Origin of the sequence: Hydrogenophaga sp. BPS33, from assembly GCF_009859475.1 — a bacterium.
In the GTDB taxonomy this organism is placed as follows: domain Bacteria; phylum Pseudomonadota; class Gammaproteobacteria; order Burkholderiales; family Burkholderiaceae_C; genus Hydrogenophaga.
On record NZ_CP044549.1, the window covers coordinates 5445345 to 5500342 of the forward strand.

The window sequence follows — 54998 nt, forward strand, 5'->3', positions numbered from 1 at the left end:
CGTCGACGAGTTCGCGGAGGTGCCGATCGATGCAAGCCAGGTGATCTGGGTCACCACCGCCAACGACGAACGCAGCATTCCCGACCCGATCATGAACCGCATGAACGTGTACGAAATTGCGCCACCGTCGCCCGAAGCCGCGCGCAAGATCGCCTCGCACCTGTACCGGGGCATTCTCTCGGAGCACGATTGGGGACAGCACTTTGACCCCGAGCCTCCCGTCGACGTGCTCGACCAGCTGGCCGTGCTCGCGCCGCGAGAGATGCGGCGCGCCCTGGTCACCGCCTTCGGCAATGCGCGGCTGGACAAGCGCTACCGCATCGAGCCCGACGATCTGCCGCGTGCGGGCACAGGCAAGGGGCGCATCGGATTCCTGCAGTAACGCCGCGAACCCCGCCGGCCATCAGGCGTCGGCGTGGGCCCAGTTTTTTTGCGCCGCGAATACGGCGTTGGGATACTCCGGCCGCCCTCGGCTACCGTTGTAGCGTCCCAGCGCCATATACAGATCACCACGCTCGCGGTCGACAAGGTAGTGGCGCAGGATGACGCAGCCAAAGCGCAGATTGGTCTGCATGTTGAACAAGCGGCTCGGATCGCCGTCGCCGATGAGACGCGACCAGAACGGCATGATCTGCATATAGCCCCGCGCGCCCACGCGCGAAATGGCGAACTTGCGAAACGCACTTTCTACTTGAATCAACCCGAGCACGAGAGTGGTATCCAATCCGGCGCGCTTGGACTCATACCAAACGGTCTGCAGGAACTCGATGCGCGTCTGCAGATCCGGCTTGCGCTTCTGCAGGCGGTCGCTGCTTGCACCGAGCCAGCGCAGATAGGCCAGACGCTTTTGCAGATCGCTGAACTCGGGCACGGGCGGCGCGCTATTGGCGATCGCTGCGCTCAAGGCACCCCGCACCGAATCGGCCAGGGGCTCTTCCAGTTGGCCACCGGCCTGCACCCACACAGGCAGGGCGCCCAGCCCCAACGCGCCCGCAGCCAGCAGGCACTCGCGGCGCGACCGACCCATCGGCTTCATGCGCCGAGCTTGCCTTTCAGCATGGCGAGCACCTCGCCCACCGCCACGGTCGTGGCCGCCGTATCGCGGCGGTGTTGGTATTCCACCTGACCGGCCTTGAGGCCACGGTCACCGATCGTCACGCGGTGCGGCACACCGATCAGCTCCCAATCGGCGAACATCGCGCCCGGACGCTCACCACGGTCGTCCAGAATCACGTCCACGCCCGAGGCCACGAGGTCGGCATACAACTGCTCGGCTGCGGCCTTCACTTCGGGGCTGCGGTCCATGCCGATCGGACACACCACCACGGTAAACGGAGCCAGGGCATCCGGCCAGATGATGCCGCGCTCGTCGTGGTTCTGCTCGATCGCCGCGGCCGGCAGGCGGGTGATGCCGATGCCGTAGCAGCCCATTTCAAGGAACTGCGGCTTGCCGTTTTCGTCCAGGAAGGTCGCGTTCATCGACTTGCTGTACTTGGTGCCCAGCACGAAGATATGACCGACCTCGATGCCACGCTCGATCGCGAGTGCACCCTTCCCATCGGGCGATGGATCGCCCTCGACGACGTTGCGCAGATCGGCCACGGCATCCGGCTCGGGAAGGTCGCGTCCCCAATTGACGCCGGTCAGGTGGGCATCCTCCTCGTTGGCGCCGCAGATCCAGTCCGCCATCACGGCCACTTCCCGATCGGCCACGATCTTCACCGGCTGCTTCAGGCCGATCGGACCGAGGTAGCCCGGCTTGGTGCCGAAATGCGCGAGGATTTCCGGCACGGTGGCAAATCGAAAGCCGTTGTTCAGGCCCGGCACCTTGCCGACCTTCACCTCGTTCATGTCATGGTCGCCGCGCAACAGCAAGAGCCAGACCTGGCTCTTGACGATCTCGCCAGCCTCATCGAGTTCGTCGGTCGCCAGCACCAGCGATTTCACCGTGGTGGCCAGCGGCACACCCAACAGTCCGGCCACATCCGCGCAGGTGGCCTTGCCCGGCGTCGGCGTCTTCACCATGGGATTCGATGCGCCCGCGCGCGGGCCCGCGGGCGCCAGTGCCTCGGCCTTCTCGATATTGGCCGCGTAGTCGCTGTTGGGGCAATAGACGATGGCATCTTCGCCCGTGGCCGCGATGACCTGGAACTCCTCGCTCAGATCGCCGCCGATCGCACCGCTGTCGGCCGCCACCGCGCGGTAACGCAAACCGAAGCGGTCGAAGATGCGGCGGTAGGCTACCGCCATGGCCTGGTAACTCGCCTTCGCGGCCTCCAGATCACGGTCGAAGCTGTAGGCATCCTTCATGATGAACTCGCGGCTGCGCATCACACCGAAGCGCGGACGGCGTTCGTCGCGGAACTTGGTCTGGATGTGGTACAGGTTGCGCGGCAATTGCTTGTAGCTGCGCAGCTCCTGACGGGCGATGTCGGTCACCACCTCTTCGCTGGTCGGCTGAATGATGAAATCGCGGTCGTGGCGGTCTTTCACCCGCATCAACTCCGGGCCCATCTTGTCCCAGCGCCCGGTCTCCTGCCAGAACTCGGCAGGTTGCACGACCGGCATCAACAACTCCACCGCGCCCGCCCGGTTCATTTCCTGCCGCACGATCGCCTCGACCTTGCGCACCACGCGCAGGCCCATGGGCATGTAGCTGTAGATGCCGGCTCCCAGCTTTTTGATCATGCCCGCGCGGGTCATGAGCTGGTGGCTGACGACTTCGGCGTCGGCAGGTGCTTCCTTGAGGGTCGAAATCAGGAACTGTGAGGCTTTCATGGGCGAGCTGGATTCTGCCGATGGGCAGGTGGAGAAACGACGTTTGGAACCCCGAGAACGGCGCGCTCCATGGCTCGGAGCGTGCCACCTGTGCCCAGGGGAGCAACAGGTGTGTGATCACTTCGCAACTCGCACGACGCGATGCATAATGAACACAGTTTTAAAAATTGGGGTTGATTATGCTTGACAGAGAAGGCTTCAGGCCCAATGTCGGCATCATTCTGCTCAACCAGCGAAACCAGGTGTTCTGGGGCAAACGCATCCGCTCCCACTCCTGGCAATTTCCGCAAGGTGGCATCGACAGGGGCGAGACACCTGAGCAGGCGATGTTCCGCGAACTGCATGAGGAAATTGGCCTCCTGCCCGAGCACGTGAGCATCGTGGCCCGCACGCGGGACTGGTTGCGCTACGAGGTGCCGGACCGTTTCATCCGCCGCGACGCGCGCGGCCACTACAAAGGTCAGAAGCAGATCTGGTACCTGCTGCGTCTTGTGGCGCACGATTGGAACCTGAACCTGCGTGCCACCAGCCATCCCGAATTCGATGCCTGGCGCTGGCACGACTATTGGGTGCCCCTCGATGTCGTCGTAGAGTTCAAGCGTGGCGTCTATGAAATGGCACTCACCGAACTCGCGCGTTACCTGCCCAAGAACGATCACCGCAACCGCTACCTGCGCGGGGGCGCACGCCACCGCCATGACGATCCGTCGGACGCACCTGTCGCACCGTCCGAGAATCCGCGAGGCCTTGAACTGCCCCCTGGCGCCAGTTTCGACCCCGACCCGCAACGCAGCACACACGGTGTGCAACCGCAACATAAATGACCTTCGCTCCTCGTCGACTCCCGCTTCGCCTTATCGCCCTCGGCGCAACGATCAGCGCACTGTGTCTGAGTGGGGGTCTGCACCACGCGCATGCCCAGGAGGCCGAAACGTGGACAGAAGCCCAGACGGCACCGCCCGCCACCTTTAGCACCGAACATTTGCAGGCCTTCGACGTGGACTCAGGCTCGACACTGAGTTACGGCATCGATCCCGGGACGCTGTCCGTCGGGCCGGATGGCGTGGTTCGCTACGTGCTCGTGGCGCGCAGCCGCAGCGGCGCACTCAACGTTCTGTTCCAAGGTATCCGATGCCAGACGGCGGAGGTCAAGACCTACGCGCGCTGGGACAACAAGGCCAGCTGGAACACGGACGGCAAGGACGATTGGCAGAGACTGATGCCCAGAGGGTTCACCCAGCCCGCCATGACTCTGGCCCGCGAGGGCATTTGTGACGGCCGCACGGTGAATGGCACCGCGCAAAAAATCCTGCGCACGCTGAAGAACGGCCGCCCCAAGAACGACCTCCCCTGACGCAGCCGATAGGCGGCGCTAAGCCCGCACGAGCACCAGGTTGTCCCTGTGAATCATCTCGTGCTCGGCCACATAGCCGAGCAAGCGCTCAAAGTCGGTGGATGAGCGGCGGCAAATGAGCTTCGCTTCGCTGCTGGCGTAGTTGGCCAGCCCGCGCGCCACCTCGACACCTCGTGCATCGCGCACGGCGATCACATCACCACGGGAGAACTCGCCCTCGACACCGGTCATGCCAATGGGCAGCAAGCTCTTGCCCTCGCCCACGATCTTGCCGACGGCGCCGTCGTCCACCACCACCGCACCGCGCAACTGCAAATGGTCCGCCATCCACCGCTTGCGCGCCTGGTTCTTCGGCGTCTGGGCAACCAGCCAGGTGCCAATGACCTCGCCTTCGACAAGCCGCAGCAACACGTCGGCCTCTCGACCCCAGGCAATCACGGTGGAGGCGCCCGAGCCCGCGGCGCGCTTGGCCGCCAGGATCTTGGTGATCATGCCTCCCTTGCCGATGCCTGTCCCCGCACCGCCCGCCATCGCCTCCAGGCGCGCATCTCCGGCACGCGCCACCTGAACAAATTGCGCTGACGGGTCGCGCCGGGGATCGGCGGTGTAGAGGCCCCGCTGGTCCGTGAGGATCACCAACACGTCCGCTTCGACCAGATTGGCCACGAGCGCACCCAGCGTGTCGTTGTCGCCGAACTTGATCTCGTCGTTGACCACCGTATCGTTTTCGTTGATCACCGGCACCACGCCCAGTTGCAACAATGTCAACAAGGTCGAGCGCGCGTTCAAGTAACGCTCGCGATCGGCCAGATCCGCGTGCGTCAGCAACACCTGCGCGCTGCCCACGCCGCAGCCGCGAAGCTTGGTCTCGTACATCTGCACCAGACCCATCTGCCCGACCGCCGCGGCAGCCTGAAGCTCGTTGATTTCCTTTGGACGAACCGCCCAGCCCAGGCGCTTCATACCCTCGGCTACAGCGCCGCTGCTGACCATGATGACCTCGCGACCTTGCTGCACAAGGGTCGCCAATTGCCGGCTCCATTGCCCGATAGCCTCTTCATCCAGGCCGCGGCCGTCGTTGGTGACCAGGCTCGACCCCACTTTGACCACAATGCGCCGAGCGGTCTTGAGCACAGCGACGCTGGCCGCTGCGGACATATGGAGCGGTTCTGCAACGTGCATGGTGTCCATCTCTGGTCTCTAAAAGTCAGCGGTTACCCAAACCATCGGCAAAGCGAGGATCCACGTCAACCGGCGCCTGCTGTGCCTGATGCACCTGCGCGATATGCTGATACACCTTCTGCACCAACAACTCGCAACCTTCGCGGGTGAGCGCCGAAATCTCGAAGACGGGACCCTTGTACTTCAGGCGTTTCACGATGTCCTTGATGCGAGCTTCGCGCTCGTCTGCCGGCACCATGTCGAGCTTGTTGAGCACCAGCCAACGCGGCTTGTCGTACAGCTCCTGATCGAACTTCTTGAGTTCGGCCACGATGGCCTTGGCCTGTGCCACCGGGTCGACGCCCTCGTCGAACGGCGCCACGTCCACCATATGCAAGAGCAAGCGGGTGCGCTGCAGGTGACGCAAAAACTGGTGCCCCAGGCCCGCGCCTTCGGATGCCCCTTCGATCAAGCCAGGCACGTCGGCCACGACGAAGCTCTTTTCCGGCCCGACCCGCACCACGCCCAGATTGGGGTGCAACGTGGTGAAAGGGTAGTCGGCGATCTTTGGCCGGGCATTGGAAATGGCTGCGATCAGTGTGGACTTGCCCGCATTGGGCATCCCCAGCAAGCCTACATCGGCCAGCACCTTGAGCTCGAGCTTGAGCGTGCGGTTCTCCCCCGGCCAACCAGGCGTCTTCTGGCGCGGCGCCCGATTGGTCGAGCTCTTGTAGTGCATGTTGCCAAAGCCGCCATCACCCCCTTTGGCGAGCGTGATCTGCTGCCCAGGCTGCAACAACTCGTGCAGCACCTCACCGGTTTCCGCATCCGAAACGATGGTGCCCACCGGCATCTTGAGCACGATGTCGTCGCCTTTGACGCCAAACATGTCCGAGCCTTTTCCATGCTCACCGCGCCGCGCTTCGAAACGGCGGGTGAAGCGGAAGTCGACCAAGGTGTTCAAGCTGGCATCCGCCACGGCGAAGACGTGCCCGCCACGACCACCGTCACCGCCATCGGGACCTCCAAACTCCTTGTATTTCTCGTGCCGAAACGACGCGCAGCCGTTGCCACCGTCGCCTGCGGCAACATCGATCGTGGCTTCGTCCACAAATTTCATGGCGTATCTTCCGGCAAAAAAAATCAACAAGGGATCGCAAAACAAAAAGCCCGCACGGGCGGGCCTTCTGCATACACAACACCACTTGGGCTCAGCGCGCCGCATGGATACTTGGATCCCGCAGCGCCGAACTCCCCGGTCAGACCGGCGTGATGCTGATGGTGTGACGGTTCAGTGCGCCTTTGACAGCGAATGTCACATGTCCATCGACAGTTGCAAAGATGGTGTGGTCCTTGCCCACGCCCACATTCAAACCGGGATGAAACTTGGTACCGCGCTGGCGAACGATGATCGAACCCGCCGTGACCAACTCGCCGCCAAACGCCTTCACACCGAGCATCTTGGGCTTGGAATCGCGCCCGTTTCGCGTTGAGCCGCCGCCTTTTTTCTGTGCCATGCTGACCTACTCCTCAGGCTGCGATCGATGCGATCTGCAGTTCGGTGAAATTCTGACGATGCCCTTGGCGCTTCTGGTAGTGCTTGCGACGGCGCATCTTGAAGATGGTGACCTTCTCGTGCCTGCCATGGGCCAGGACCGTGACCGTGACCGTTGCGCCGGAAACCAAGGGAGTGCCTACCTTGATTTCGGTGCCGTTTCCGACAGCCAGAACCTGGTCAAACACGATCTCTTGGCCCACATCCGCAGCAATCTGTTCTACTTTAATTTTTTCGCCAGCAGCAACACGATACTGTTTGCCACCGGTTTTTATGACCGCGTACATATGAACCTCTTGAAAAATTTCCACGAATGGAAGCCCAGCGAACGGATTCCACTGAGCCAGCGACTATAGCATGAGCGATCAAATGCAACAAGCCAGGAACGACAGACGCCCTGGGCCCCGCAGGTCGCGCGCGATGCGTGTTTCTATAATCGAAGCCCTTTGAAGTGTAGAGACGCGCGACGTTCCCATCATCTTGACCAATTCCACCCCCCTCCCCATCAGCCCCCTGGAGCTGATCCGGTCCGATATGTTGCGGGTGGATGAGGTCATTAGCGAACGCCTGACCACCGAAGTCCCGCTGGTACGGGAGGTGGCCCAATACATCATCTCGGCGGGCGGAAAACGACTTCGCCCTGCTCTGCTGCTGCTGGTCAGCGGCGCGATTCGCAGTGAGGATCCCAAGCGCTTTGCACTGGCTGCAGTCGTCGAGTTCATCCACACAGCGACGCTGCTACACGACGATGTGGTTGACGAGTCCACGCTGCGCCGTGGCCGTCCCACCGCCAACGAGCATTTCGGTAATGCGGCAAGCGTGCTGGTTGGTGACTTCCTGTATTCGCGGGCGTTCCAGATGATGGTGGACATCAACGACATGCGCGTGATGCAGATCTTGTCGGACGCCACCAACGTGATTGCCGAGGGCGAGGTGCTGCAACTGATGAACATGCGGGATGCATCTCTTGATGAAGCCGCCTACTTGCGCGTCATCCGCTCCAAGACCGCCAAACTGTTCGAGGCCAGCGCCCGGCTGGCGCCTATTCTGGCCGGAGGAGATGCGGATATGGAAGCGCTTTGCGCGAACTATGGACAAGCCCTCGGCACGGCTTTTCAAGTCATTGACGACGTGCTGGACTATGAAGGCAGTGCGGATGAGCTTGGAAAAAACCTCGGGGACGATTTGCGCGAAGGCAAGGTCACACTGCCCATCATCTGTGCCCTGCGCAGCGGCACAGAACCACAAAGGGCACTGATTCGCCAGGCGATCGAAGAAGGCGACTTGGCACATCTGGACGCGATCCGCGACATCATTCTGCACACGGGAGCCTTGGACGCCGCCAGAGCCAGTGCCCATGCCGAAGCCCAGCGCGCGATCGACGCCGCAAAGCAACTCCCCGCCAATTTATACAGCGAGGCTTTGCTACAATTGGCGGCTGGTCTGTTGGAGCGTCGCGCTTAGCAGGCCGACGGCGGTAGTCGACCGTCGAACGATCGACCGCACGGTCCATCGGGGTGTAGCTTAGCCAGGTAGAGCGCTACGTTCGGGACGTAGAGGCCGGAGGTTCGAATCCTCTCACCCCGACCAGAATTTCCCCACCCCAACGCGCCACTAAGATTCGCCGAACGCCGGTCAAGTGCGATTTCGAACCGCCGGTACCACCACCTGGCTGCGAACAGGCATTTTCGATACAAATCACCTCAACTTAGAGAGGCAATTCCTTGATTTACGATAGATTACGGCCCTATGGCGTCTATCGAAACAGCCTCCCCTGACACCCCATCCATGGCCCTGCCCGGACTCGGACGCGCACTTGTGTCCGCCGGAAAGCTGGCTCAGAAGGCCGCAGAAGACCTCTACCGCAAGGCTCAAAGCGGGCGCACCAGCTTCATCGCCGAACTGACCGGCTCGGGAGCGGTCTCTCCTTCGGATCTCGCCCATACCATGTCCGTCGCATTCGCGGCCCCCTTGCTGGATCTGGATGCCATCGACGTTCAGCGCCTGCCCAGTGGACTGCTGGACGCAAAGATTTGTGCCGACTACCGCATCGTGGTGCTGAGCAAGCGCAACAACCGCTTGATGGTCGCTACGGCGGATCCTGCCGATCAACAGGCGGCCGAGAAAATCAAGTTCGCGACGCAAATGGGCGTCGACTGGGTCATTGCCGAATACGACAAGCTCAGCAAACTGGTGGAAACACAAACCACCAATGTCAACGACACGATGGACAACATCATCGGTGGCGACTTCGAGTTCGACGAAGTGGCCGCCGAAACAGTCGTCAACGACGCGACCGACAAGGCTTCGGAAGTCGACGATGCACCTGTGGTGAAGTTCCTTCACAAGATGCTGATTGACGCCTTCAACATGCGCGCGTCCGACTTGCACTTCGAGCCGTACGAGCACAACTACCGAGTCCGTTTTCGCGTGGACGGCGAGTTGCGCGAAATTGCCTCGCCGCCGATTGCCATCAAGGACAAGCTGGCTTCGCGCATCAAGGTGATCTCGCGCATGGACATCTCCGAAAAGCGAGTACCTCAAGACGGTCGAATGAAGCTCAAAATCGGTCCCGATCGGGTCATCGATTTCCGCGTCAGCACGTTGCCCACGCTCTTTGGCGAAAAGATCGTGATCCGCATTCTGGATCCCAGCAGTGCGAAAGTGGGCATTGATGCCCTGGGCTACGAGCCCGAGGAAAAGGAGCGGCTGCTCAACGCCATTGGTCGGCCCTACGGCATGGTGCTGGTCACCGGCCCGACAGGCTCTGGCAAGACCGTGTCGCTCTACACCTGCTTGAACATCCTGAACAAGCCGGGCATCAACATCTCGACCGCCGAAGATCCCTCCGAAATCAATTTGCCCGGCGTCAACCAGGTCAACGTCAATGAGAAGGCCGGACTCACGTTCGCCGCGGCGCTGAAGGCGTTTCTGCGTCAGGACCCGGATGTGATCATGGTGGGGGAGATTCGCGATCTGGAAACTGCCGACATCTCGATCAAGGCGGCTCAAACCGGCCACATGGTGCTGTCGACCCTTCACACGAACGATGCACCTACCACGCTGACACGGATGATGAACATGGGCATCCCCACGTTCAATATTGCATCCAGCGTGATTCTGATCACCGCTCAACGACTGGCACGGCGCCTTTGCGCCACCTGCAAGGCGCCACTCGATGTGCCACGAAAGGCGCTCGTCGATGCGGGATTCAAGGCAGAGGATCTGGATGGCACCTGGACGCCCTACAAGCCGGTCGGCTGCTCTGCGTGCAACAACGGCTACAAAGGCCGCGTCGGCATCTACCAGGTCATGCCCATTTCAGAAGAAATCCAGCGCATCATTCTGCGTGGAGGCAGCGCATTGGATATCGCGCAGCAAGCCAGCAAGGAAGGGGTTCGCACGCTTCGCGAATCGGGCTTGCTCAAGGTCAAGCTGGGAATGACTTCGCTCGAAGAGGTTCTGAGCGTGACCAACGAATGATGCAGCCGCAACCAGAACAGCTATAGAGGACACCATGGCAACCGCAGTATCCAAGAGCGTTAAGGACATCGTCTTCGAATGGGAAGGCAAAGACCGAAACGGCAAGCCCGTGCGTGGGGAAACCCGGGCTGGCGGCGAGAACCAGGTGCAGGCGGCGCTCCGACGGCAAGGCATCGTGCCCAGCAAGATCAAGAAGCGCCGGATGAGCTCCGGCAAGCGGATCAAACCGAAAGACATCGCGATCTTCACGCGCCAGTTGGCCACGATGATGAAGGCTGGCGTCCCCTTGCTTCAGGCGTTCGATATCGTGGGTCGCGGCAACCCGAACCCGAATGTGACCAAGCTGCTCAACGACATTCGCACCGATGTGGAAACCGGCACGTCGCTGAGCGCTGCATTCCGCAGGCATCCGCTGTACTTCGACAGTCTGTATTGCAATCTTGTGGAAGCGGGCGAAGCCGCCGGTATTCTCGAAGAGTTGCTGGACCGCCTGGCCACCTACATGGAGAAAACCGAGGCGCTCAAGTCCAAGATCAAGTCGGCACTGATGTATCCCATCGCGGTGATCGTCGTGGCCTTCGTGGTGGTGGCTGTGATCATGATCTTCGTGATTCCCTCGTTCAAGGAAGTCTTCACCTCCTTCGGCGCAGACCTTCCCGCGCCAACGCTTTTTGTGATCGCCATGAGCGAGTTCTTCACCGAGTACTGGTGGCTGATCTTTGGCGGCATTGGCGGCGGCCTCTACTTCTTCATGCAAGCCTGGAAGCGCAACGAAAGGGTGCAACGGTTCATGGACCGTCTGCTGCTCAAGTTGCCGATCTTCGGCGTACTGATCGAAAAATCGGTCATTGCGCGCTGGACGCGCACATTGGCCACCATGTTTGCCGCTGGCGTTCCACTCGTGGAAGCACTCGACTCTGTGGGCGGCGCTTCGGGGAATTCGGTCTATGCCATCGCCACGGAAAAGATCCAGCAAGAGGTTTCCACCGGCACCAGCCTGACCAACGCGATGACCAATGCCAACGTCTTTCCATCGATGGTGTTGCAGATGTGTGCCATTGGTGAGGAATCCGGATCGATCGACCACATGCTGGGCAAAGCTGCCGATTTCTACGAAGCCGAGGTCGATGACATGGTCGCGGGCATTTCCAGCCTGATGGAACCCATCATCATCGTGGTGCTGGGCACGGTCATCGGCGGGATCGTGGTGTCGATGTATCTCCCGATTTTCAAGCTGGGCCAGGTGGTTTGATGTTCGACGCGAGCACGCCCGTGGCGGCGTTGCTGGGTCTGCTGGGCCTGCTGGTGGGCAGCTTTCTCAACGTGGTTATCTACCGCTTGCCCAAGATGATGGAGCAGCGCTGGGCCGCCGAATGCGCCGAGCTTCATGCGACAGACGACGCCCCTGCGCCATCCAAATCGCAGCCCTTCAATCTGATGGTGCCGCGTTCGCGCTGCCCGCACTGCGGACATCGGATCAGGTGGTTCGAAAACATCCCGGTGTTCAGTTACCTCGCCTTGCGCGGCCGCTGCTCCCAATGTTCCACGCCCATCAGTGTGCGCTACCCCGCGATCGAAGTGGTCACAGCCGCGATGTTCGCCTGGTGTGGCTGGCACTTTGGATGGGGCTGGGAAGCCCTGGCGTGGAGCGGTTTTTCGGCAGCGGTCCTGGCGCTGGCCGCGATCGACTGGGACACGACCCTCTTGCCCGACGACATCACCCTGCCCTTGCTGTGGACCGGCCTGTGTGTGGCAGGTCTGCGTATCACGGACACGCTTTTGCCCGATGCCTTGTGGGGTGCGGTCGCAGGCTATATGTCCTTGTGGCTGGTCTACTGGGCTTTCAAGCTCGTCACCGGCAAAGAAGGTATGGGCTACGGGGATTTCAAACTGTTCGCGGCTTTCGGGGCCTGGTTTGGCTGGCAGGCATTGATTCCGGTGATCCTGATGGCATCCCTGATCGGTGCGGTCGTCGGCATCGCGATCAAACTCAAGGGCAACTTGCGCGAGGGTGGCTATGTGCCTTTTGGCCCCTTCCTGGCGTTGGCGGGGTTGACTTCCATGGTGTTTGGACCGCCGGCCATGCTGGCGGTCGTTGGCCTGTGACACACACTTCAGGCCGAGCCGCGTTCAAGCTGGGGCTCACTGGCGGCATCGGCAGTGGAAAAAGCACCCTGGCCCGTTTGCTGGAAGCCCGAGGCGCGGACGTCGTCGATGCCGATGCTATCTCCCGCCGCAGCACAGAAGCCGGCGGCAGCGCCATGCCCGCCATCGCGCATACCTTTGGCGCCGACTTCATTGCGGCCGACGGCGCACTCGACCGGCAGCGCATGCGCGATCACGTGTTCGCGGTGCCTGCGGCACGGCAGACGCTGGAGCGCATCGTGCATCCCCTGGTGGCGATCGAGATACAGCGTCAGGTCGCTGCCTCTGGATCGGCTTGCGTGGTGTTTGATGTCCCACTCCTGGTCGAATCGCCGCGCTGGCGCCCACAGCTCGACCGGGTGTTGGTCGTGGATTGCGCCCCCGCCACGCAAGTACGCCGCGTTCAGGCGCGCAATGGCTGGGACACGGCGACCATCGAGCTGGTGATGCGCAACCAAAGCCCACGCTTGGCAAGGCTGGCGGCCGCAGACATCGTGGTCCACAACGACGTAGACGATCTGGGGCCGCTGGAGCGGGCTGCGAATGAGCTTGCAAAGCAGTTCGGGCTATGATGAAGCCATCCCCCGCCGCCCCGCCCTGCGATCTGCCGCTGCCGTGATCCTGTACGACTACCCACTCAACGAACGCATTCGCACCTACCTGCGCCTCGAACAGCTGTTCCGCCGCATGGTGGAGTTGGTGCCGCGCAGTCACGCGTTGGACCACCATTACGCCATCCAGACGATCTTCGAGATCATGGATGTGGCAGCCCGGGCCGATATGAAATCGGATGTACTCAAGGATCTGGACCGCCACAAGCAGCAACTCATCGGCTACCGCGGCAACCCCATGATTGCCGAGCAGGCGCTCGAAGAGGTCATTCAAAAGCTGGACGACTGCTTCACCCAACTGAACGAGATGACGGGCAAGACGGGCCAGGCGCTCACAGAAAACGACTGGTTGATGAGCATCCGAAGTCGCATCGGTATTCCAGGCGGCACCTGTGAATTCGACTTGCCAGCGTACTACCACTGGCAGCACCGCAGCCCCGAAGATCGTCGGGCAGATCTGCACCGGTGGTCCATGCCGCTGGCCCCTCTGGCCGAGTCCATCGTGCAACTCCTCAAGATGTTGCGCGAATCGGGTTCGGCGCAGAAGGTGGTTGCTCCCTCAGGCCAGTTCCAGCTGAATCTGCCGCAGGGACGCACATTTCATTTGCTGCGCTTGCGCATCGACCCATCGACCGGACTCATTCCCGAGATCAGTGGCAATCGCCTGATGCTGTCGGTCCGCCTGATGCGCCATGGCGATGACGACCGCTTGCACCCTGCTCAGGAGGATGCGGCGTTCGAACTGACGCTGTGCGCTTGAGCCCATCATGAGCGACGCCACAGCCCAAGCGCCGGTGCGCACGGTGCGCTGCCCTCAATGCGGCGGACCAAGCGCCTATGTGTCCAGCAATGCGTACAGGCCGTTCTGCAGCGAACGCTGCAAGCAGATGGACCTGGGCGCCTGGGCCAATGAGGAATTCAGCCTGCCGGAAAAGGAAGGCCAGAGCGACCCCGGATTCGAGCAGAGCTGAGTCGCAGGCCTCGGCCCAGCGCGCGGTGCCATCAAGGCGTCAATGGGTGGTCTGCTCGGCGGCCAGCCACTCCAGCACCGGCAGGGTGCCCGCCAGAACGGGTGCGCAGGACACCGGCAGGGAATGCCAGCCAAACTGCTGCCCTTCACGCATGTGCATCTCGCCTACCCAGTCGCGCACCTTGCAAAAGTGCAGCCGTACCAGTCCGTGTGGGTAGTCGACCATTGACACCTTCCAGATCGCGGCCGAGCCGATCGTGACGCCAATCTCCTCCTGCAACTCGCGCCGCAGGGCCTGCTCGACCGTCTCACCAGCCTCCAGCTTGCCGCCCGGGAACTCCCAGTACCCAGCGTACACCTTTCCAGGAGGACGGGAGGTGAGAAGAAACGCACCATCTTTGTTGATGAGCACGCCGACGGCCACATCGACCACGGGGCGGTTCGAGGAGCGCGGTGCGTCCTGGTCCGCATCGACAACCAACACATCCGTCGCGTTCACTGGACTACCCCTCCCTGCGGCGCTCACTGGTGTACCTTCGGCCTCGCCTGCGGCGCGAGCTTGCTTGGGGCGGCCCGGCGCTGCGCTCATGCGGACTGGGCATGGGTGCCCACGTAGTCTCGGGCGAACTGGTAGGCCACGCGGCCACTGCGCGAACCGCGCTCCAGCGCCCAGACCAGCGCCAGAGGCCTGGCCTTTTCCATGTCTTGCGCGGGCACGCCCAATGCGGACAACCACTGCGCCACGATGGTGAGGTATTCCTCCTGGCTGAAGGGATAGAAGCTCACCCAAAGGCCAAAACGCTCGGAGAGCGAGATCTTTTCCTCCACCACCTCGCCCGGGTGCACCTCACCGTCCGCGGTGTGCGTGTAGGTGAGGTTTTCCTTCATGTACTCGGGCAGCAAATGGCGGCGGTTGCTGGTTGCGTAGATCAGCACGTTCGGGCTCGCGGCCGACACCGACCCGTCCAGTATGGACTTGAGTGCCTTGTAACCTGGCTCGCCGTCTTCAAAGCTGAGGTCGTCGCAAAACACGATGAAGCGCTCGGGGCGATCGGCGACCACTTCGACGATGTCGGGGAGATCGACCAGATCAGACTTGTCCACTTCGATCAGGCGCAGGCCTTGCGGCGCATATTCGTTGAGACACGCACGCACCAGGGAAGATTTGCCCGTGCCGCGTGCGCCTGTCAACAGCACGTTGTTGGCGGGCTGTCCTTGCACAAACTGCAAGGTATTGCGCTGGATTTTTTCCTTTTGCCCATCGATCTCCTGCAGATCGCCCAGGCGCATGGCGCCCACATGGCGCACAGGTTCCAGCACGCCGTGGCCGCTGCTGCGCTTGCGGTAGCGCCAGGCCACAGCGATGGACCAATCGGGCGCGGACAGGGGTTGCGGCAGAACCGCTTCAATGCGATCGATGAGTTGTTCGGCCCGTTGCAGCAGCCGCTCGAAATGCTCGTTCATGTCAGGACCGGTAGTCCGCGTTGATGGTCACGTACTCATGGCTGAAGTCGCAGGTCCACACGGTTTCGGTGGCGTCTCCTCGGCCCAGGCCGATGCGCACCAGGATTTCCGCTGGCTTCATCACGCGCTGGCCGTCTTCCTCGCGGTAGTCGGGGTGTCGGCCACCCGCGCGGACCACATGCACGTCGCCCAGGTACAGATCGATGGTGCCCACGTCCAGGTCGTGGATGCCGGCGTAGCCGACCGCCGCCAAAATGCGGCCGAGATTGGGATCACTGGCGAAGAAGGCGGTTTTCACCAGCGGCGAATGCGCCACCGCGTAGGCCGCCTGCAGGCATTCGGCCGAGTTGCGCCCACCTTCGACCTGGATGGTGATGAACTTGGTGGCGCCCTCACCGTCGCGCACGATGGCATGCGCCAGCTTCCGTGCCACGGTGGTCAATGCCACAAGCAACGCACGGCCAGCGGGGCTGTCCAGGTCCGTGATGGGCGCATTGCCCGCTCGACCTGTGGCCACGACCACGAAAGAGTCGTTGGTGCTGGTGTCGCCATCCACCGTCACGCGGTTGAACGATGCGTCGGCCAGGCGGCGCGCCAGAGTGTTCATCAACGCCGGCGCCACGGCAGCGTCGGTGGCCAGGAACCCCAGCATGGTCGCCATGTTGGGGCGGATCATGCCCGCGCCTTTGGAGATGCCCGTGGCATGGGCCATGACCCCATCCAGCTCGAACCGCTCGCTGCTGGCCTTGGGCAAGGTGTCTGTGGTCATGATGCCCTGTGCTGCCGACAGCCATTGCGCGCCGTCCGCGGTCTGCTGCTGCGCCGCGTGCGTCAAGGCCTGCGGCAAGCCCGCCAGCAGACGGTCCAGCGGCAGGGGCTCCATGATCACGCCCGTGGAGAACGGCAACACCTGTTCGTGGTGCAGCCCCAGCGAACGCGCAAGCGCGGTGCAGGTCTGGCGCGCGTGGGCAAGACCTTGCTCACCCGTGCCGGCATTGGCATTGCCGGTGTTGATGACCAGTGCCCGAATCGATTGACCCGAGCTCAGGTGGTCGCGACACACCTGCACGGGAGCGGCGGCATAGCGGTTCTGCGTGAACACCGCGCCCACGGCGCATTCATCGTCCAGCAGAAAGACCGTGAGGTCCTTGCGATTCGCTTTGCGGATGCCCGCTTCCACCACACCGATGCGCACACCGGCGATCGGCAGCAGATCCGTGGCCAGGGGCGCGTTGAGTTGAACAGGCATGAGAACTCCGAGAGTGGTTCAGGATGCCTGACGGCGACGCGCTCGCGGCCTGTTGCAAAGCCGCCGCTGCGCGCGTCGGCGTCAGTCGAGTTTGCCGTGGCAGTGTTTGTACTTTTTTCCGCTGCCACAGGGGCAGGGATCGTTTCGCCCCGCGCGTGGCACCTCGCTCGCAGGTCGAGCGGCGGCGGCGATCGCGGCGTCCGTGATGGTCTCGGCCTCGCCGGTTTCGGTCGGTGCGGTATAGGTCACGTTGGCGATCTGCTCCGCGCGCTCTTCGAGCTGTTCGGCCGCCGCCGTCATCTGCTCGGCGGACTGCACGCGCACGTTCATCAGCACCCGGGTAACGTCGTTCTTCACGCTGTCCAGAAGTTGCCCGAACAGCACGAAGGCTTCGCGCTTGTACTCCTGCTTGGGTTGCTTCTGTGCATAGCCGCGCAAGTGAATGCCTTGGCGCAGGTAGTCCAAGGCGGAGAGGTGATCGCGCCATTGGCCGTCGATCGTCTGCAGCAGCACCACACGTTCAAACTGGGTGAAATTCTCCTCGCCGACCAATCCGACCTTGCCAGCGAACACGGTATTGGCAGCCGCCTGCACGCGCTCGACGATTTCCTCCACATCGATGGCCTCGGCATCCGAAACCCAGGCGGTGACTGGCGCCTCGACGGCCCATTCCTCGCGCAGCACGCGCTCGAGCGCGGGCAGATCCCATTGCTCTTCCACGCTGCCCTCGGGCACGTACTGGTGCACAAGGTCCACGAAGCATCCCTCGCGCAAGGCGTCGATCTGAGCGCGCAGCGAGGTAGCATCGAGGATGTCATTGCGTTGCTGATAGATCACCTTGCGCTGGTCGTTCGACACGTCGTCGTATTCGAGCAGTTGCTTGCGGATGTCGAAGTTGCGAGCCTCCACCTTGCGCTGCGCGCTCTCGATGCTGCGTGTGACGATGCCCGCTTCGATCGCCTCGCCCTCGGGCATCTTCAAGCGGTCCATGATCGCGCGAACGCGGTCACCGGCGAAGATGCGCATGAGGGAGTCGTCAAGGCTCAGGTAAAAGCGCGAGGAGCCCGGGTCGCCCTGGCGGCCCGAACGGCCGCGCAACTGGTTGTCGATACGGCGCGATTCATGGCGCTCGGTCGCGATGATGCGCAGACCACCCAGGCTCTTGACCTTCTCGTGGTCTTGCTGCCATTGATCGCGAACAGTTGCGATGCGGGAAGCCTTGGTCGCGTCGTCGAGCGACTCGTCGCGCTGCACCGCATCGACCATTTTCTCGAGGTTGCCCCCCAGCACGATGTCGGTACCACGGCCAGCCATGTTGGTGGCGATGGTGATGGCGCCCGGACGCCCGGCCTGGATGATGATGTCGGCTTCGCGGGCATGCTGCTTGGCGTTGAGCACTTCGTGCGGCAGCTTCTCAGCCTGCAGCAGCGCGGCGATGATTTCGGAGTTCTCGATCGACGACGTGCCGACCAGCACAGGCTGTCCGCGTTCGTGGCACTCGCGAATGTCTTCGATCGCGGCGACGTATTTCTCTTTGGTGGTCTTGTAGACGCGATCCAGCTGATCGGCGCGTTTGCTCGGCCGGTTGGGCGGAATCACCACCGTTTCCAGGCCATAGATTTCCTGGAACTCGTACGCTTCGGTGTCGGCCGTGCCGGTCATGCCCGAGAGCTTGCTGTACAGACGGAAATAGTTCTGGAAGGTGATGGAGGCCAGCGTCTGGTTCTCTGGCTGGATCGCCACACCTTCCTTGGCTTCGACAGCCTGATGCAAGCCATCGCTCCAACGGCGGCCGGTCATCAGACGACCGGTGAATTCGTCGACGATCACGATTTCGCCGTTCTGGTTCACATAGTGCTGGTCGCGGTGGTACAGGTGGTGCGCCTTGAGGGACGTCACCAAGTTGTGCAGCAGGGCGATGTTGGCCGGGTCGTACAGCGAAGCGCCCTCGGGCAGCAGGCCCGCCTGGGACAGCAGCCGCTCGGCGTTCTCATGGCCCTGCTCGGTCATGTGAACGGCATGCGACTTCTCGTCCAACGTGAAGTCCCCAGGCTTGGTCACACCCTCGCCCGTGCGGGGATCGGCCTCACCTTCCTGTCGCACCAGGTGGGGCACGAGCTGTTTGATGGCTACATACACCTGCGTCTGGTCTTCCGCCTGGCCGCTGATGATCAAGGGCGTGCGCGCCTCGTCGATCAGGATCGAGTCGACCTCGTCGACGATGGCGTAGTTCAGGCCACGTTGAACACGGTCCGCCGCTTCGTACACCATGTTGTCGCGCAGGTAGTCGAAGCCGTATTCGTTGTTGGTGCCGTAGGTGATGTCGGCGGCGTAAGCGGCCTGCTTCTCTTCGCGCGGCGCCTGAGGCAGGTTGATGCCGACGGTCAGACCAAGGAAGTTGTAGAGCCGCCCCATCCATTGGGCATCGCGGCTGGCCAGGTAGTCGTTGACGGTGACAACGTGAACGCCCTTTCCGGTCAGCGCGTTCAAGTAAACCGGCAGCGTGGCGGTCAAGGTCTTGCCTTCACCGGTGCGCATTTCGGCCACCTTGCCGTGGTGCAGGGCCAGGCCACCCACCATCTGCACATCGAAGTGGCGCATCTTCATCACGCGCTTGCTGGCCTCGCGCACGACGGCAAAGGCTTCGGGCAACAACGCTTCGAGCGCCTCACCCTGGGCAAGTCGCTGCTTGAACACCGCGGTCTGCCCCTTCAAGTCGTCGTCGCTGAGCTTTTCGAACTTCGCTTCCAGGCCGTTGATGCGCTCTACCGTCTTGCGATACGTCTTCAGAAGACGGTCATTGCGGCTACCAAAGATTTTGGTGAGGAAGTTAGTGGCCATACGTGAAGGCCTGCGCAGGAGACCCGAAGGGTTCCAGGCAGACAGATGTGGATTGGAGAGCTAGCTCAGGCGAGCCCGGGGAGCAAAGGACGGGATGAACCCATGATGTGCAGCCAGGCGCAGCGCTTTCAAGAGCAAAGCGCGCATTTTACCCGCCACGCCCAAGGCAGCTCAGGGCTTGGCGGTGGCCAGCGCGGCAGGTTTGGCCGAGGCAAGGTTTTCGCCCGCGGCCAGGAAGCGGCTGGGGTCTTGCGGCACACCAGCCACCCAGACTTCGAAGTGCAAATGTGGCCCCGTGGACCGGCCGGTGGTTCCGACCTCGGCGATCTTCTGGCCTCGCTTGACGATATCGCCCTTCTTCACGAACACCTTCGAACTGTGCGCGTAACGGGTGATGAGTTCGTTGCCGTGGTCGATCTCGACCATGTTGCCGTAAGCCGCGTGGTACTCCTGAACCACCACGACGCCACCCGCGGCCGCGACGATGGGCGTCCCCGGGTTGGCCGGAAAGTCCAGGCCTGTGTGCAAAGCCGATCGACCCGTGATGGGGTCGATGCGGAAGCCAAAGCGCGAACCGACCGGCGTGTCGGCCACGGGTTGCTCGGTCGGCACCATCGTGCGCTGGATCTTCTGGTCGAACAACCGCGACTCCACCACCGTCAACCAGTCCACACGCGAACCGCTGCTCTGCTCGATGCTGTCCAACGCCACCGTCAGCTCTTCCATCGTCAGATCGCGCCCGGCCACCAACGCCCCGCCCGCACCTTGCGGGAGCTTGAACTGCGCAGGGTTAAGCCCCGCCAACCCCGCCACGCGTTCGCCTAGCGAATCGATCTGCACCATGCGTGCCTGCATTTCGCCCAGACGGCGCGCCATCGCATCAAGATTCGCGCGCAAGTAAGCGTTTTGCGAATCGGCTTCGTTCTGATGAACCAACCTGGCCACGGGGGCAAAGCCCGGCCAGCCCTGACGAACACCCTCCAGAAACACCCAGTGGTAGGTGATGATCGCACCCAGCATCAACAACACCGATGCCAACACCCCTGCGCCCACCAGCTTGAGCCCACTGAGGTGCATGGCCCGGCTCTTGGCCAGCCAAGCGTCCGTGATAATGATGTGCACTCTGTTCTGCCTTTCCTAGTCTGTTTGGCCACGCTGAACGACTTGCATTTGCCGCCATCGCATGCCCACGCCCCCCACCTCCCACAACACGTTCACGCTGGCACAGGCGGCGGGGGCGGCGCCGTCATTGGCGGCGCTGCAGGAGCGCATCCGTGAATCCCAGTGGTGCCTGGAACAGATTCGTCACCTGATACCCGCCGGCCTGCGGGCTCATGTGCGGTCCGGGCCATTGCAAGACCAGGAATGGTGTCTGCTCGTCGCCAGCGGCGCGGCATCCACCAAACTGCGCCATCTGCTGCCGGCACTGCAGCTCGCGTTGACCCAAAGGGGTGCGCAGGTTACCGCAATCCGCATCAAAGTCCAAACACCGGGACGATGAACGCGCTGCGAGCGCGCACTTGCGGGGAGTGGTGCCGCTTGTCTGACTCGAACAGACGACCTATCGCTTACAAGGCGATTGCTCTACCAACTGAGCTAAAGCGGCGAGACCCAAAATTTTACTTGACCCGTTTGAGCTGGGGCTTGCCGCCCGGGCGACCCGGCCCAGGTGGCAATTCCGGCGGATCTCCGGGCTCCGGGGTCGTGTCATCGCTGGTCACGGCACGCAGCGAAGCGCCACCACGCCCCGGACCCTCGGCCGCAAACTCCTCGTCCCCGGCCACTTCAGAAGTGGCCGCGCCGGCCGGCGCCTGCTGGCCCGCAGCCTGGGCCGCTGGCGCCGGGAACGCCATGCCCTGTCCATTCTCGCGCGCATAAATCGCGATCACATGGGTGACGGGCACCACGATCTCGCGCGCCACACCGCCAAAACGCGCCTTGAACTCGATGAAATCGTTGCCCAAACGGAGACCGTTGGTGGCGTCCATGCTGACGTTGAGCACGATTTCACCGTTCTTCACGAACTCCATCGGCACGCGCACGGAAGCATCGACATGCACCGCGATGTAGGGCGAGAAACCATTGTCCGCGCACCATTCGTGCAGTGCGCGAATGAGGTAGGGACGGGCGGAAGGTGTGTCCTGTTCGAAGGCGCTCATGGCTGCGGGTGAAACCAAATGACGGCGGGGAGCCTTTCGGGCCCTTACTTGCGCATCACTTTTTCAGATGGCGTGAGCGCTTCAATGTAGGCCGGGCGCGAGAAGATGCGTTCGGCGTACTTGAGCAGCGGAGCAGCGTTCTTGCTGAGCTCGATGCCGTAGAAATCCAGGCGCCAGAGCAGCGGCGCAATCGCCACGTCCAGCATGGAGAAGTTGTCGCCGAGCATGAACTTGTTCTTCAGAAACACCGGCGCCAACTGGGTCAGGCGATCGCGGATGTGCGCGCGGGCCTTTTCCAGCGCCTTCTCGTTGCCCTTGGCACTGCGGGACTCCAGCATGGACACGTGAGTGAACAGCTCCTTCTCGAAGTTCAGCAGAAACAGGCGCACGCGGGCACGGTCCACCGGGTCGCCCGGCATCAGTTGCGGGTGCGGAAAGCGCTCGTCGATGTACTCGTTGATGATGTTCGACTCGTAGAGGATCAGGTCGCGCTCGACCAGGATGGGCACCTGGCCATACGGGTTCATGACGCTGATGTCTTCGGGCTTGTTGTAGAGGTCGACGTCCCGGATCTCGAAGTCCATGCCTTTTTCAAACAGCACAAAACGGCAGCGGTGGGAGTAAGGGCAGGTGGTGCCCGAGTACAAGACCATCATGAGGGACTCTCCTTAAAGCAAAAAACAGTGGCTCGCATTCCTGCCCGGCAGGCATTGCAAACCACTGTGGAACGGTCGGAACGGTTTTGGCAAAACCCGTTCCAGCCGGATCGGATTATTTGACGTCTTTCCAGTACGACGCATTCAGGCGCCACGCCACGATGGTGAAGGCGGCCAGGAACAGCAGCACCCAGACACCGATGCGCACGCGCGAATTCTGCGCCGGCTCGGCCATCCATTGCAGGTAAGCCACCAGGTCGCCGACGTTGTCGTCGTACGCCGCTTCGCTGAGCTTGCCAGCCTTGACCATGGTCCAGCCCTTGACGCGCTCGACTTCGTGGCCGTGGCTCATGACCTTCTCGTGCACTGGGGCGCGTTCGCCTTGCAATTCCCACAGAGGATGGGGCATGCCGATGTTCGGGAAGGCCAGGTTGTTCCAGCCGGTCGGCTTGGTCTCGTCGCGGTAGTAGCTGCGCAGCAAGGTGTAGACGTAGTCGGCACCTGTGCCGGCATGGCTGGAGCGCGAGCGTGCGATCAACGTCAGGTCGGGCGGATTGGCGCCGAACCAGGCCTTGGCCTGACGCGGATCGATCGTCGCCTTCATGGTGTCACCGATCTTGTCGGTGGCGAAGGTCAGGTTTTCGGCGATCTGCTTGTCGTTCAGACCAATGTCGCGCAGGCGGTTGTAGCGCATGAACGCGGCCGAATGGCAGCTCAGGCAGTAGTTGACGAACAGCTTGGCACCGTTTTGCAGTGCCGCCATGTCATTGGTGCGCTGAGGCGCCTTGTCCAACGGAATACCGCCACCAGCGGCCATCGCCGCGCCCGACAAGCCCATGGCCAACAGGAAGCCCACGAGGATTTTTTTCATTGCTTGACTCTCCGGATTGGCTCGTGGATTCAGTGGGGCGTGAAGGTGACGCGCTCAGGCGGCTGTTTGAACTGGCCAATGCGGCTCCACCAGGGCATCAGGAGGAAGAAGCCGAAGTAGAACAGCGTGCCCACCTGGGAGACGCGCTCGCCAACCGGTGAAGGCGGTTGCACACCGAGGTAGCCGAGGATCAGAAAGTTGATCACGAACACCGTATAGAGCCAGAAGTTCCAACGCGGACGGTAGCGGATCGACTTGACCGGGCTGTTGTCAAGCCAGGGCAGGAAGAACAGGATGATGACCGCGCCACCCATGGCCACGACGCCCCAGAACTTGGCGTCGATGGACATCATCAGCGTCACCAGCACCAGGGCACCGATCACGATGGCGCCCTTGAGCGCGCCGGACACGCGGGCCTTGATCGCACCCAACACCGCAGCGACGACAACGATGGTCACCAGCGCGTACATCATCTCGGAGGTGATGGCGCGCAGCATCGAATAGAACGGCGTGAAGTACCACACCGGCGCGATGTGCAGCGGCGTCACCAGTGGATCGGCCGGGATGAAGTTGTTGTATTCGAGGAAGTAGCCCCCGAACTCGGGTGCGAAGAAGATGATCGCAGAGAACACCATCAGGAACACCGAGACGCCCAGGATGTCATGCACGGTGTAGTAAGGGTGGAATGGAATGCCGTCGAGCGGCTTGCCCGAGGCGTCCTTGGTGGCCTTGATTTCCACGCCGTCGGGGTTGTTGGAGCCCACTTCGTGCAGCGCGATCAGGTGGGCCACCACCAGGCCGAGCAGCACCAGCGGCACGGCGATCACGTGGAAGCTGAAGAAGCGGTTCAACGTGGCGTCACCCACGACGAAGTCGCCACGGATCAGCAGGGCCAGGTCGGGACCGACAAAGGGAATCGCGGAGAACAGGTTGACGATCACCTGGGCGCCCCAATAGGACATCTGGCCCCAGGGCAGCAGGTAGCCCATGAAGGCTTCGGCCATCAGGCACAGGAAGATCGCGCAGCCGAATACCCAGACCAGCTCACGCGGCTTGCGGTAGCTGCCGTAGATCAGGCCGCGGAACATGTGCAGATAGACCACCACGAAGAACGCGGAGGCGCCGGTGGAGTGCATGTAGCGGATCAGCCAGCCCCAAGGCACGTCGCGCATGATGTACTCGACCGAGGCGAACGCCAGATTGGCGTCGGGCTTGTAGTGCATCACCAGGAAGATGCCCGTGACGATCTGAATCACCAGCACCAGCAGCGCCAGCGAGCCGAAGAAGTACCAGAAGTTGAAGTTCTTGGGCGCGTAGTACTCGGAGAGGTGCTCCTTGTACAGCTTGGAGAGGGGAAAGCGGTTGTCGACCCAGTTCAGTGCTTTCTGACCGATCGGCGCGTCGGGGGATATTTCTTTGAATTCAGCCATGAAATGCCTCTGTGATCCGTTGCGTTGCCTGCAAGCGCCGGGGCTCAGGCTTGTTTTTCTTCACCCACCAGCAGGGTGGTGTCGGACAGATAGTAGTGCGGAGGCACTTCCAGGTTGTCGGGAGCGGGCTTGTTCTTGAACACGCGACCGGCCACATCGAACGTGGAGCCATGGCAAGCGCAGAGGAAGCCACCCTTCCAGTCGTCCGGCAACGAAGGCTGGGGGCCGGGGGTGAATTTGTCACCAGGCGAACAGCCCAGGTGGGTGCAGATGCCCACAGCGACGAGGTACTCGGGCTTGATCGAACGGTGGTGGTTCTTGGCGTAGGCCGGCGTGGGGTAGTTGGTGCGGTCCGATTCCGGGTCGGCCAACTGCCCGCTCAGGGTTTCCAGTGCCGCCAACTGCTCGGGCGTGCGGCGAAGGATCCACACGGGCTTGCCGCGCCACTCCACCACCATTTTCTCGCCCGGCTGGATGCCCGAGATATCCACTTCGACTGCAGCCCCGGCGGCCTTGGCGCGCTCGGAAGGTTGGAAGGTGCTCACGAAGGGAACGGCGACGGCGGCGGCACCCGCGCCACCCATGGCGCACGAGGTGATCAGCCAGGTTCTGCGGCCGCGATCAACAGTCGCACCTGCGGTTGCTTCACTCATGGGGATCTTTCAATGAGATTCAAGACGGAACACTTGGGACAACCCGGCATTGTACTGGAGCACTTCAGACGTCCTACCGCTTGTCGGGGAAGGAGACTGGGCTATTGGTGTGGCGTCGTTGATTGAGCGCCCACCATCGCGCCAGGAGCCTGTGTGAGAATGCCCAACGGTCGGCTTTCGCACAGGCGTCGGCCTCCATTTCACGCAACCCAACCTCAGGAGAACAAGATGGGAATGATGCAAGAGTTCAAGGAGTTTGCCGTCAAGGGCAATGTGATCGACCTCGCCGTGGGCGTGATCATTGGCGGGGCGTTCGGCAAGATCGTCACCTCGATGGTGGAGGATGTGATCATGCCCATCGTGGGCGCGGTGTTTGGCAACCTGGACTTCACCAACCTGTATATCGCCCTGGGCCGGGTTCCGGAAGGCACAGCGCCTACCCTGGCGGCACTCAAGGCCGCAGGCGTACCCACACTGGCCTACGGCAACTTCATCACGGTGGCGCTGAACTTCGCCATCATGGCGTTCATCATCTTCATCATGGTCAAGCAGATCAACCGCCTCAAGCGCCAAGCCCCGGAAGCCCCGCCGGCAGAGCCCGTGACACCCGAAGACATTGCCCTGCTGCGCGAAATTCGCGACAGTCTCAAGAAGTAGACTGGGCCTCGAATGCCGCGTCGATGGCGGCCAGCAGGCTCGCGGCACTCGCACGGCCGGTGCCCGCGATATCGAACGCCGTACCATGGTCCGGACTGGTGCGAACAAACGGCAGGCCCAGCGTGGTGTTCACACCGTGCTCAAGTCCCAGCAACTTGACGGGTATGAGCCCTTGGTCGTGGTACATGGCCACCACCACGTCGAACGCTCCCTGCCGCGCACGCATGAACACCGTGTCGGGCGCATAGGGACCGCTGGCCTCGACACCCTCCGAACGGGCTTGCGCAATCGCCGGCGCGATCACGTCGATCTCTTCCCGGCCAAACAGGCCACCCTCGCCCGCATGGGGGTTCAGGCCGGCCACCGCAATGCGCGGCGCGGCCAAGCCGGCGCGCCGGAAATGCGCATCGGTGATGCGGATGGTCTGCAATACCCGCTCCAGCGTCACAGCTTGCAGCGCCTGTCGCAGCGACACATGGATGCTCACCAGCACCGCGCTCAACCCAGGACAACTGAGCATCATGCGCACGGGCAGGGCCTGAACCGGCGCGCCCGCATGGGCTGCGGCCAGCGACTGCAGAAACTCGGTGTGCCCGGGATGATCGATGCCCGCGGCAGCCAGCGCCTCCTTCTGGATCGGCGCGGTGACCACCGCCCTCGCCCGCCCCGACAAGGCCGCCTGCGCCGCCCAGCGGATGCAGTCGGCGGCCGCACGACCCGCCTGGGCGTCGATGCGACCGAAAACAGGCGGTTGCAGCGGTGCACAGGCCTGCACCACGGCCATGCAGCCGGGCGGGAGCCGTGCCATGGCCGACACATCGTCGATCTCGGCCAGAACCAGGGCGTCCTCGGCCGAGCCCTCGCGTGGACCTGTCAGGCGCAAGGCGCGGTGCAAGGTCTGAATGTCCCCCGCCACGACGACGTGGCGTTGCAGCGCCGGGCGCTCGCGCAAGGCCTTGACGACGATCTCAGGGCCAATCCCGGCCGGATCCCCCATGCTCAGTGCGATGGGCCAGGCGGCAGAGGCAGACAGGGGGCGGCTCATGCAGGGTTGTCGATGTCGATGAACACGTGCGCCAGGCCCAGGCCGGCCGCCACATGCGCGCCCACGGCCGGCGCGCCATAGCGTTCGGAGGCGTGGTGGCCGCATGCAATGTAAGCGACGCCGCATTCGCGCGCATAGTGCGCTTGCGGCTCGGAGATCTCGCCGGTGATGAACACGTCCGCACCAGCGGCAATCGCCGATTCGAAATAGCCCTGCGCGCCACCGGTACACAAGGCCACGCGCCGAATCGGGCGGTCGGGCTCGGCCACCAGGGTGACGGATCGACCCAAGCGCTCGCTCACGTGCGCGGCCAGGGCCGCCGCCGATGCGCTGGGCCGCTCCCCCATGAACCCCAATGTCTGCTCGCCGAAGCGGCCACGGGCATCGGAGTAGACGGCGATGCCTAGGTGGCGCGCCAACTGCGCGTTGTTGCCCAGCTCGGGGTGCGCGTCCAAGGGCAGGTGGTAGGCGAACAGGTTGATGTCGTGCTGCAGGAGCAGCGCGAGACGCTGCTTCATCCAACCGGTGACGCGCCCGTCCTGCCCGCGCCAGAAGAGCCCGTGGTGCACCAGGATGGCATCGGCTCCTTCGGCAATGGCCGCTTCGATCAAGGCGCGGCTGGCGGTAACACCCGTGACGAGCTTGTGCACCTCGGCGCGCCCCTCCACCTGCAGCCCATTCGGCCCGTAGTCCTTGAACTGCGCCGGTTGCAGCAAGTCGTTCAAGGTCTCGGTCAAGGTATGGCGTGGGACGGGCATGGGCGGAGCATGAAGGAACACGTCGAGCCCTCCATTCTGACAGCGGCGTGCGCACCCCGCGGCACGGTCCGGACCTTGCAAAGCGTTCGCCAGCCGCCAGATGCGGGACAATGTCCTCCGCGATGCGGCCCTTCTTGGACCGCCGCCAACCCGCTCATATCTTTCATGAAACGTCTCTGGCTTCTGTTTGCCCAAACCGTCACCGTCCTGGTCGCCGCGCTGTTCGTGGTAAGTACCTTGCAACCGCAATGGCTCAAGCGCCAGGGCACCTCCGTGGTACCGGTGTTCGAGGCGCCTTCGAATGCGCCTGTCGCCGCGGCAGAAGGGACAACCAGTTTCCGCACCGCAGCGCGCACGGCGTCGGCCGCGGTCGTCAGCATCAACACCAGCAAGGCGCCGGTCAACAACCCACAAAGTGCCGACCCCTGGTTCCGCTTCTTCTTTGGAGACCAGGCGCCTTCGCAACAGCAGAGCGGCCTGGGGTCTGGCGTGATCGTGAGTCCGGCCGGCTATGTGCTGACCAACAACCACGTGATCGAAGAGGCCGACGAAATCGAGGTCATCCTCAACGACGGCCGCAAGTCGGTGGCACAGGTGATGGGCACCGACCCGGAAACCGATCTGGCCATCCTGAAGATCGCTCTCACCGACCTGCCCGTCATCACGCTGGGCAATTCCGACGCCCTTGAAATCGGCGATCAGGTGCTGGCCATCGGCAACCCGTTTGGCGTGGGCCAGACCGTCACCAGCGGCATCGTGAGCGCGCTGGGGCGCACGCAACTGGGCATCAACACCTTCGAGAACTTCATCCAGACCGACGCGGCCATCAACCCGGGCAACTCGGGTGGTGCCCTGGTGGACGTGAGCGGGCAACTGATGGGCATCAACACGGCGATCTACTCGCGCTCGGGCGGCTCGATGGGCATTGGCTTCGCCATTCCCACCTCCACCGCGCGCAGTGTGATGGAGGCCATCGTGAAAGACGGCAAGGTTACGCGCGGCTGGATCGGCGTGGAGCCCCAGGACTTGAGCCCCGAGCTGGCCGAGAGCTTTGGCATGCAGCCAGGCGCCGGGGTCATCATCACCGGCGTCCTGCAGAACGGCCCTGCGGCGCAGGCCGGCATTCGCCCCGGCGACGTGATCACGGCGGTCGCCGGCCGGCAGGTCACGAGCGTGGCTCAGCTGCTGTCAGCGGTGGCGAATTTGGTGCCCGGCACGCCCGCCCAGCTGGAGGTGGTGCGCCGCGAGGGCAAGGTGACGATCGACGTCACACCCGGTCGGCGCAACCTGCCGCGCCAGCAGAGCCTCCCACGCTGAGGCCGCCGCGACCGCGCGTCAGGAGGACGCGGTTTCCTCTTCCTTGGCGTCCTCGTCGGTCTTCGCGGTCGACTTGACGAACCACTGCGCGCCCCAGATGCCCAGCTCGTACAGCAGGCACATCGGCACGGCCAGCGCGAGCTGAGAGATCACGTCGGGGGGCGTCACGACGGCCGCGATGACGAAGGCCACGACGATGAAGTAGCCACGGAACTCCTTGAGCTTGTCCACCGTCACCATGTTCATCTTGACCAGAAGCACGACCACGATGGGAACCTGGAACGCCAGCCCGAAGGCGAGGTAAAGCGACAAGATGGCCTCGACATAGGACGCAATGTCGGGCGTGGCCGCCACGCTGGCGGGCGTGAACTTCTGGATGAAGCCGAACATCTTGTCCAGCACGAAGAACTGCACGAAGGCAATGCCGACGTAGGCCAACAAACTGCCCACGACGATCAAGGGCACGGCAAACCGCCGTTCGTGGCTGTAGAGGCCAGGTGCCACGAAGGCCCACACCTGGTACATCCACCAAGGCAGAGACAGCAGCAACGCCGCCATGGCCAACACCTTGATGGGCACGAAGAAAGGAGAAAACACACCCACCGCGATCAGCTTGGCATCGGGCGGCATGTGGGCGCGAATCGGCACCGCGATGAGGTCGATCAAGCCACTGGGGCCGGGCCAGATGGCGAGCAGGCCCATGCACACGGCCAGACCGATGATGCCGTACAGAAGCCGGTCGCGCAGCTCCATGAGGTGCTGGACGAACGGCTGTTCGGTACCAGCGAGTTCGTCGGTGGAGTCTTTGGGATCGGACATCAACGGGGAGCAGAGGAGGAGCGGGGCCGGAAGCGCGCCACGCGTGCCGCGCCGGACTGGGTGCGGGTGCGCACGCCGGTACGGGCCTTGTACCACTGGGGCATGGCACCTTGTTTCAGGCGCCAGTTCTTCTTGGGGTGTTTGTAGACGGGAGGCTGGAGCGAGGCTGGGGTGTCGTACGAGGCCGACGTGCCGTCCAGCCCAGCGGTGGCGTCCGACCACGATTTTTCAAAATCGTTGACACCACTTTGCACCGAGGTTTCGACGTCGCGCGCCGCCTCGGTCATGGTGTCTTTCATCTTCTTGAGCTCTTCGAGCTCCATGGAGCGGCTGACTTCGGCCTTGACGTCCGCCACATAGCGCTGCGCCTTGCCCAGCAAGGCGCCCACCGTGCGGGCCACGCGGGGCAGTTTTTCGGGGCCGATGACGATCAACGCCACCGCTCCGATCAACGCAAGTTTGGAAATGCCCAGATCAATCATGTGTCGGCCATTCTGCGGGCAAGGTCGGGTGGACGGTCAACCCGAAGGTCTGTGCAACGGAGCGGCTGAACGCGCCCCCGTCCAACAAGGACATCAGCTTTTGTGCTTGGCCTCGACGTCGATGGTGTTCTTGTCGGTGCGCGTGTCTTGGGTGACCTGTCCGGCAGGAGCGGAAGCAGAAGCATCGTCGGCGGGGTTTTGCCCACCTTCCTTCATGCCGTCCTTGAAGCCCTTCACCGCACCGCCCAGATCGGATCCGATGTTCTTGAGCTTTTTGGTGCCGAACACCATCACCACGATCAGCAGCACGATCAGCCAGTGCCAGATTGAGAACGAACCCATGAGTATCTCCAGATAGGGAATGAAGCGGTTGTCGCCTTGGTTGGGATTCTAAGCCCGGGTAGGAGTTCAGCCCGCCCTCGGCACCCCATACGCAGGCTTGCAAGAGGGTGGTCAGCCGCGCAGCCAGGGGCGCGCACCGCCGATGACGTGGACATGAAGATGGTGCACTTCCTGGCCGCCTTCCGCGCCGTTGTTGCACACGATGCGAAATCCGCCTTCGGGGTACGGATTGCACCCCTGTTCCCGCGCCAGACGCGGCGCCAGGGTCATCATGCGCCCCATCACACGCTCGTGCTCGGGGCCGAGTTGGGCCATCGAGGGCAGGTGCTCCTTGGGCACCATGAGGAAATGCACCGGCGCCCAGGGGTTGATGTCGTGAAACGCGAAGATGTCTTCGTCTTCATAGACCTTTTTTGAGGGGATCTGGCCGGCGATGATCTTGCAGAAAATGCAGTTCGGGTCGTGTGCGCTCATGGCAAAGGAAGGGTAAAAGGTCAGAAGGTGTGAACCTTCTCAGTCGGGCATGGCCTGGCTCGCGTTCATGCGCACCATGCCCTTGACGATGCGGTAGAGGAACCAGATGGAAATCAGGCACCAGGCGATCCAGCCCGGAACGAACAACAGCAGCCACAGGGGCGCGGTCACGAGATAGAGCACCCCCGCCCAGATCACCGTGCGGATGCGCCAGGAAAAGTGGCTGGCCTGCCAGGTGCCTTCGGCCTCGCCTTTCTTCACGAGGTCGATGATCAAGGCGATGATCAACAGCACCGGGCTGACTTGTGCGCCAGGAAATACCGCGGCCACCGCCACCAGCAGATGCAGCACGTAACTCACCCAGCCCACGGTCTTGAGGGACTGGGCTTTTTCGCTGTCCACGGCCTTGACGTCGATGATGTCGCTCATGAAGGACTCCTTGTCAGTCTGTATGGGGGCCTGGGGCTGCCTCACGCTGCAGCACCTTGCGCATCGCTTTCTCCTCCAGACCACTCAGCCCCTCGCGGCGCGTGAGTTCGGCGATCACGTCGGCGGGGCCCAGGTTGTAGTGGGCCAGCGCGATCATGCAATGGAACCACAGGTCGGCGGTTTCGTTCACCAGTTTCTGCGGATCTCCGCCATGGTCCAGGTCCTTGGCCGCCATGACGGCTTCGGTGGCCTCTTCGCCAATCTTCTTCAGGAAGCTGTCCGGTCCCTTGTGCAGCAGGCGCGCGACGTAGCTTTTCTCAGGGTCCCCCCCGTTGGCGGGCTTGCGGCTTTCGATCACGGCGGCCAGCCGCGCGAGGTCATCGGTGGTGGACATGTTCACTTGTAAATCGATTCGGGGTCTTTGAGGACGGGCTCCACCGCCTTCCAGCGATCGGCTTCCAGGCGCTGGAAGAAGCAGCTATGGCGGCCGGTGTGGCACGCGATGCCAGGCTCGTGTCCCAGTTGCGTGACCTTGAGCAACACGACATCGTTGTCGCAATCCATGCGGATGTCGTGCACGGTCTGCACGTGGCCGGATTCTTCGCCCTTGAACCACAGGCGAGCGCGCGAGCGGCTGAAGTACACCGCGCGACCGAGCTCGGCGGTTTTCGCCAGCGCCTCGCGGTTCATCCAGGCGAACATCAGCACGTCGCCCGTCGAGGCCTCCTGCGCGATCACCGGCACGAGGCCATGCGCGTCCCACTTCACTTCGTCAAGCCAATTCATCCGGTGAATCTACCATGGCCCCTTGACACGGGCACACCCCTGGAGCGAATGCCGTTAGGATGGGCCGGTCACGGGATGGCCATCGGCCGTCCAAGCGCTCAACAACGAGGAACACCATGAAAGTTCGCACCCTGCTCCTGGTCCTTTTCATCCTGTTCATTGCCGGCTTCGTGGCCCTGAACTTCGAACAGATCCTGCAACCCACCGCACTCAACTTCGGCTTCACGCAGGTGCAGGCCCCCATGGGTCTGGTGCTGCTGGGCATGCTGGCCCTGGTGCTGGTGGTGTTCCTGGGCGCGCTGGTGTATTACCAGACCTTGCATCTGATGGAGGTGCGCCGCATCACGCGCGAGGCGGCGGACCAGCGTGTGCTCGCCGACAAGGCCGAGGCGTCGCGCTTTACCGAGTTGCGGCAGTACCTGCAGAACGAATCGCAGGCGGTGGTGGCGCGCGAACGCGAACTGTCGGACCGGTTGAGCGTGAAAATGGACCAGATGCAGGCCGCGCTCACCCAGGTGGTGGAGCAGACGGGCAACGGATTGAGCGCGAGCGTGGGTGAACTGGAAGACCGGCTGGAGCGGCAGCTTCCCCCGCCCGGAGACCGAATCTGACAGGTCTTCAGCGCCGGACCGGGATACCGCGTTCGGCCATACGCGCCTTGGCCTGCGCCACGGTGTATTCGCCATAGTGGAAGATGCTGGCGGCCAGCACTGCATCCGCCCCGCCCTGCTGCACACCATCGGCCAGGTGATCGAGATTGCCCACGCCACCCGAAGCAATGACCGGGACAGGCACGGCATCGGCCACCGCACGGGTCAGTGCGAGATCGAAACCGGACTTCGTGCCGTCACGGTCCATGCTGGTCAGCAGGATCTCGCCCGCGCCGTGCTCGGCCATGCGGCGCGCCCAGTTCACCACATCCAGGCCGGTGTTCTTGCGCCCGCCATGGCTGTAAACGTCCCAACCTTCGCCGCGCTGGGCCAGGTCGTCACCCTGGCGGCGCTTGGCATCGATCGCCACCACGATGCATTGCGAGCCGTACTTGTCGGACGCGTCGCGGATCACCTGCGGGTTGGCGATGGCGGCGGAGTTGAAGCTGGTCTTGTCGGCACCCGCGTTGAGCAGGCGGCGCACGTCTTCCACGGTGCGCACCCCACCGCCCACGGTGAGGGGGATGAAGACCTGCGAGGCCACGGCTTCAATGATGTGGAGGATGAGGTCGCGGCCATCGGAGGTGGCCGTGATGTCCAGAAAGGTCAGTTCGTCGGCGCCTTGCTCGTTGTAGCGGGCCGCGATCTCCACCGGGTCGCCCGCATCGCGCAATTCGACGAAGTTCACGCCCTTGACGACACGGCCGCCCGTCACATCCAGGCAGGGAATGATGCGTTTAGCGAGCATAAAGAACGGTCATCCGTTGAGCTCGTCTGCCAGGTTCTGCGCGGCCTCAAAATCCAGATCGCCGCTGTAGATCGAGCGGCCACAGATCACGCCTTCGACGCCCTCGTCTTCCACGGCGCACAGCGCGCGAATGTCCTCCAGGTTGGACAGCCCACCCGACGCGATGACCGGGATGGAGAGGGCCTGAGCCAGTTTGACGGTGGCCTCGATGTTGATGCCGGAGAGCATGCCGTCGCGGCCGATGTCGGTATAGATGATGCCTTCGACGCCGTAGTCCTCGAATTTCTTGCCCAGATCGACGACTTCGTGGCCGGTGAGCTTGCTCCAGCCATCGGTGGCGACCTTGCCGTCCTTGGCATCCAGGCCCACGATGATGTGGCCGCCGAACGCAGTGCACGCATCCTGCAGGAAGCCTGGGTTCTTCACCGCAGCGGTACCGATGATGACGTAGCGCAAGCCCGCGTCGAGATAGCGCTCAACGGTGTCGAGATCGCGGATGCCGCCGCCCAGCTGTACGTCCACCTCGGAGCCGATTTCCTTCAGGATGGAACGGATGGCCTGCTCGTTCTTGGGCTTGCCGGCGAAGGCACCGTTGAGGTCCACCAGGTGCACGCGGCGCGCGCCCTTGTCGACCCAACTGCGGGCGATCGCCGCCGGGTTGTCCCCGAACACCGTGGATTGGTCCATGTCGCCCTGTTTGAGGCGAACGCACTGGCCGTCTTTCAGATCAATGGCAGGAATCAGCAACATGATGGTGTGAATGGAAGGCGGGTGGACAGATCAAGGGTTCCAGGACAGGAAGTTGCGGTACAGCGCCAGGCCCTGGTCGGCGCTTTTCTCCGGGTGAAACTGGGTGGCGAAAATATTATCGCGGGCGATGGCCGCCGCAAAGCGCCCACCATAGTCGGCCTCGCCCACGATGTGTTCGATTTGCGAAGGCCGAGCATAAAAGCTGTGCACGAAATAGAAATAGGCCCCGTCCCCGATGCCGGCCCACAAAGGATGCGACGGGCCACGCCCCAGCGCGTGGAACACCTGATTCCAGCCCATCTGCGGCACCTTGAAGCGGCTGCCATCGGCCTGCCGGCGGCCTTCGAGCTGGAAACGCACCACTTCTCCGGGCATGAGGCCCAGGCCATCGGTCGGACCTTCTTCGCTGCGCTGCAACAGCATCTGCATGCCCACGCACACGCCGAACAAGGGCTTGTTCGCGGCGGCATGCAGCACCGCGTCGAGCAGGCCGGAGTTCGCCAGCTCGCGCATGCAATCGCCCATGTGGCCCTGACCGGGCAGCACCACGCGATCGGCATCGAGCACGGCCTGCGCCTCGCCCGTGACCAGCACTTCCACGTCTTCGGCGCGCGCCACGTGCTGCACGGCCTGCGACACGGAGCGCAGGTTGCCACTGCCGTAGTCCACCACGGCGACTGTCTTGCGTTTCATCGGACGGGAAAACTCAGAGCGAGCCTTTGGTCGAGGGAATCACGTCGCCCATGCGCGCATCGCGCTCCAGGGCCATGCGCAGGGCGCGTGCAAATGCCTTGAACACGGTTTCGGCCTGGTGGTGGGCGTTTTCACCGTGGAGATTGTCGATGTGCAGCGTCACACCCGCGTGGTTGACGAAGCCTTGGAAGAATTCGAACGCGAGCTGCGTGTCGAATCCGCCGACCATGCCGCTCTTGAAGGGCACGCGCATGTGCAGGCCGGGACGGCCCGAGAAATCGATGACGACGCGCGACAGCGCCTCGTCCAGCGGCACGTAGGCGTGGCCGTAGCGCCGGATGCCCTTCTTGTCGCCCACCGCTTGCGCGAAGGCCTGGCCGAGGGTAATGCCCACGTCCTCCACGGTGTGGTGGCCATCGATGTGCAAGTCGCCCTTGGCCTGGATGTCGAGGTCGATCAGGCCATGGCGGGCGATCTGGTCGAGCATGTGGTCGAAGAAGCCGATGCCGGTGGACAGGTTGGCCTTGCCCGTGCCGTCGATGTTGATGCGCAGCTCGATCTGTGTTTCGGCGGTGTTGCGCTGCACCTGCGCCACGCGGTCGGACACGGAAGGGACGGAAATCGGCTGGGTCATAGAGCAGTCTGGAGAGCGCGAATCAGAAAGGCGGTTTCGGAGGGTGTGCCCACGGTCAGGCGCAGGCACTGGGTCAACAACGGGTGCATTTTAGAAACATTCTTGACCAGAATGCCCTGGGCCTTGAGCGCGTCGAAGCTGCGCTGAGCATCGGGCACCCGCACCAGGACCATATTGGCTTCGCTGGCGAAGGGTGTGACGCCGGGCAGACGGGCGAGCGCGTCGAGCAGCACGGCGCGCTGTTCGCAGATCTGCGCGGCCTGCTCGGCAAACACCCCGGTGTGCTCCAGCGCGAACAAGGCGCACTCGGCGTTGAGCACGCTCACGTTGTACGGTGGACGCAGTTTGTCGATTTCGTGCACCAGCGCCTGCGCGCCGAGCATGTAGCCGACGCGCACCCCCGCCAGGCCGAACTTGGAGAGCGTGCGCATGAGCAGCACGTGCGCATGGGCCTGGGGATGCGCGCGAATCTCGTCGAGCCAGCTGCGGCTGGAGAACGGTTGGTAGGCCTCGTCCATCACCACCAGGCCGCCAAAGCCAGCCGCTTCGGCGATCAGGCGGCGGATGGTGTCGGCGTTCCAGAGGTTGGCCGTGGGGTTGTTGGGATAGGCGATGAAGGTGATGGCGGGCTTGTGCTCGCGCATCGCGCCCAGCATGGCGGCTTCGTCGAGCTCGAAGTCGGCGGTGAGCGGCACGCCGACGAACTTCAAGCCTTGCAGCTGCGCGCTCATGGCGTACATCACGAAGCCCGGCACCGGCGCCAGGACCGTCGCACCGGGCAGATCGCAGCCCATGGCCAGCAGCGAAATGAGTTCGTCCGAACCGTTGCCCAGCATCAGGCCGTAGCCCTCGGGCAGATTCACGTAGCGTGCCAATGCCTGCTTGAGTTCGTCGATGCGCTCACCTGGGTAGCGGTGTATGGCAACGGCGCCCAGCCGCGCACCCAGCTCGGCCTGCAGCGCCGGCGGCAACGCAAAGGGGTTCTCCATGGCGTCGAGCTTGACCAAACCGGTCGACGGCTGGATGGCATAGGCGTGCATGGATTGCACGTCCTGGCGGATCACGCCCAAGGGGTTCTGACTCACTTCGTCTCTCGCATCGGTGGCACGCGATCCAGGCGCAGCTCGGCCGCGCGCGCGTGCGCCTGCAGGCCCTCGCCATACGCCATTTCAGCGGCGATCCGGCCCAGGCCCTGCGCGCCGGCCTGGCTCACTTCGATCAGGCTGCTGCGTTTCTGGAAGTCGTACACGCCCAGGGGCGAGGAGAAACGCGCGGTGCCGCTGGTGGGCAGCACGTGGTTGGGGCCCGCGCAGTAGTCGCCCAGGCTTTCGCTGGTGTAGGCACCCAGGAAGATGGCGCCGGCGTGCTTGAGCAGCGGCTCCCAGCGGTGCGGATCGGCGCTGGACACCTCCAGGTGTTCGGGGGCAATGCGGTTGCTGATGGCGCAGGCCTCTTCCATGCTGCGCGTGTGGATCAGCGCGCCCCGGTCGTTCAGGCTCTTGGCGATGATGGCCGCGCGCGGCATGGTGGGCAGCAGGCGATCGATCTCGCGCTGCACGGCGTCGATGTAGGCTGCGTCCGGGCACAGCAGGATGCTTTGCGCCAGCTCGTCGTGTTCGGCCTGGCTGAACAGGTCCATCGCAACCCATTCGGCCGGCGTGCTGCCATCGGCCAGCACCAGGATTTCGCTCGGGCCGGCGATCATGTCGATGCCGACGGTGCCGAAGACGCGCTTCTTCGCGCTGGCCACATAGGCGTTGCCCGGCCCGGTGATCTTGTCGACCTTGGGCACGGTGGCCGTGCCGTAGGCGAGCGCGGCCACGGCTTGCGCACCGCCGATGGTGAAGGCGCGCGTGACGCCTGCAACAAAGGCGGCCGCCATTACGAGCTCGTTGCGCTCACCGCGGTTCGCCGTGGCCTCACCACGCCCCCCCGTGGCGACACTGCCGCGCACCGGCGTGGGCACCACCATGATGATCTCCTGCACCCCCGCCACGTGCGCGGGCACGGCGTTCATGATCAGGCTGGAGGGGTAGGCCGCTTTGCCACCGGGCACGTAAATGCCCACGCGGTCCAGCGGCGTGACCTTCTGGCCCAGCAGCGTGCCGTCTTCATCGCGGTAGCTCCAGCTCTCGCCGCCGGCCTTCTTCTGCGCCTCGTGGTAGCTGCGCACGCGGCGCGTGGCCGCTTGCAGCGCTTCGCGTTGTGCCGCCGGCAAGCCGTCGAACGCGGCCTTGAAGTCGGCCTGCGTCAATTCCAACGCCGCCATGTCGCTCGCGGCCAGCCCGTCGAAGCGAGCGGTGTACTCGAGCACCGCCGCGTCGCCGCGCACACGCACATCGGCCAGGATGTCGGCCACGCGCTGCTCGATCGCGCCATCGGTCTCGTCCGACCAATGCAGGCGGGCGGCAAACTGCGCCTCGAAGCCTGGGGCGGCGGTGGACAGGCGGGCGGGTCGGGCGGAAAGGCTCATGGGCGTTACTTGACGATCGCTTGCGCGAAGGCGTCGATGATGGGGCGGATGACCGCCTGCTTGAGTTTGAGCGAGGCCTGGTTGACCACCAGGCGCGCGCTGATGTCCATGATGCGTTCGACTTCGATCAGGTGGTTGGCCTTGAGCGTGTTGCCGGTGGACACCAGATCGACGATGGCATCGGCCAGGCCGGTCAGCGGGGCCAGCTCCATGCTGCCGTAGAGCTTGATCAGGTCCACGTGCACGCCCTTGCTCGCGAAGAACTCGCGCGCGATGGCGGTGTATTTGGTGGCGACCTTCAGGCGCGAGCCCTGGCGCACAGCCGAGGCGTAGTCGAAGTCGGCGCGCACGGCCACGCTGACGCGGCAGCGCGAGATGTTCAGGTCCAGCGGCTGGTACAGGCCTTGGCCGCCGTGCTCGATCAGCGTGTCCTTGCCGGTCACACCGATGTCGGCGCCGCCGTACTCCACGTAGGTCGGCACGTCGGTGGCGCGCACCAGCACCACGCGCACGTCAGGCTTGCTGGTCGGCAGGATGAGCTTGCGCGACTTTTCGGGGTCCTCCAGCACCTCGATGCCCGCGGCCTTGAGCAACGGCAGGGTCTCGTCGAAGATGCGGCCCTTGGACAACGCCAACGTGATCATTTGGTTCTTTCGATATCCGCGCCGATGGCACGCAACTTCGCCTCCATCTGGTCGTAGCCCCGGTCCAGATGGTAGATACGGTCGACGATGGTTTCGCCCTCGGCCACCAGGCCGGCGATCACCAGGCTGGCCGAAGCCCGCAGGTCGGTCGCCATCACGGTCGCGCCCGAGAGGCGCGGCATGCCCTCGATCAAGGCCACCTTGCCATCGGTCTGGATGTTCGCGCCCAGGCGCACCAGCTCGTTGACGTGCATGAAGCGGTTCTCGAAGATGGTCTCAGTGACCTTGCTCGCGCCCTCGGCGACGCAGTTGAGCGCCATGAACTGGGCCTGCATGTCGGTGGGGAAGCCAGGGTATTCGGTGGTGCGAAAGCTCTGGGCCTTGAGGCGGCCCGATGCCTGGACGCGGATGAAATCGCCTGCGGCATCCTTGCCGACTTCGATCTTCGCGCCGGCTTCCTGCAGCTTCTCGATCACCGCATCCAGGTGGTCCGCCCGGCCATGGCGCAGCACCACGTCGCCGCCGGCGGCGGCCACGGCGCACAGGAAGGTACCCGTTTCGATGCGGTCGGCCACCACTTGGTGCGTGCACCCATGCAGGCGGTCCACGCCCTGGATGTGGATACGGCTGGTGCCATGGCCTTCGATCTTCGCGCCCATGGCGATCAGCATCTCTGCCAGGTCCCCGATCTCGGGCTCCTGCGCCGCGTTCTCCAGCACCGTCTCGCCTTCGGCAAGGGCGGCGGCCATGAGGAAGTTCTCGGTGCCGGTCACGGTCACCATGTCGGTGGTGATGCGCGCGCCGTGCAGGCGCGTCTTGCCCGCGGGCAGCCGGGCCTCCATGTAGCCGTGCTCGATGGCGATCTCCGCCCCCATGGCCTGCATGCCCTTGATGTGCTGGTCCACCGGGCGCGAGCCGATGGCACAGCCCCCCGGCAGCGACACGCGCGCGTGGCCAAAGCGTGCGAGCAAGGGGCCCAGCACCAGCACCGAGGCGCGCATGGTCTTGACCAGTTCGTACGGCGCTTCGGCATGGATCGGGTCGGCCGCCTGCAAGGTGATGCCACTGCGATCGGGGCGCGTGTCGGTCTTCACGCCCATGTTGTCGAGCAGCTTGCGCATGGTGACCACGTCCTGCAGGCGCGGCAGGTTGTTCAGCGTCACCGGCTCGTGGGTGAGCAACGCGGCACACAACTCGGGCAGCGCGGCGTTCTTCGCGCCAGAGATGGTGACCTCGCCGCGCAGCGTGCGGCCGCCGTTGATTCGCAATTTGTCCATGGCGCGTGTCAGCTTCGGGGTTGGGCCGCCCATTCGGCGGGGGTGTAGGTCTTCATCGACAAGGCGTGCACCTCGTCGGTCTGGATGCGGCCGCCCAGCGTGCCGTAGACGGCCTGGTGGCGCTTGATCAGGCGCAGTCCGTCGAACGCAGGTGAGACGATCACAGCGGACCAATGGCGGCCGTCGCCCGAGACTTCGAGGTGCTCGCAGGGCAGGCCGGCGGCGATGAGAGATTGCAGTTCTTCAGACGTCATGGGTTCTTTAGTGCCGGATCTTGTAGCCGGTCTTCAAGAGGTGCAACGCGATCGCGCTCACCACGGCGAGCGCGCAGCCCACCAGCATCAGGCTGATCCATGGTGAGACGTCGCTCTTGCCGAAAAAGCCGTATCGGAAACCGTCGATCATGTAGAAGAACGGGTTGAGGTGGCTCACGCGCTGCCAGAAATCGGGCAGGGAATGGATGGAGTAGAACACGCCCGAGAGGAAGGTCATGGGCATGATGAGGAAGTTCTGGAACGCGGCCATCTGGTCGAATTTCTCGGCCCACAACCCGGCGATCAACCCCAGCGCGCCGAGCAGTGCGGCCCCCATGAAGCCGAATGCCAGGATCCACAGCGGCGCCACCAGCGAGGGCTGCGCGAACCACCAGGTCACCACCAGAACCCCCAGGCCCACGGCCACGCCGCGCACAATGGACGAGCCTACGTAGGCCACGAACCACGCACGGTGCGAGAGCGGAGTGAGCAGCAGGAACACGATGTTGCCCATCATCTTGCTCTGGATCAGCGAAGAGGAGCTGTTGGCAAAGGCGTTCTGCAGCACGCTCATCATCACCAGGCCCGGCAGCAGGAAGGCGGTGTAGCTCACCGAGTCGTAGACCTGCACGCGGCCTTCGAGCACGTGGCCGAAGATCATGAGGTACAGGATGGCGGTGATCACCGGGGCGGCCACAGTCTGGAAACCGACTTTCCAGAAGCGCAGCACTTCCTTGTAAAAGAGGGTTTGCCAGCCGGTCATTGAACTACCTTCCGCGCGATGCGCTGCGGGACTGAGCGCCTTCGGAACGGCCGTGCGGCGCTCATACCGCCACCTCCACCGACGCAACGGGGCGCGATTGCGCGCCGGTGAGATCGAGGAACACGTCTTCCAGGTCGGCCTTGCGGATCTCGATGTCCTCGGGCGACACGCCCACCTCGCGCAAGCGCGCGAGGATGCGCTCTACCGCCAGCGCGTCGTTGGCGGGCAACTGCACCACACGCCCGGTGATGCGGGCCTGCACCGCGAGATCGGTCGGCAGGGCCGCATCGGTCTTGAAGCGCAGCACGTTGGAAGCGGCACGCGCCAACAGCGCCGATGTGGTCTCGAGCGCCGCCACCCGGCCCTGCTTGAGCATGGCGATGCGCCCGCACAGCGCCTCGGCCTCCTCCAGGTAGTGGGTGGTCAGCAACACGGTACTGCCCATGCGCTTGTTGAGGTCGGAGACGAACTGCCACAAGGTCTGGCGCAATTCCACGTCCACGCCGGCGGTGGGTTCGTCGAGCACGATCACGGCGGGCTTGTGCACCAGTGCCTGCGCGATCAGAACGCGGCGCTTCATGCCGCCTGAGAGCTGGCGCATGTTGGCGGTGGCTTTGTCGGCCAGGCCCAGGCCTTCGAGCAACTCGTCGATCCAGGCGTCGTTGCGCTGGATGCCGAAGTAGCCAGACTGGATGCGCAGCGCCTCGCGCACATTGAAAAAGGGGTCGAACACCAGTTCCTGCGGCACCACGCCCAATTGGCGGCGCGCCCGGGCAAAGTCGGCCTGCACATCGGCCCCGTTGACCAGCACGCGTCCCGAGCTGGCGCGCGCCAAACCCGCCAGCACGCTGATGAGTGTGGTCTTGCCCGCGCCGTTGGGGCCCAGCAGGCCGAAGAACTCGCCCGGCTCGATGTCGAACGACACCGATTGCAGCGCATGCAGGTCGCCGCGCGGCGTGGAATAGGTTTTGGAGACTTGCTGGAAGGAAACGGCTGGCATGCGCGGGCGGGACCCAAGGACTCGTCGGCCACGGCGCAGGACATCTGCGCCGGCGCTGGCGAACCAGGTATTTTATGCGGGCCACCCCTTCTGCGCTGGGCTGGGGTCACCCGCAACGGGGTCAAGCAGCCAGCAACTCGCGCACCCCGTAGAGCGACGCCAAGGCCTCCAACCGACCCGGCCAGCGGCTCACGCGCAGGGACTGGCCCTTGGCCAGCAGCTGGCGGCGCAGCTCCAGCAGCACCGCCAGCGCCGACGAATCGAACACCTGAAGCGGGCCGGCATCGATCTCTACCACGGCGCCCGCCCGCTGCGAGACTTCACCCTCCAGGCGGGACAGCACCTGGTCCGCCTCGCTCAAGGTCAGGCGCTCGGGAAGCGCCAGAAGGACTTCGGCCATGGTTTCTCGGCCGGCTTATTTGCCGGCCATGTTCTTGTTGGTCTGCGTCAGCCAGGCCAGGATGCCGTCCACGCCCTTGCCGTTGCCCGCCTCCTGCGCGAAACGCGTGCGGTAGTTTTCGCCCAACCAGGCACCCAGCACGTTGAGGTCGATGACCTTCCAGCCAGACGCTTCCTTCTGCAGCTTGTAGTCCAGCTGGATGTCACCGGAACCCTGGCCCTTCACGAAGGAGCGCACGACCACTTCCGTGTCGGCGGGGTTGGCGCGGAACGGGCGGAAACTCAGGGTCTGGTCCTTCACTTCACTCAGGGCGCCGGAGTAGGTGCGCAACAGCAGCGTTTTGAACTCCTCCTGCAGGCGCGTCTGCTGTTCGGGCGTGGCCTGAGACCAGTACCGGGCCGTCGCGAACCTGGTCAGTTGCTCGAAGTTCACGTTGGGCATGATCTTGCTGTCCACCAGGGCCACGATCTTGGCCATGTCGCCGTCGCGCAGTGCGGGATCGGCCTTGATGGTGGCCAGCACCTCGTTCGACAGGCGCTTGACCATCGCATCGGGGGCTTCGACCTTGGCCCATGCGGGTGCCAGCGCAAAACCGGAGAGCGAAACGGCCAACGCGGCCAGCCAGGAACGTCTTTTCATCATGAATCCTTTCGGGGCCAAAGCCCTGCTGCGGAACCCGCAGCCTAAGCGGTGTGAGTAAACCGGGTGTTACCGGGTTCCGGTTGAATCGTTGCGATTCGTATCGTCGGCATCGTCGGTGGCGCCGTCGCCAATGCCGATGCCTTTGTCGACGATGTCGTCGATCTGCCCCTGGCGCCGGCTGAGGTAGGCGTCGCGGATGAAGCTGTATTTGTCCATGCCGGAATCGTCCAGCATCGATGAGGCTCGCAGCAGGCGCGCGCGGCCGTCCACGACGCGCAGCGCATACAGGGAGTTCCGGGTGGCCCGGTGGTCCACGCCGGCGACAGGATCGCCGTGCACGTCGACAAATGAGGCGGCACCGTCACGGACCGACGAAGGCCCGAACAGCGGCAGCACCAGGTAAGGGCCGGCGGGCGTTCCCCAGCGACCCAGCGTGTGGCCAAAGTCCAACTGGGTGCGCGGAATGCGCATCTCGGTCGCAATGTCGAACACGCCGGCCAGACCGAACACCGAATTGACACTGAAGCGCATCAGGTTCTCCACGGCCTCGCGCGGACGCAATTGCAGCCCCGCGTTGACCGAAGACCAGAGATCGCCCAGGTTGCCGAAGAAGTTGCCCACCCCCGTGCGCACCGGGCTGGGCGTGACCTTTTCGTACGCGGTGGCCACCGGCTTGAGCACGGCCGTGTCCAGCGTGTCGTTGAACTTGTAGACACCGCGGTTGAACGGTTCGAGTGGGTCGCGTGGATTCGCATCGGGGCCGGTGGCACAGCCTGCGGCCAGCGACAACAAGGCAGCCAATGCCATCGCCTTTGCGACGGTCTTGTGTGTTTTGTGGGTGTAATTTGTCATCTTGAGAGTCCCTGGGAGTCACGCCACGGCGCATGCGTTGGTGGCCCATCCGATTCTCGTCGCCACGAATGGGCCTCAGACGCCGCCGTTGTAACGCACCAACAGCCTACTTGGCCGGGTCCGGCTTGTCGGCACCTTCGGCCGCCTTGCTGAACAGGAACTGGCTGATCAGGTTTTCCAGCACGATGGCCGACTGTGTCTGGGTGGTCACGTCGCCGTCCTGAAAGCTGCGTTCGTCGCCACCGGGTTCGATGCCGATGTATTGGTCACCCAGCAAGCCACTCGTGAGAATCTTGAGCGAGCTGTCCTTGGGGAACGCGTAGCGCGATTCCAGCTCGAGGCGGATGTTGGCCTGGAAGGTCTTGTCGTCGAATGCGATCGAGGACACACGCCCCACCACCACGCCGGCGCTGCGCACCGCGGCCTTGGGTTTGAGGCCGCCGGCGTTGTCGAAGCGGCCGACCACGTGGTAGGTCTTCTCGAAATTCAGGCTCAGCAGATTGGCCGACTGCAAGGCGAGGAACAGGATGGCTGCCGCGCCGATCAGCACGAAGAGGCCGACCCAGACGTCATTCTTGGAAGATTGCATATTCATTGCTCCACTCAGATGCTGAACATCATGGCGGTGAGGACGAAGTCCAGCGCCAGCACGCTCAGCGAGGCCACCACCACGGTGCGGGTGGTGGCACGGGAAACGCCTTCGGGTGTGGGATGCGCCTTGAATCCCTGCAGGAGGGCCACGAAGGTCACCGCAAAACCAAACACCACACTTTTGACAATGCCGTTGCCGACGTCGGCCCAGACGTCCACGCCGCCTTGCATCTGGCCCCAGAAGGCGCCGCCATCCAGTCCGATCAACAGCACGCCAACGACCCAGCCGCCGATGATGCCGACTGCACTGAACACCGCCGCCAGCAAGGGCATGGCGATCACACCCGCCCAGAAGCGCGGCGCGAGCACGCGGCGCACCGGGTCGACCGCCATCATTTCCATGGCGCTGAGTTGCTCACCCGCTTTCATGAGGCCGATCTCGGCCGTGAGCGAGGTGCCTGCGCGGCCCGCGAACAGCAATGCGGTGACCACAGGGCCCAACTCGCGCATCAGCGAGAGCGCCACCAGCAAGCCCAGCGCTTCGGTGGCACCGTAACGCTGCAAGGTGTAGTACCCCTGCAGGCTGAGCACAAAGCCCACGAACAGGCCCGACACGCCAATGATGGCCAGCGAGTGGTTGCCCAGGAAATGGATCTGGTCGCGCACCAGCGCAGGGCGGCGCAGGGCGGCGCCGAAGAGCCATATCAGCCGCAAGAACAGGCGGGTGCCCTGGCCCACGCTGGCCAGCAGCACGCGCACCGCCAAACCCACGCGGGCGGGATGCAAGGCGTTCATGATCGTGCTCCCCGGCCTTGACGTTGTGAGGGGCCGAAATCCTCGCCCAGTGCCGGTCCGGGGTGGTGGAAACGCACCGGCCCATCGGGCAAGGCATTGACGAACTGGTGAACCAGCGGGTCCTGGCTGTGGCGCACCTCCTCGGGCGTGCCTTGCGCGGCGATCTTGCCGTTGGCCAGCACGATCACCTGGTCGGCGATGTGGAAGGTTTCGTCCAGGTCGTGCGAGACCACGATGCTGGTCAGGCCCATGGCGTCATTGAGCTGGCGGATCAGGCGCGCGGCGGTACCGAGCGAGATCGGATCCAGGCCGGCAAAGGGCTCGTCGTACATCACGAGCTCGGGGTCGAGCGCGATCGCACGCGCCAGCGCCACGCGCCGCGCCATGCCGCCGGAGAGTTCGCTGGGCATGAGGTCGCGCGCACCGCGCAGGCCGACGGCGTTGAGCTTCATGAGCACGACATCGCGCACCAGGGCTTCGGGCAACCGGGTGTGCTCGCGCAGCGCAAAGGCCACGTTATCGAACACGTTCATGTCGGTGAACAGCGCGCCGAACTGGAACAGCATGCCCATGCGCCGGCGTGCGGCATACAAGGCGGCCTCGTTCATCGTGGTCACGTCCTGTCCGTCGAACAGCGTCTGGCCGGACTGGGCGCGAATCTGCCCGCCAATGAGCCTGAGCACGGTGGTCTTGCCGCCACCCGAGGCGCCCATGAGCGCCGTGACCTTGCCACGCGGCACGGTCAGCGAGATGTTGTCGAGGATGGCGCGCTCGCCGTAACCAAACGTCAGGTTGCGCAGTTCGACCAGAGGGGAAGGGGTATCGGTGGGCATCAAGCAAAAGCCGGGCAATTCGAGCCCGGCTTTTGCATGATAAGGGATTCGCCGCCGGCGAGCCGTGGCTCCATCCAGGGGCATCGCGGATCCGGCTTCGCCGGTCCCAGATGCCGCCCCTTGAGGGGTCGCGCGCAGCGCGGCGGGGGGATCCTTCTACCTGGGCAGGTCGGAGAATCCCATCAGGAACTCGTCGACCGCGCGCGCCGCCTGCCGGCCTTCGCGGATCGCCCACACCACCAGGCTCTGGCCGCGGCGCATGTCGCCGGCGGCGAAGACCTTGGGCACATTGGTCTCATAGCCGCCGATGAAGTCGGTACCGGCCTTGGCATTGCCGCGGGCGTCTTTCTCCACGCCGAAACCGTCGAGGATGGTGGCAACCGGGTTCACGAAGCCCATGGCGAGCAGCACCAGATCGGCCTTGTAGGTCTTCTCCGTGCCGGGAACCTCGACCAGCTTGCCGTCCTTGAATTCGACTTGCACCGTGGTCAGACCCGTGACCTTGCCCTTCTCGCCGATGAATTCCTTGGTGGAAATGGCGAATTCGCGCACGCAACCCTCTTCGTGGCTGGAGCTGGTGCGCAGCTTGAGCGGCCAGTAGGGCCACACCAGGGGTTTGTTTTCCTGCTCGGGCGGCTGGGGCATGACCTCGAACTGGGTCACGCTGACCGCGCCGTGGCGGTTGCTCGTGCCTACGCAGTCGCTGCCCGTGTCGCCGCCACCGATCACGATCACGTGTTTGCCATCGGCACGCAACTGGCCCTTGAGCTTGTCACCCGCATTGATCTTGTTCTGTTGCGGCAGGAACTCCATGGCGAAGTGGATACCGTCGAGGTCGCGGCCGGGCACGGGCAGGTCGCGGCTCTGCTCGGAGCCACCGGTCAGCAGCACGGCGTCGAAGTCTTTCTGCAGCTGTGCGGGGGTGACGGTTTCCTTGGCCCAGTTGGTCACCTTGCTACCCTTGGGTAGTTCGCCCACCAGCACGCCGGTGCGGAACACCACACCTTCGGCCTCCATCTGCTTCACGCGCAGATCGATGTGGCTCTTCTCCATCTTGAAGTCGGGAATGCCATAGCGCAGCAGGCCGCCCACGCGGTCGTTCTTCTCGAACAAGGTCACGTCGTGGCCGGCACGGGCCAACTGTTGCGCAGCGGCCATGCCGGCCGGACCGGAGCCCACCACGGCCACCTTCTTGCCGGTCTTGTGGCGCGCCGGCTGCGGCTGGACCCAGCCTTCGGCCCACGCGCGGTCGATGATGGCGTGCTCGATCGACTTGATGCCCACGGCATCGCCATTCACATTGAGCGTGCAGGCGGCCTCGCAGGGCGCGGGGCAGATGCGGCCGGTGAACTCGGGGAAGTTGTTGGTGCTGTGCAGCACGGTGATGGCGTTCTGCCAGTCGCCCTGGTACACGAGGTCGTTGAAGTCCGGAATGATGTTGTTGACCGGGCAGCCGCTGTTGCAGAACGGCGTGCCGCAGTCCATGCAGCGCGCGGCCTGCACCTTGGATTGCGGCTCATCGAGGCCGACGACGAATTCCTTGTAGTGCTTCACGCGTTCCGGCACGGGCTTGTAGCCCTCTTCCAGACGCTCGTATTCCATGAAGCCGGTGACTTTTCCCATGATGCGATTCCTTCGTTGTCTTGCGTGCGTGCGGCCGGCTTACTTGGCGGGCACCGTGGCTTTCTTCGCCGAACCCTGGGCCTTGTTGGTGACCTCGGTCGCGGCCTTGCGGGCGTTGATCTCGCCCAGCGCGCGCTTGTATTCGTTGGGGAACACCTTCACGAATTTGCCGCGCGACTGGGCCCAGGTGTCGAGCAGCTCGCGCGCGCGCTTGCTGCCCGTCCAGCGGTTGTGGTCCTCGAGCAGTTTCTTGAGCTGCGCCTCGTCGCTCTGGTCGCGGTGCCAGATGGCCCGGTCCATCGTGGCCTCCTGCTCGGCGGTGGACAGCACCTTTTCCAGACTGACCATGGCGGTGTTGCAGCGCTTGGCGAAATCGCCGTCTTCGTCGTACACATACGCCAGGCCGCCGCTCATGCCCGCGGCGAAGTTGCGGCCCGTCTTGCCCAGCACGGCCACGGTGCCACCGGTCATGTATTCGCAACCGTGGTCGCCCGTGCCCTCCACCACCGCGGTGGCGCCCGACAGGCGCACCGCGAAGCGCTCACCGGCCACGCCGCTGAAGTAAGCCTCACCCGTCGTCGCGCCGTACATGACGGTGTTGCCCACGATGATGTTGCGCGCGGCATCGCCGCGGAAATCGATGCTGGGGCGCACGATCACGCGGCCACCCGAGAGGCCCTTGCCGGTGTAGTCGTTGGCATCGCCGATCAAGTACAGCGTGATGCCGCGCGTGAGGAACGCGCCGAACGACTGGCCACCGGTGCCTTCGAGCTGGATGCGAATGGTGTCATCGGGCAGTCCTTCGGGGTGCACCTTCGTCACCGCACCCGAGAGCATGGCTCCCACGGAACGGTTGACGTTGCGCGCCACCTCGATGAACTGCACGCGTTCGCCCTTGTCGATCGCGGGGCGCGATCTCTGGATCAGGATGTTGTCCAGCGACTTTTCCAGTCCGTGCTCCTGGTCCTGGGTGTGGAAGCGCGGCACATCGGCCGGCACGATCGGCTGCGCCAGCAGGCGACCGAAGTCCAGGCCGCGCGCTTTCCAGTGTTCGATGCCCTGCTTCATGTCCAGCAAGTCTGCACGGCCGATCAGGTCGTCGAACTTGCGGATGCCCAGCTGCGCCATGATCTGGCGCGCTTCTTCCGCGATGAAGAAGAAGTAGTTCACCACGTGCTCGGGCTTGCCGGTGAACTTCTTGCGCAGCACCGGGTCTTGCGTGGCCACGCCCACCGGGCAGGTGTTGAGGTGGCACTTGCGCATCATGATGCAGCCCTCGACCACCAGCGGCGCGGTCGCGAAGCCGAACTCGTCGGCACCGAGCAACGCGCCGATGACCACGTCGCGGCCGGTTTTCATCTGGCCATCGGCCTGCACGCGGATGCGGCTGCGCAGGCGGTTGAGCACCAGCGTCTGCTGCGTCTCGGCCAGGCCGATTTCCCATGGGCTGCCGGCGTGCTTGATGGAAGACCAGGGCGAAGCGCCCGTGCCGCCGTCGTGGCCGGCGATCACCACGTGGTCGGCCTTGCACTTGGCCACGCCTGCGGCAATGGTGCCCACGCCGATCTCGGACACCAGCTTGACGCTGATGCTTGAGTGCGGCGCGACGTTCTTCAGGTCGTGGATCAGCTGGGCCAGATCCTCGATCGAGTAGATGTCGTGGTGCGGCGGCGGGGAGATCAGGCCCACACCGGGCACGCTGTGGCGCAGCTTGCCGATGTAGTCGCTCACCTTGCCACCCGGCAGCTGACCGCCCTCGCCGGGCTTCGCGCCCTGCGCCATCTTGATCTGGATCTGGTCGGCGCTGTTGAGGTACTCGGCCGTGACGCCGAAGCGGCCCGACGCCACCTGCTTGATCTTCGAACGCATCGAGTCGCCCGCTTGCAGTTCGTAGTCGACCTCGAAGGTGTCCTTGCCCAGCAGGTCGGACATGGTCTGACCTTGCTTGATCGGGATGCCTTTGAGCTCGTTGCGATAACGCAGCGCATCCTCGCCGCCCTCACCGGTGTTGCTCTTGCCGCCGATGCGGTTCATGGCCACGGCCAGCGTGGCATGCGCCTCGGTGGAGATGGAGCCCAGCGACATGGCGCCGGTGGCGAAACGCTTGACGATTTCCTTGGCGGGTTCGACCTCGTCAATGGAAATCGCGGTGCTCGGATCGATCTTGAACTCGAACAGACCGCGCAGCGTCATGTGGCGGCGGCTCTGGTCGTTGATGATCTGCGCGTATTCCTTGTAGGTGTTCCAGTTGTTCGCGCGCGCGCTGTGCTGCAGCTTGGCAATGGCGTCCGGCGTCCACATGTGCTCTTCGCCGCGCGTGCGCCAGGCGTACTCGCCACCGGCTTCGAGCATGGTGGCCAGCACCGGGTCTTCGCCGAAGGCCGCCTTGTGCATGCGGATGCCTTCTTCGGCGATCTCGAACACGCCGATGCCGCCCACGCGGCTGGCGGTGCCGGTGAAGAACTTGTCGACCGTCTCGCTGTTGAGCCCGATGGCTTCGAACAGCTGCGCGCCGCAATAGGACATGTAGGTCGACACGCCCATCTTGGACATGATCTTGGACAGGCCCTTGCCGATCGCCTTGACGTAGTTGTAGATCGCCTTGTCGGCGCTCAGGTCGCCCGGCAGGCCCTTGCTGATGGCCTCCAGGGTTTCCATCGCGAGATACGGGTGCACCGCCTCGGCACCGTAGCCGGCGAGCACGGCGAAGTGATGCACTTCGCGCGCGGTACCCGTTTCCACCACCAGGCCGGCAGTGGTGCGCAGGCCCTCGCGCACCAGATGCTGGTGGATCGCGGAGAGCGCGAGCAGCGCCGGAATGGCAATCTGCGTGGCACTGATCGCGCGGTCGCTGATGATCAGGATGTTCTTGCCACCCTTGATCGCGTCCACGGCGCTAGCGCACAGCGAAGCGAGCTTCGCTTCGACGCCCTCACGGCCCCAGGCCGCCGGGTAGGTGATGTCCAGCGTGTGGCTGCGGAACTTGCCTTGCGTCACCGCCTCGATGTCGCGCAGCTTGGCCATGTCGGCGAAGTCGAGCACCGGCTGGCTCACTTCGAGCCGCATCGGCGGGTTGACCTGGTTGATGTCCAGCAGGTTGGGCTTGGGGCCGATGAAGGACACCAACGACATCACGATCGCTTCGCGGATCGGGTCGATCGGCGGGTTCGTCACCTGCGCGAACAACTGCTTGAAGTAGTTGTAGAGCGGCTTGTTCTTGTCGGAGAGCACCGCCAGCGGGCTGTCGTTGCCCATGGAGCCAATGCCCTCCTCGCCGTTGGCGGCCATCGGGCTCATCAGGAACTTGATGTCTTCCTGCGTATAGCCAAAGGCCTGCTGGCGGTCCAGCAATTCGGGCGACACGCGCTCGACGCCGGCGGTTTGCGGCTCGGTGGCGCTGATGCGCTGCTCCTGCGCCGACTCGCCGGCCACGGGCGTCTCCACGTCGTCCAGTCGGATGCGCAGGTTGTCGATCCACTGCTTGTAGGGCTTGCTGTTGGCGAGGTTGGCCTTGAGCTCCTCGTCGTCGATCATGCGGCCCTGCTCCAGATCGATCAGGAACATCTTGCCGGGCTGCAAGCGCCACTTGCGCACGATCTTGTTCTCCGGCACGGGCAACACGCCCGACTCGGAACCCATGATCACGAAATCGTCGTCGGTGATGCAGTAGCGCGAGGGGCGCAGGCCGTTGCGGTCCAGCGTGGCGCCGATCTGGCGGCCGTCGGTAAAGACGATCGACGCGGGGCCATCCCACGGCTCCATCATGGCCGCGTGGTATTCGTAGAAGGCCTTGCGGCGCAGATCCATCGTGGTGTGCTGCTCCCAGGGCTCCGGGATCATCATCATCACCGCCTGCGCCAGCGGATAGCCGGCCATCGTGAGCAGCTCCAGGCAGTTGTCGAACGTGGCGGTGTCGGACTGGCTGGCGAAGCTGATGGGGTACAGCTTTTGCAGATCGGCTCCCAACACCGGCGAGGACATAACGCCTTCGCGCGCCTTCATCCAGTTGTAGTTGCCCTTGACCGTGTTGATCTCGCCGTTGTGCGCGACATAGCGGTACGGGTGGGCCAGCGGCCATTCGGGGAAGGTGTTGGTGGAAAAGCGCTGGTGCACCAGCCCAAGAGCGGAAACACAGCGTTCGTCTTCCAGATCACGAAAGTAAGTGCCAACCTGATCTGCCAGCAACAAGCCTTTGTAGACCACGGTGCGGCTGCTCATGCTGACCACGTAGTACTCTTTGCTGTGGGTCAGCTTGAGGCTCTGGATGTGCGCACTGGCGGTCTTGCGAATCACATACAGCTTGCGCTCCAGCGCGTCCTGCACGATCACGTCGTTGCCACGGCCGATGAAGACCTGGCGGATGATGGGCTCCTTTTCGCGCACGGTGGGCGACATCGGCATGTCGCGGTTCACCGGCACATCGCGCCAGCCCAGCAGCACCTGGCCTTCGGCCGCGATCGCGCGCTCCATCTCCTGCTCGCAAGCCAGGCGGCTGGCGTGCTCCTTGGGCATGAAGATCATGCCGACGCCGTACTCACCCGCGGGTGGCAGCGTCACGCCCTGGGCCGCCATTTCCTCGCGGTACAGCGCATCGGGCAACTGGATCAGCAGCCCCGCCCCATCGCCCATCAGCTTGTCGGCGCCCACCGCACCCCGGTGATCCAGGTTCTCGAGAATCTTCAAGCCCTGCTGCACGATCGCATGGCTTTTCTCGCCCTTGATATGCGCGACGAACCCGACACCGCAAGCATCGTGCTCGTTGGCCGGGTCGTACAGACCGTGTTGTTGCAGATGTTGTTGCTCGGCAGCCGTGTTCATGGCGCGTCCTTCTCGGTTCGTGGGCGGAAATGCAAAAAAGCGGATGCGAGCTTATTGCATTGCAACAACAATGCCAAGCAATTTAAATGGGGTCAGATTCCAATTAAATCCCGACAATTTCAATATGATTTTTATTGGGGACAGATTAAGTGAATGCGCACCACCGCACGAGGCAGCCCCAAGTGGTCAGCCTTCTACGGGGAGAGAAGGTGGACGTCCTGGGGCAGCGCGGGTGGTTCTGCGAGGCGTTCGCTTTTGCAACTCTGCTGAAAACTCAGGGCCGCCAAGAGCCCAGCCGTGCAAAGTGGCATCGGTGATCGCACGCTGCTGTGCCGCAGACTGGCCTTCACGCACCAATTCGGTATACGCCGCCTCACGCGCAAACGGTGTGTTGCCCAAAGCCCAATAAGAGGCTGGTGGCACGATCCGGCGATCGGGCGTCTGCCCGACGTAGTGGCCATGGCTGGACCAGCGGTGGCTCTTCGGGTCGGACACCATCCCGGCCCGCACCGGGTTGAGATCGATGTAGACCATGCAGGCCAGCAGATAGCGCTCCGTCTGAACCAGCGTGGACTTGTAGCGCCCCTCCCACAGCGTCCCGGTGCGGTGGTACAGATCGTTGAAGTAGCGCACGTAACGCCGGCCAACCGCCTGCATCGTCAGGGGCACACCTTGTGCGGTTTCAGGCGTCAGCAGCAGGTGAAAGTGGTTGTCCATCAACACGTAGGCGTTGAAGGCGACCTGGTGCTTTCGTGCGTTCTCGCTGATCAAATCGAGCATGACCTCGCGGTCGGCATCGCTTCTGAAGATGTCTTGTCGGTTGTTGCCACGCTGGATGACGTGGTGCGGATAACCGGGAACGGTGAGGCGGGGAAGTCGGGCCATGGCGTGACAAAGGGGCATCGCGGCAGCCGCGCCGCAAACCAATCTGACCCCGATTATGGGCGCGCACGCCACACGGCCTGCAACCACAGGGCCAATGCAATGCCCAGTAGCGAAGACGCCCCCGTCACCAACCAGGTCCATTGCCATCCGCCCACCACGGTCGCCACCCAGGCCACCAGCGGCGGCCCGAGAAATTGACCCAGCGACGAGAACTGCTGCATCCAACCGACCGTGGTGGACACGGAGTCGTCATCGGGCGCGAGCTTCACGGCCAAGCCGAACAAGGTTCCCGGGATCAAGCCTCCCATGCCGGAAAACACGAGGACCGCAAGGTACTGCAGAAACGGATGGCCTTCCGCACCAAAGGCAATCCCTGCCCCCACCCCCATCGCGATGTAGGCCAGCACAAGCGCAGCACCGGGCCGTGCGCCGCGGGCGAGCCACCATCCCGCGCCGATATTGCCCACCATGTTGATGCCCGCGGCCAGTGCACTGAGCAAGGCGACCGTGGATCCCGCGTAGCCGGCCTGGCTGTAGATCGTGGGCAAGAAGCCGATCACGGCCAGCCATTGGCCTGAGTACAGGAAGAACGCCAAGGCCAGAAGCCAAGGCCCGGGAGAGCGGAGCGTGCGCCACAGGCGCGTTCCCAGCGCGGCCACCCCAGGGGGCGCCCCAGATGACACCGGCAAAGGCCCATCCGGCTTCACACCCCATGCAATCCCGGCGGCGGCGAGCAACGACAGCAGCGCCAGCAACACCCAGGCCCAACGCCACCCCACGGCAGACAACAAGGGTACCCCCAGCAGCAACGCCACCGCAGTACCCACCGGCATGTAGGCCCCCCACCAACCCAGCGCGCGCGACAAGGTGGGCGCGTGATGCACGCGCTGGCGCAGCAGTCCCGGCGCCGGCAACACGGCCAGCAGGAAGCCCATGCCTTCCACGACGCGCGTGGCCAACAATACAGCCACGTTGGCGGCCAAGGCTCCGAGGAGGCTGCCCAGCGCCAACAGCACCAAGCCTGCCAGCATGACGCGACGGGGACCCAATCGATCGGCCATCAGCCCGACCCATACGCCCAGCGTCATGCCCGCCAGTTGCACGAGCGAGAGCAGGAAACCCGCCTGAACCAAGGTCACGCCGAGGCTGTTCGTCAACACAGGAATGGCCACGGGCAGCTTGCC

Annotated in this window: 60 protein-coding genes and 2 tRNA genes (2 of these 62 cut by a window edge); 15 read left to right on the plus strand and 47 right to left on the minus strand. The window is 63.8% G+C overall.

All coding sequences use genetic code 11. The features are described 5' to 3' along the window. A protein-coding gene (locus F9K07_RS25150; RefSeq protein WP_159596014.1) for an AAA family ATPase crosses the window boundary here: on the plus strand, positions 1–382 show its final stretch. 623 nt of this gene lie to the left of the window's left edge; 382 of the gene's 1005 nt are visible here — the last part of the coding sequence; the start codon falls outside the window, past its left edge; its stop codon occupies positions 380–382. Positions 383–403: 21 nt separating this feature from the next. On the opposite strand, the gene F9K07_RS25155 is transcribed toward F9K07_RS25150, so the two are convergent. After that, complete coding sequence (locus F9K07_RS25155; protein ID WP_159596015.1) at positions 404–1036, minus strand: lytic transglycosylase domain-containing protein; 633 nt, start codon at positions 1034–1036, stop codon at positions 404–406. Beyond that, on the minus strand, positions 1033–2778 hold the full coding sequence (locus F9K07_RS25160; RefSeq protein ID WP_159596016.1) for a proline--tRNA ligase: 1746 nt from the start codon (positions 2776–2778) through the stop codon (positions 1033–1035). Before F9K07_RS25160 ends, F9K07_RS25155 begins: the two co-directional genes overlap by 4 nt. 179 nt (positions 2779–2957) lie before the next feature. Here F9K07_RS25160 and F9K07_RS25165 point away from each other — a divergent pair, with 179 nt between their 5' ends. Continuing rightward, positions 2958–3602, plus strand: a complete 645-nt coding sequence (locus tag F9K07_RS25165) for an RNA pyrophosphohydrolase (protein ID WP_159596017.1) — start codon at positions 2958–2960, stop codon at positions 3600–3602. Continuing rightward, on the plus strand, positions 3599–4132 hold the full coding sequence (locus tag F9K07_RS25170) for a CNP1-like family protein (RefSeq protein WP_159596018.1): 534 nt from the start codon (positions 3599–3601) through the stop codon (positions 4130–4132). The genes F9K07_RS25165 and F9K07_RS25170 overlap by 4 nt, the downstream gene beginning before the upstream one ends. An 18-nt stretch (positions 4133–4150) precedes the next feature. Here F9K07_RS25170 and proB read toward each other — a convergent pair whose 3' ends face one another. The 4 genes from proB to rplU all read right to left on the minus strand — a co-directional run bounded on the left by proB (position 4151) and on the right by rplU (position 7135). After that, positions 4151–5290: a glutamate 5-kinase gene (gene proB / locus F9K07_RS25175; RefSeq protein ID WP_159597098.1), complete on the minus strand. Its 1140-nt coding sequence runs from the start codon at positions 5288–5290 to the stop codon at positions 4151–4153. A gap of 49 nt (positions 5291–5339) precedes the next feature. After that, a complete protein-coding gene (cgtA, locus tag F9K07_RS25180; protein WP_159597099.1) occupies positions 5340–6413 on the minus strand; it encodes an Obg family GTPase CgtA in 1074 nt (357 codons plus the stop codon). A 139-nt stretch (positions 6414–6552) separates the two neighbouring features. Beyond that, positions 6553–6810 (minus strand): 50S ribosomal protein L27, encoded by a 258-nt coding sequence (gene rpmA / locus F9K07_RS25185; RefSeq protein ID WP_159596019.1) that lies wholly within the window; start codon positions 6808–6810, stop codon positions 6553–6555. Between the two features lie 13 nt (positions 6811–6823). Beyond that, positions 6824–7135 (minus strand): 50S ribosomal protein L21, encoded by a 312-nt coding sequence (rplU, locus tag F9K07_RS25190; RefSeq protein ID WP_159597100.1) that lies wholly within the window; start codon positions 7133–7135, stop codon positions 6824–6826. Between the two features lie 193 nt (positions 7136–7328). Here rplU and F9K07_RS25195 point away from each other — a divergent pair, with 193 nt between their 5' ends. The 8 genes from F9K07_RS25195 to F9K07_RS25230 all read left to right on the plus strand — a co-directional run bounded on the left by F9K07_RS25195 (position 7329) and on the right by F9K07_RS25230 (position 14058). Then, positions 7329–8312 carry a polyprenyl synthetase family protein gene (locus tag F9K07_RS25195; RefSeq protein ID WP_236581509.1) on the plus strand — a complete coding sequence of 328 codons (984 nt, stop codon included), beginning with the start codon at positions 7329–7331 and terminating at the stop codon, positions 8310–8312. 49 nt (positions 8313–8361) lie between these two features. Then, a tRNA-Pro gene (locus F9K07_RS25200) sits at positions 8362–8438 on the plus strand. Between the two features lie 198 nt (positions 8439–8636). After that, positions 8637–10331: a type IV-A pilus assembly ATPase PilB gene (gene pilB / locus F9K07_RS25205; RefSeq protein WP_442907348.1), complete on the plus strand. Its 1695-nt coding sequence runs from the start codon at positions 8637–8639 to the stop codon at positions 10329–10331. Between the two features lie 34 nt (positions 10332–10365). Next, positions 10366–11583, plus strand: a complete 1218-nt coding sequence (locus F9K07_RS25210; protein WP_159596021.1) for a type II secretion system F family protein — start codon at positions 10366–10368, stop codon at positions 11581–11583. Then, complete coding sequence (locus F9K07_RS25215) at positions 11583–12437, plus strand: prepilin peptidase (RefSeq protein WP_159596022.1); 855 nt, start codon at positions 11583–11585, stop codon at positions 12435–12437. Before F9K07_RS25210 ends, F9K07_RS25215 begins: the two co-directional genes overlap by 1 nt. Further along, positions 12434–13048, plus strand: a complete 615-nt coding sequence (gene coaE / locus F9K07_RS25220) for a dephospho-CoA kinase (protein WP_159596023.1) — start codon at positions 12434–12436, stop codon at positions 13046–13048. Before F9K07_RS25215 ends, coaE begins: the two co-directional genes overlap by 4 nt. Before the next feature lie 43 nt (positions 13049–13091). Further along, positions 13092–13847: a cell division protein ZapD gene (zapD, locus tag F9K07_RS25225; RefSeq protein ID WP_159597102.1), complete on the plus strand. Its 756-nt coding sequence runs from the start codon at positions 13092–13094 to the stop codon at positions 13845–13847. Positions 13848–13854: 7 nt separating this feature from the next. Next, positions 13855–14058, plus strand: a complete 204-nt coding sequence (locus F9K07_RS25230) for a DNA gyrase inhibitor YacG (RefSeq protein ID WP_159596024.1) — start codon at positions 13855–13857, stop codon at positions 14056–14058. Positions 14059–14097: 39 nt separating this feature from the next. Here the strand turns inward: F9K07_RS25230 and F9K07_RS25235 are convergent, their stop codons facing one another. From F9K07_RS25235 to F9K07_RS25255, 5 genes are all read right to left on the minus strand, one after another. Further along, a complete protein-coding gene (locus tag F9K07_RS25235; protein WP_442907349.1) occupies positions 14098–14556 on the minus strand; it encodes an NUDIX domain-containing protein in 459 nt (152 codons plus the stop codon). Between the two features lie 86 nt (positions 14557–14642). Then, the gene (locus F9K07_RS25240) at positions 14643–15521 is read right to left on the minus strand and encodes an ATP-binding protein (RefSeq protein WP_159596026.1); all 879 of its coding nucleotides are present in this window, start codon (positions 15519–15521) and stop codon (positions 14643–14645) included. A gap of 1 nt (position 15522) precedes the next feature. Beyond that, positions 15523–16770, minus strand: a complete 1248-nt coding sequence (gene argJ / locus F9K07_RS25245; RefSeq protein ID WP_159596027.1) for a bifunctional glutamate N-acetyltransferase/amino-acid acetyltransferase ArgJ — start codon at positions 16768–16770, stop codon at positions 15523–15525. Between the two features lie 81 nt (positions 16771–16851). Further along, entirely contained in the window at positions 16852–19611 is a 2760-nt protein-coding gene (gene secA, locus F9K07_RS25250) for a preprotein translocase subunit SecA (RefSeq protein ID WP_159596028.1), read from the minus strand. Positions 19612–19782: 171 nt separating this feature from the next. Continuing rightward, positions 19783–20733, minus strand: a complete 951-nt coding sequence (locus F9K07_RS25255; RefSeq protein WP_201451479.1) for a M23 family metallopeptidase — start codon at positions 20731–20733, stop codon at positions 19783–19785. 61 nt (positions 20734–20794) lie between these two features. Between F9K07_RS25255 and F9K07_RS25260 the strand changes: the two genes are divergently transcribed. Beyond that, the gene (locus F9K07_RS25260; RefSeq protein WP_159596029.1) at positions 20795–21112 is read left to right on the plus strand and encodes a DciA family protein; all 318 of its coding nucleotides are present in this window, start codon (positions 20795–20797) and stop codon (positions 21110–21112) included. Between the two features lie 29 nt (positions 21113–21141). Here the strand turns inward: F9K07_RS25260 and F9K07_RS25265 are convergent. The 6 genes from F9K07_RS25265 to petA form a co-directional block, all read right to left on the minus strand. Beyond that, positions 21142–21217 (minus strand) — tRNA-Thr (locus tag F9K07_RS25265). Positions 21218–21230: 13 nt separating this feature from the next. After that, on the minus strand, positions 21231–21770 hold the full coding sequence (locus tag F9K07_RS25270; protein ID WP_159596030.1) for a ClpXP protease specificity-enhancing factor: 540 nt from the start codon (positions 21768–21770) through the stop codon (positions 21231–21233). Between the two features lie 44 nt (positions 21771–21814). Then, the gene (locus F9K07_RS25275; protein WP_159596031.1) at positions 21815–22426 is read right to left on the minus strand and encodes a glutathione S-transferase N-terminal domain-containing protein; all 612 of its coding nucleotides are present in this window, start codon (positions 22424–22426) and stop codon (positions 21815–21817) included. 115 nt (positions 22427–22541) lie between these two features. Next, positions 22542–23297 carry a cytochrome c1 gene (locus tag F9K07_RS25280; protein WP_159596032.1) on the minus strand — a complete coding sequence of 252 codons (756 nt, stop codon included), beginning with the start codon at positions 23295–23297 and terminating at the stop codon, positions 22542–22544. Between the two features lie 29 nt (positions 23298–23326). Next, the gene (locus F9K07_RS25285; RefSeq protein ID WP_159596033.1) at positions 23327–24727 is read right to left on the minus strand and encodes a cytochrome b; all 1401 of its coding nucleotides are present in this window, start codon (positions 24725–24727) and stop codon (positions 23327–23329) included. Positions 24728–24771: 44 nt separating this feature from the next. Continuing rightward, positions 24772–25380, minus strand: coding sequence for a ubiquinol-cytochrome c reductase iron-sulfur subunit (gene petA, locus F9K07_RS25290; protein WP_159596034.1), 609 nt, complete (start codon positions 25378–25380; stop codon positions 24772–24774). 228 nt (positions 25381–25608) lie between these two features. Here petA and mscL point away from each other — a divergent pair, with 228 nt between their 5' ends. After that, positions 25609–26037 carry a large conductance mechanosensitive channel protein MscL gene (gene mscL / locus F9K07_RS25295; protein ID WP_159596035.1) on the plus strand — a complete coding sequence of 143 codons (429 nt, stop codon included), beginning with the start codon at positions 25609–25611 and terminating at the stop codon, positions 26035–26037. Here the strand turns inward: mscL and pdxA are convergent. Both pdxA and F9K07_RS25305 read right to left on the minus strand, forming a co-directional pair. Further along, positions 26027–27082 (minus strand): 4-hydroxythreonine-4-phosphate dehydrogenase PdxA, encoded by a 1056-nt coding sequence (gene pdxA, locus F9K07_RS25300; protein ID WP_159596036.1) that lies wholly within the window; start codon positions 27080–27082, stop codon positions 26027–26029. The two genes, mscL and pdxA, sit on opposite strands and share 11 nt — an antisense overlap. After that, the gene (locus F9K07_RS25305; protein WP_159596037.1) at positions 27079–27840 is read right to left on the minus strand and encodes a Nif3-like dinuclear metal center hexameric protein; all 762 of its coding nucleotides are present in this window, start codon (positions 27838–27840) and stop codon (positions 27079–27081) included. The genes pdxA and F9K07_RS25305 overlap by 4 nt, the downstream gene beginning before the upstream one ends. A 165-nt stretch (positions 27841–28005) precedes the next feature. Here F9K07_RS25305 and F9K07_RS25310 point away from each other — a divergent pair, with 165 nt between their 5' ends. Further along, a complete protein-coding gene (locus F9K07_RS25310; RefSeq protein WP_159596038.1) occupies positions 28006–29157 on the plus strand; it encodes a S1C family serine protease in 1152 nt (383 codons plus the stop codon). 18 nt (positions 29158–29175) lie between these two features. On the opposite strand, the gene tatC is transcribed toward F9K07_RS25310, so the two are convergent. From tatC to hisI, 7 genes are all read right to left on the minus strand, one after another. Then, entirely contained in the window at positions 29176–29976 is an 801-nt protein-coding gene (gene tatC, locus F9K07_RS25315) for a twin-arginine translocase subunit TatC (RefSeq protein WP_159596039.1), read from the minus strand. Next, positions 29976–30458, minus strand: a complete 483-nt coding sequence (gene tatB / locus F9K07_RS25320) for a Sec-independent protein translocase protein TatB (RefSeq protein WP_159596040.1) — start codon at positions 30456–30458, stop codon at positions 29976–29978. The genes tatC and tatB overlap by 1 nt, the downstream gene beginning before the upstream one ends. Before the next feature lie 93 nt (positions 30459–30551). Continuing rightward, positions 30552–30800: a Sec-independent protein translocase subunit TatA gene (gene tatA, locus F9K07_RS25325; protein WP_159596041.1), complete on the minus strand. Its 249-nt coding sequence runs from the start codon at positions 30798–30800 to the stop codon at positions 30552–30554. 111 nt (positions 30801–30911) lie between these two features. After that, on the minus strand, positions 30912–31274 hold the full coding sequence (locus F9K07_RS25330; RefSeq protein ID WP_159596042.1) for a histidine triad nucleotide-binding protein: 363 nt from the start codon (positions 31272–31274) through the stop codon (positions 30912–30914). A gap of 39 nt (positions 31275–31313) precedes the next feature. After that, the gene (locus tag F9K07_RS25335) at positions 31314–31703 is read right to left on the minus strand and encodes a DUF4870 family protein (protein WP_159596043.1); all 390 of its coding nucleotides are present in this window, start codon (positions 31701–31703) and stop codon (positions 31314–31316) included. Positions 31704–31716: 13 nt separating this feature from the next. Beyond that, positions 31717–32097, minus strand: coding sequence for a phosphoribosyl-ATP diphosphatase (locus F9K07_RS25340; protein ID WP_159596044.1), 381 nt, complete (start codon positions 32095–32097; stop codon positions 31717–31719). Positions 32098–32099: 2 nt separating this feature from the next. Next, positions 32100–32498, minus strand: a complete 399-nt coding sequence (gene hisI, locus F9K07_RS25345) for a phosphoribosyl-AMP cyclohydrolase (RefSeq protein WP_201451603.1) — start codon at positions 32496–32498, stop codon at positions 32100–32102. 107 nt (positions 32499–32605) lie between these two features. On the opposite strand from hisI, the gene F9K07_RS25350 reads away from it, so the two are divergent. Then, positions 32606–33100, plus strand: coding sequence for a LapA family protein (locus F9K07_RS25350; protein WP_159596046.1), 495 nt, complete (start codon positions 32606–32608; stop codon positions 33098–33100). A 7-nt stretch (positions 33101–33107) separates the two neighbouring features. On the opposite strand, the gene hisF is transcribed toward F9K07_RS25350, so the two are convergent. The 21 genes from hisF to F9K07_RS25455 all read right to left on the minus strand — a co-directional run. Continuing rightward, positions 33108–33887, minus strand: coding sequence for an imidazole glycerol phosphate synthase subunit HisF (gene hisF / locus F9K07_RS25355; RefSeq protein WP_159596047.1), 780 nt, complete (start codon positions 33885–33887; stop codon positions 33108–33110). Positions 33888–33896: 9 nt separating this feature from the next. Continuing rightward, positions 33897–34637 carry a 1-(5-phosphoribosyl)-5-[(5-phosphoribosylamino)methylideneamino]imidazole-4-carboxamide isomerase gene (gene hisA, locus F9K07_RS25360; RefSeq protein ID WP_159596048.1) on the minus strand — a complete coding sequence of 247 codons (741 nt, stop codon included), beginning with the start codon at positions 34635–34637 and terminating at the stop codon, positions 33897–33899. A gap of 30 nt (positions 34638–34667) precedes the next feature. Next, the gene (gene hisH, locus F9K07_RS25365; protein ID WP_159596049.1) at positions 34668–35330 is read right to left on the minus strand and encodes an imidazole glycerol phosphate synthase subunit HisH; all 663 of its coding nucleotides are present in this window, start codon (positions 35328–35330) and stop codon (positions 34668–34670) included. 13 nt (positions 35331–35343) lie between these two features. Beyond that, a complete protein-coding gene (gene hisB, locus F9K07_RS25370) occupies positions 35344–35964 on the minus strand; it encodes an imidazoleglycerol-phosphate dehydratase HisB (RefSeq protein WP_159596050.1) in 621 nt (206 codons plus the stop codon). Then, positions 35961–37049: a histidinol-phosphate transaminase gene (gene hisC, locus F9K07_RS25375; RefSeq protein WP_268894728.1), complete on the minus strand. Its 1089-nt coding sequence runs from the start codon at positions 37047–37049 to the stop codon at positions 35961–35963. Before hisC ends, hisB begins: the two co-directional genes overlap by 4 nt. After that, a complete protein-coding gene (gene hisD / locus F9K07_RS25380; protein ID WP_159596051.1) occupies positions 37046–38437 on the minus strand; it encodes a histidinol dehydrogenase in 1392 nt (463 codons plus the stop codon). The genes hisC and hisD overlap by 4 nt, the downstream gene beginning before the upstream one ends. A 5-nt stretch (positions 38438–38442) precedes the next feature. After that, positions 38443–39081 carry an ATP phosphoribosyltransferase gene (gene hisG / locus F9K07_RS25385; RefSeq protein ID WP_159596052.1) on the minus strand — a complete coding sequence of 213 codons (639 nt, stop codon included), beginning with the start codon at positions 39079–39081 and terminating at the stop codon, positions 38443–38445. Beyond that, entirely contained in the window at positions 39078–40358 is a 1281-nt protein-coding gene (gene murA, locus F9K07_RS25390) for a UDP-N-acetylglucosamine 1-carboxyvinyltransferase (RefSeq protein ID WP_159596053.1), read from the minus strand. Before murA ends, hisG begins: the two co-directional genes overlap by 4 nt. Positions 40359–40366: 8 nt before the next feature. Then, a complete protein-coding gene (locus F9K07_RS25395) occupies positions 40367–40612 on the minus strand; it encodes a BolA family protein (protein WP_159596054.1) in 246 nt (81 codons plus the stop codon). A gap of 7 nt (positions 40613–40619) precedes the next feature. After that, positions 40620–41375: an ABC transporter permease gene (locus F9K07_RS25400; protein ID WP_159596055.1), complete on the minus strand. Its 756-nt coding sequence runs from the start codon at positions 41373–41375 to the stop codon at positions 40620–40622. A 61-nt stretch (positions 41376–41436) separates the two neighbouring features. After that, entirely contained in the window at positions 41437–42375 is a 939-nt protein-coding gene (locus F9K07_RS25405; protein ID WP_159596056.1) for an ABC transporter ATP-binding protein, read from the minus strand. 121 nt (positions 42376–42496) lie between these two features. Next, positions 42497–42775 carry an STAS domain-containing protein gene (locus F9K07_RS25410; RefSeq protein WP_159596057.1) on the minus strand — a complete coding sequence of 93 codons (279 nt, stop codon included), beginning with the start codon at positions 42773–42775 and terminating at the stop codon, positions 42497–42499. A gap of 15 nt (positions 42776–42790) precedes the next feature. Then, the gene (locus F9K07_RS25415; RefSeq protein ID WP_159596058.1) at positions 42791–43414 is read right to left on the minus strand and encodes an MlaC/ttg2D family ABC transporter substrate-binding protein; all 624 of its coding nucleotides are present in this window, start codon (positions 43412–43414) and stop codon (positions 42791–42793) included. 69 nt (positions 43415–43483) lie between these two features. After that, positions 43484–44269, minus strand: coding sequence for an MlaA family lipoprotein (locus F9K07_RS25420; protein ID WP_159596059.1), 786 nt, complete (start codon positions 44267–44269; stop codon positions 43484–43486). A 106-nt stretch (positions 44270–44375) separates the two neighbouring features. Next, the gene (mlaD, locus tag F9K07_RS25425) at positions 44376–44858 is read right to left on the minus strand and encodes an outer membrane lipid asymmetry maintenance protein MlaD (RefSeq protein WP_159596060.1); all 483 of its coding nucleotides are present in this window, start codon (positions 44856–44858) and stop codon (positions 44376–44378) included. Between the two features lie 14 nt (positions 44859–44872). Further along, entirely contained in the window at positions 44873–45655 is a 783-nt protein-coding gene (gene mlaE / locus F9K07_RS25430) for a lipid asymmetry maintenance ABC transporter permease subunit MlaE (protein WP_159596061.1), read from the minus strand. Continuing rightward, complete coding sequence (locus tag F9K07_RS25435) at positions 45652–46488, minus strand: ABC transporter ATP-binding protein (protein ID WP_159596062.1); 837 nt, start codon at positions 46486–46488, stop codon at positions 45652–45654. The genes mlaE and F9K07_RS25435 overlap by 4 nt, the downstream gene beginning before the upstream one ends. 156 nt (positions 46489–46644) lie before the next feature. Further along, positions 46645–48111 carry a glutamate synthase subunit beta gene (locus F9K07_RS25440; protein WP_159596063.1) on the minus strand — a complete coding sequence of 489 codons (1467 nt, stop codon included), beginning with the start codon at positions 48109–48111 and terminating at the stop codon, positions 46645–46647. Between the two features lie 39 nt (positions 48112–48150). Further along, entirely contained in the window at positions 48151–52929 is a 4779-nt protein-coding gene (locus F9K07_RS25445) for a glutamate synthase-related protein (RefSeq protein WP_159596064.1), read from the minus strand. Positions 52930–53115: 186 nt separating this feature from the next. Next, complete coding sequence (locus F9K07_RS25450) at positions 53116–53814, minus strand: transposase (protein ID WP_159596065.1); 699 nt, start codon at positions 53812–53814, stop codon at positions 53116–53118. 53 nt (positions 53815–53867) lie between these two features. Continuing rightward, positions 53868–54998, minus strand: partial view of an MFS transporter gene (locus F9K07_RS25455; RefSeq protein ID WP_159596066.1) — the 3' portion only. Its footprint extends 84 nt past the window's final position; the window shows 1131 of its 1215 coding nt (coding positions 85–1215); its start codon lies beyond the right edge, outside the window; the stop codon is at positions 53868–53870.

What these genes read in the sequence shown, in the direction of transcription:
- rplU (WP_159597100.1), bottom strand. Translation starts at nt 7,135, where the DNA reads ATGTACGCGGTCATAAAAACCGGTGGCAAACAGTATCGTGTTGCTGCT.
- cgtA (WP_159597099.1), bottom strand. Translation starts at nt 6,413, where the DNA reads ATGAAATTTGTGGACGAAGCCACGATCGATGTTGCCGCAGGCGACGGT.
- hisF (WP_159596047.1), bottom strand. Translation starts at nt 33,887, where the DNA reads ATGCTCGCTAAACGCATCATTCCCTGCCTGGATGTGACGGGCGGCCGT.
- hisD (WP_159596051.1), bottom strand. Translation starts at nt 38,437, where the DNA reads ATGAGCCTTTCCGCCCGACCCGCCCGCCTGTCCACCGCCGCCCCAGGC.
- secA (WP_159596028.1), bottom strand. Translation starts at nt 19,611, where the DNA reads ATGGCCACTAACTTCCTCACCAAAATCTTTGGTAGCCGCAATGACCGT.
- rpmA (WP_159596019.1), bottom strand. Translation starts at nt 6,810, where the DNA reads ATGGCACAGAAAAAAGGCGGCGGCTCAACGCGAAACGGGCGCGATTCC.
- F9K07_RS25165 (WP_159596017.1), top strand. Translation starts at nt 2,958, where the DNA reads ATGCTTGACAGAGAAGGCTTCAGGCCCAATGTCGGCATCATTCTGCTC.
- F9K07_RS25350 (WP_159596046.1), top strand. Translation starts at nt 32,606, where the DNA reads ATGAAAGTTCGCACCCTGCTCCTGGTCCTTTTCATCCTGTTCATTGCC.
- hisA (WP_159596048.1), bottom strand. Translation starts at nt 34,637, where the DNA reads ATGTTGCTGATTCCTGCCATTGATCTGAAAGACGGCCAGTGCGTTCGC.
- hisB (WP_159596050.1), bottom strand. Translation starts at nt 35,964, where the DNA reads ATGACCCAGCCGATTTCCGTCCCTTCCGTGTCCGACCGCGTGGCGCAG.
- F9K07_RS25160 (WP_159596016.1), bottom strand. Translation starts at nt 2,778, where the DNA reads ATGAAAGCCTCACAGTTCCTGATTTCGACCCTCAAGGAAGCACCTGCC.
- mlaE (WP_159596061.1), bottom strand. Translation starts at nt 45,655, where the DNA reads ATGAACGCCTTGCATCCCGCCCGCGTGGGTTTGGCGGTGCGCGTGCTG.
- F9K07_RS25285 (WP_159596033.1), bottom strand. Translation starts at nt 24,727, where the DNA reads ATGGCTGAATTCAAAGAAATATCCCCCGACGCGCCGATCGGTCAGAAA.
- F9K07_RS25410 (WP_159596057.1), bottom strand. Translation starts at nt 42,775, where the DNA reads ATGGCCGAAGTCCTTCTGGCGCTTCCCGAGCGCCTGACCTTGAGCGAG.
- hisG (WP_159596052.1), bottom strand. Translation starts at nt 39,081, where the DNA reads ATGATCACGTTGGCGTTGTCCAAGGGCCGCATCTTCGACGAGACCCTG.
- F9K07_RS25395 (WP_159596054.1), bottom strand. Translation starts at nt 40,612, where the DNA reads ATGACGTCTGAAGAACTGCAATCTCTCATCGCCGCCGGCCTGCCCTGC.
- argJ (WP_159596027.1), bottom strand. Translation starts at nt 16,770, where the DNA reads ATGCCTGTTCAACTCAACGCGCCCCTGGCCACGGATCTGCTGCCGATC.
- F9K07_RS25335 (WP_159596043.1), bottom strand. Translation starts at nt 31,703, where the DNA reads ATGAGCGACATCATCGACGTCAAGGCCGTGGACAGCGAAAAAGCCCAG.
- F9K07_RS25260 (WP_159596029.1), top strand. Translation starts at nt 20,795, where the DNA reads ATGCCCACGCCCCCCACCTCCCACAACACGTTCACGCTGGCACAGGCG.
- F9K07_RS25405 (WP_159596056.1), bottom strand. Translation starts at nt 42,375, where the DNA reads ATGCCAGCCGTTTCCTTCCAGCAAGTCTCCAAAACCTATTCCACGCCG.
- F9K07_RS25445 (WP_159596064.1), bottom strand. Translation starts at nt 52,929, where the DNA reads ATGAACACGGCTGCCGAGCAACAACATCTGCAACAACACGGTCTGTAC.
- tatC (WP_159596039.1), bottom strand. Translation starts at nt 29,976, where the DNA reads ATGTCCGATCCCAAAGACTCCACCGACGAACTCGCTGGTACCGAACAG.
- F9K07_RS25450 (WP_159596065.1), bottom strand. Translation starts at nt 53,814, where the DNA reads ATGGCCCGACTTCCCCGCCTCACCGTTCCCGGTTATCCGCACCACGTC.
- F9K07_RS25230 (WP_159596024.1), top strand. Translation starts at nt 13,855, where the DNA reads ATGAGCGACGCCACAGCCCAAGCGCCGGTGCGCACGGTGCGCTGCCCT.
- tatA (WP_159596041.1), bottom strand. Translation starts at nt 30,800, where the DNA reads ATGGGTTCGTTCTCAATCTGGCACTGGCTGATCGTGCTGCTGATCGTG.
- murA (WP_159596053.1), bottom strand. Translation starts at nt 40,358, where the DNA reads ATGGACAAATTGCGAATCAACGGCGGCCGCACGCTGCGCGGCGAGGTC.
- F9K07_RS25420 (WP_159596059.1), bottom strand. Translation starts at nt 44,269, where the DNA reads ATGACAAATTACACCCACAAAACACACAAGACCGTCGCAAAGGCGATG.
- F9K07_RS25440 (WP_159596063.1), bottom strand. Translation starts at nt 48,111, where the DNA reads ATGGGAAAAGTCACCGGCTTCATGGAATACGAGCGTCTGGAAGAGGGC.
- F9K07_RS25400 (WP_159596055.1), bottom strand. Translation starts at nt 41,375, where the DNA reads ATGACCGGCTGGCAAACCCTCTTTTACAAGGAAGTGCTGCGCTTCTGG.
- tatB (WP_159596040.1), bottom strand. Translation starts at nt 30,458, where the DNA reads ATGATTGATCTGGGCATTTCCAAACTTGCGTTGATCGGAGCGGTGGCG.
- proB (WP_159597098.1), bottom strand. Translation starts at nt 5,290, where the DNA reads ATGTCCGCAGCGGCCAGCGTCGCTGTGCTCAAGACCGCTCGGCGCATT.
- hisH (WP_159596049.1), bottom strand. Translation starts at nt 35,330, where the DNA reads ATGAAACGCAAGACAGTCGCCGTGGTGGACTACGGCAGTGGCAACCTG.
- mlaD (WP_159596060.1), bottom strand. Translation starts at nt 44,858, where the DNA reads ATGCAATCTTCCAAGAATGACGTCTGGGTCGGCCTCTTCGTGCTGATC.
- mscL (WP_159596035.1), top strand. Translation starts at nt 25,609, where the DNA reads ATGGGAATGATGCAAGAGTTCAAGGAGTTTGCCGTCAAGGGCAATGTG.
- F9K07_RS25415 (WP_159596058.1), bottom strand. Translation starts at nt 43,414, where the DNA reads ATGAAAAGACGTTCCTGGCTGGCCGCGTTGGCCGTTTCGCTCTCCGGT.
- F9K07_RS25310 (WP_159596038.1), top strand. Translation starts at nt 28,006, where the DNA reads ATGAAACGTCTCTGGCTTCTGTTTGCCCAAACCGTCACCGTCCTGGTC.
- petA (WP_159596034.1), bottom strand. Translation starts at nt 25,380, where the DNA reads ATGAGTGAAGCAACCGCAGGTGCGACTGTTGATCGCGGCCGCAGAACC.
- F9K07_RS25240 (WP_159596026.1), bottom strand. Translation starts at nt 15,521, where the DNA reads ATGAACGAGCATTTCGAGCGGCTGCTGCAACGGGCCGAACAACTCATC.
- F9K07_RS25435 (WP_159596062.1), bottom strand. Translation starts at nt 46,488, where the DNA reads ATGCCCACCGATACCCCTTCCCCTCTGGTCGAACTGCGCAACCTGACG.
- F9K07_RS25170 (WP_159596018.1), top strand. Translation starts at nt 3,599, where the DNA reads ATGACCTTCGCTCCTCGTCGACTCCCGCTTCGCCTTATCGCCCTCGGC.
- F9K07_RS25210 (WP_159596021.1), top strand. Translation starts at nt 10,366, where the DNA reads ATGGCAACCGCAGTATCCAAGAGCGTTAAGGACATCGTCTTCGAATGG.
- F9K07_RS25305 (WP_159596037.1), bottom strand. Translation starts at nt 27,840, where the DNA reads ATGCCCGTCCCACGCCATACCTTGACCGAGACCTTGAACGACTTGCTG.
- F9K07_RS25330 (WP_159596042.1), bottom strand. Translation starts at nt 31,274, where the DNA reads ATGAGCGCACACGACCCGAACTGCATTTTCTGCAAGATCATCGCCGGC.
- F9K07_RS25340 (WP_159596044.1), bottom strand. Translation starts at nt 32,097, where the DNA reads ATGTCCACCACCGATGACCTCGCGCGGCTGGCCGCCGTGATCGAAAGC.
- F9K07_RS25155 (WP_159596015.1), bottom strand. Translation starts at nt 1,036, where the DNA reads ATGAAGCCGATGGGTCGGTCGCGCCGCGAGTGCCTGCTGGCTGCGGGC.
- F9K07_RS25280 (WP_159596032.1), bottom strand. Translation starts at nt 23,297, where the DNA reads ATGAAAAAAATCCTCGTGGGCTTCCTGTTGGCCATGGGCTTGTCGGGC.
- pdxA (WP_159596036.1), bottom strand. Translation starts at nt 27,082, where the DNA reads ATGAGCCGCCCCCTGTCTGCCTCTGCCGCCTGGCCCATCGCACTGAGC.
- F9K07_RS25215 (WP_159596022.1), top strand. Translation starts at nt 11,583, where the DNA reads ATGTTCGACGCGAGCACGCCCGTGGCGGCGTTGCTGGGTCTGCTGGGC.
- F9K07_RS25270 (WP_159596030.1), bottom strand. Translation starts at nt 21,770, where the DNA reads ATGAGCGCCTTCGAACAGGACACACCTTCCGCCCGTCCCTACCTCATT.
- pilB (WP_442907348.1), top strand. Translation starts at nt 8,637, where the DNA reads ATGGCCCTGCCCGGACTCGGACGCGCACTTGTGTCCGCCGGAAAGCTG.
- F9K07_RS25275 (WP_159596031.1), bottom strand. Translation starts at nt 22,426, where the DNA reads ATGATGGTCTTGTACTCGGGCACCACCTGCCCTTACTCCCACCGCTGC.